Here is a 51395-nt window from a genome sequence, read left to right as displayed (position 1 = left end):
GGGCGGGTGGGTCGCGGTGGGAGGGGACAATGGCCGGGTGAAGGGGATGGTCGTTCTTCCGCCGAGGGTCGGCAACGTGCTCCGTCCGCGACCTTCCGCCGAAGGCCCGCAACACACTCGTCCGCGCGCGAGAGCCGCGTGGATGCCGTGTGGATGAGCCCGGATCGACTCGGCGATGGCGGCGCGCGAATGATTTTGAACTCGGTGGAGATGGAGTGGGCCGTGTCTGGTGACACTGTGGAATTGCTGGGGTTGGTGGCACACCCGGAGGGTGGGTGGTATAGGGAGACCTGGCGATCGGGGGTGGAGTTCGAGCCCGAGGGTTATGGGGGCACGCGAGCCGCGGCAACCGCGATTTACTTCCTGCTGCGGCCCGGCGAGGTGTCGCGGTGGCATGTGGTGCGGTCCGATGAGCTCTGGCTGTGGCACAGCGGCGGGCCGTTGACGCTGCGGATGCGGCTTCCCGAGGGCGAGACGGAGTTCGTGCTGGGGCCCGACTTGGCGGCGGGGCAGCGGCCGCAGGTGGTCGTGCCGGGTGGGGTGTGGCAGTCGGCGGAGCCGGCGTCGGGCGAAGAGGCGCTGGTGAGCTGCGTGGTCGCGCCGGGGTTCGACTTCGCGGACTTTACGATGGGCGAGTAGTGAACCTGGGCCTGCTGCGCAGCTTGCGTACCACGTTCATCGGCGCCGACCCCTATCAGGGGCCGAGCGCGCCGCTGCGTCGGCATTGGCTGGCGGCCATCGGGGTCGTGGCGCTGGTCGGGTTCGCCGCGATCGTGGTCGAGTGGGCGGACGACCGGGGCATCCCCATCCCTCTCGGCATCGGGCTCGGCGCGCTGAGCGTGGCCCCCATGCTGCTGCTGCGGCAGAGCCCGCTGTGGGCGTGGCGGGTCGCGTTCGTGGGCCTGCTGCTTGGGCCCGTGGACAACCGCACCGACACCTGGCCGTGGAACCCGGTGCAGATCATCATGATGGTCGTGGTGCTGTTCGTGGTCGCGCTGCGCGAGCCGGTCGGCGTCATCGTGTGGGTGGGCCTTGCCACGATCGCCCTTGTCCCCGTGTTCGCCAACTCGTTCAACCTGGGCGGCGTCGCGCTCGTTGTGGCGGCTGTCCTCGTACTAGGTGAGCAAATTCAGGTTCGAAGACGGGTGCAGGGTGATCTGAAGCAGCAGGCGCGGCGCAGCGAGGAGCTGACCGAGCGGGCTCGGCTCGCCCGTGATCTGCACGATGTGGTCGCGCATTCGATGTCGTTGGTGGCGGTGCGGGCCGAAACCGCGCCGTATCGCCTGCAAGAATTGCCCGAGCCGGTGCGCGAGGAGTTTCTGGCCCTGGCCGGGACCGCGCGGGAGAGCCTGACCGAGCTGCGTCGGCTGCTGGGCGTGCTGCGCACCGAGGCCGAGCCGGCGCTCGCGCCGCAGCCGACACTGTCCGATCTGGACGAGCTGATCGAGACGATGCGGCGAGCCGGGATGGATATAGATTTTCATGGGGTACCGGTTCCGCCCACGACTGCGTTGACCGTGTACAGGATTGTGCAGGAAGGGCTGTCCAACGCCGCCCGGCACGCCCGCGGGGCCCGGGTCGAGGTGACCGTCACGCCGAGTGTGGTGCAGGTGCGCAACGGGCCTTCGGACACCGTTGCGCAGCCGACTGGGCCGGGACACGGGCTGATAGGCATGCGTGAGCGCGTGGCCATGCTCGACGGGCGGTTCGAGGCCGGCCCGACACCCGACGGTGGATTCGTTGTCCGCGTGGAGCTGCCCGATGATTAGGATCCTCGTCGTCGACGATCAGCAGATGGTGCGGGAGGGGTTCGCGGCGCTGCTCGCCGCCCAGTCCGACATGCATGTCGTGGGGCAGGCGTCCGACGGGGTCGACGCGGTTGCCCAAACCCGGTCGGCGGGGCCGGATGTCGTGCTCATGGATGTCCGCATGCCACGCATGGACGGGCTGTCGGCGACGCGGCACATCACGTCTTCCTCGCAGGCACGCGTGCTGATGCTGACGACCTTCGATCTGGACGAGTACGTGTACGAGGCGCTGCGGGCGGGCGCCAGCGGATTCCTGCTCAAGGACGCGCCGGCGGCGGACCTCGTCCATGCGGTGCGCGTCGTGGCCGGCGGGGAGGCGCTGCTCGCACCGGCCGTGACCCGGCGCCTGATCGAAGACTTCGTGCGCCGGCCGTCGTTTACGGGAGTCAAGCCGGCCACGCTGCGGGCACTGACGGCACGCGAGACGGAAGTCTTGCGGCTGATCGCCCAGGGACTGTCCAATCAGGAGATCGCGGCCGCGTTGGTCGTGGCCGAGCAGACGGTCAAGACGCACGTGGGGCGGATCCTGGGCAAGCTGGGGTTGCGGGATCGGGCACAGGCGGTCGTCGTGGCGTACGAGTCGGGGCTCGTCACCCCTGGGAGCTAGGCTCAATCCCATACCGTGGTGTGACGCACGTGATCATGGTTGACGCACAGCGTTGCGGCCATGCGCCATACTCGTGTCGCCCTGCTCATCGCTTTGATGGCCATCGCTGTTCCGGTGCCGCCGGCTTCGCCGCCGCCACTGGCCGTGTCGACGGATTATGCGTCGGTGCGGGAGCGCATGACCCAGGCCGGGTTCGGTGAGCTTGCGCGGGATCGCAACTTCCTCGCGTTCGACCCGTCCGGGGACGGGCGGGCGGTGGAGGTGATCGGCGACCTCGCGTCTGCGCGGCGGATCGTGGTGCTCGTGCCCGGGGTTGATACCACACTGCGCGACTTCGACCGCGGGCTCGGGGGTGTGCCGCGGCGGGCGCCTTCGGTACAGGCCCGCGCGGTGTACGAGGCCGTCGGGTGGGCGCCCGATGTCGCGGTGGTGGCGTGGCTCGGGTACGACCCGCCCGAGGGGATGGGTGTCGCAGCCGTCAGGCGGGAGCGGGCGCTCGCCGGCGCACAGGAACTCCAGCGCTTTGTGCCGGCGCTCAATCCAAACGCGACATTCGTCATCGTCGGGCACAGCTACGGCACGGTCGTCATGGGCCTTGCCGCAGCATCGGGCCTCCCCGCCAATGTCACCGACCTCGTGGCCCTCGCCAGCCCCGGCCTGGGCGAGGAGTTCCGCCCCGAGGCCAGACTCTGGGGCGCGACTGCCGAAACCGATTGGATCAGGCGGGTACCGGCCGTGCGCCTCGCCGGTTTCGGCCACGGCCCCGATCCCGCAGACTCCGCCGCCCGCCCACTGCCCACCGACGGCGTCACCGGGCACGACGCCTATCTGGTGCCGGGTTCGACCACGCTGCAAGCCTTGGCCGGCATCATCCTCAATCAGGAGTAACGCCATCCAGACGGCGACCCCACCGGCGACGACCACCAGTCCGCCGACGGCGATGACGGTCCTCGCGGCGAGAAACTCGGCGACGGCGTCACAGGAGGAAATGCTTTGCCTGCACCCGCCGACCTTCATTTGCAAGCCGCAGAATACCGAGCGGCAAACCGCCGCACGCCGCTGTTTCACGCCCACCGACCGCGGCGCGCCCCTTGGACCAGCCAATCGCAGCACGCTGTTGCGATCGGCAGCGCACTGGGCCTATCGGCGCGCTGGTGTAAGGGCCGCGCCCTGCCAAGCGCTTCCGCAGTTTCCGGCGCTCGGGTGAAACGCGGACACGAAGATCCTCTGACACTCCCAGCGCATTGCCTCGGCCGACTGATCGCGGCGCTGTTTCGGCCCGTCGACCACGGCGCTGTTTTCGGCCAGCTGATTGCGGCGTGCTGCTTCGGTCGGCTGTTCGTGGCGATGTTTATCGGCCGGCTGTTCGCGGCGCGCTGTTTCGGGCCGGCTGATCGCGGCACTGAATGGGTCGGCTGATTGGGGCGAGCTGTTTTGGCCAGTGGATCGCCATGCGCCCTTGGACCGGTCGATCGCCACTCCCGGTATCGCCGCTCCCGGTATCGCAATATCCGGGATATCGTCGCCCCAGGCCGCGAAACCCACAGCAATATCCGGGATAACGTTGCCGCGCACACGGAAAGCCGAACAATATCCGGGATTTTGCACTACATCTATCAAGTGCCACAACAATATCCCGGATCCTGCAGATGTGGTGTTTGGTGGGGTGTGGCGGTGCTTGGTGGCGGTGTGGGTGTGGTGGGGCGTGCTGCCTGGTGGAGGGTCGAGCCTGTGCCGTTGCGCCTGGATGACACCACGCACGCGCTTAGGGGAACTGCGCGGACGAGGTTCGTGGTTGCGGGCGGCGAGGCTCCGGATATGAGGAGAATTGCCGTGGGCACGGTGGGCACGGTGGGCACGGTGGGCACGGTGGGCACGGTGGGCACGGTGGGCACGGTGGGCACGGTGGGCACGGTGGGCACGGTGGGCGCCGTGGGCACGGTGGGCGCCGTGGGCGTTGCCGTGGTGGTGGTGGCGGGTGTGGTGTTGCGCGATACCATCCCGGCCGCGGACGCTTGGCTGCTCGACAACGCCTATCTTGCGTCGGGCACCGTGGGCGCGGGCGTGGCACCGCGGTCAGTCGCGTGGGGACGCTCGTCTGCCTGGCGGCGCGCTCGTGGCCGGTGTGGCTGCGCGTGGCGTCGGCGCGGTGCCGGGCTCGTGTTGCGGGCGCTGCTTGTGGGCGTCCTTGGCGGATCGGTGCTCCTGCTTCAGCCCCTGATAGTGCGCGGCCGCAGACGGGGTCCTACCCGAGCGGTCACGCGACGATTATCACCGCGATCGCCGTCACCGCCATCGTCCTGTTGGATCGCTGGGCCGGGTGTGGCACCGAGCTGCCATTGTCGGCGGGCTCGCCGCGATCCTGCTCATATCGGCCAGTCGGGTCATGCGCGCCGAGCACTGGCTGGTCGACGTCGTGGCGGCGACGGTCGCGACGGCCGGGTCGGCCTGGTAGCGGGGACGGTGCTGCGGGTCGTCGAGCCTGGGCGCTCTAGGATGGGTGCGGCGGCGGGGTAGGAACCCAGTGCGATTCTGGGGCGGTCCCGCCACTGTGACCAGGCGTTTGCCTGGGAGTCAGGAACTCACTCGCCGCCGCTGCACCCCTACGACCCGGCGCGGACCGGATTTGGGAGGTACCCCGTGGCGGGGTTGTTGCTGTCCACTGCCGACACTGAGCTGCTTGCCGCGCGTGCGTCCGGCGCGCCGTGGGCGGTGGCGAATCCGAGTCGGATCGATGGTGCGCTACCGGAGGCCGACTTCGCGGTCGTGCGCCTGCTCGGTGGGCGCCAGGCATGGCCCGACGGGCTGGATGAGCTGCTGGCCAGCGGCATGCCGGTCGTGGTGCTGGGCGGTGAGGCCACGCCCGATGCCGCGCTGCAGGCCCTGTCCACGGTGCCGGCCGGGGTGGTCAGCGAGGCGCTGGCCTATCTGGTCGCCGGCGGCGCGCAGAACCTGCGCGAGTTGTACCACTTCCTGTCCGACACGCTGCTCATGACCGGTACCGGCTTCGCGCCCCCGGTCCAGACTCCCGAGTTTGGCTCGCATCCGCACGACACGAAGGACCGGCCCACCGTAGGAGTCGTGTACTACCGTGCCCACGAGCTGGCCGGAAACACCGGCTTCGTGGACGTGCTGTGCGAAGCGCTGCAGGCCAAGGGCGCCAACGCATTGCCCATCTTCTGCGCATCGCTGCGAAGCATCCCCGACGGATTGCGGGACCTTCTCGCACGCTGCGACGCGCTCGTCGTCACGGTCCTCGCGGCGGGCGGGGCCAACGCCGCCGACGAGGCGTCGTGGTCGGTCGACGCGCTCGCCGAGCTGGACGTGCCCGTGCTGCAGGCGCTGTGCCTGACGACCACCCGTGCCGCGTGGGAGGCGTCCGACGCCGCGCTGTCGCCGATGGACGCCGCGATGCAGGTCGCCATCCCCGAGTTCGACGGGCGCCTGATCACGGTGCCGTTCTCGTTCAAGGAGGCCGGGCCCGACGGCCTGCCGGTCTACGTCGCCGATCCGGAGCGTGCCTCACGCGTCGCCGGGATCGCCGTGCGTTACGCGCGCCTGCGCCGCATTCCCAACGCCGACAAGCGTCTGGCCGTCGTGCTCTCCTCCTATCCAACAAAGCACTCGCGCGTGGGCAACGCCGTCGGGCTGGACACCCCGGCCAGCGCGGTCGCGCTGCTGCGCGCACTGCGCGCGGCCGGATATGACCTGGGCGGTGGCTTCCCGGAGGACGGCGACTCGCTGATTCACGCGCTCATCGCGGCCGGCGGCCACGACGTCGAGTGGCTGACCGACGAGCAGCTCGCCGCAGCGCCCGCCCGGGTTCGGCTCGCGGACCTTCAGACCTGGCTGACCGGCGGGGTTGGACAGTCTATTGTGGAGGCTTGGGGCGAGCCGCCGGGCACGCTCTATGTCGACAACGGCGAAATTGTCTTGGCGTGCCTGCGCTTCGGTAACGTGCTGTTGATGATCCAGCCGCCACGTGGCTTCGGTGAGAACCCGATCGCGATCTATCATGACCCCGATCTGGTGCCGTCGCATCATTATCTGGCGGCATACCGCTGGCTCGACGAGGTGTTCCGGGCCGACGCCGTGATCCATCTGGGCAAGCACGGCACGCTCGAATGGTTGCCCGGCAAGGGACTCGGGCTCTCCGCCGATTGCGCGCCCGACCATGTGCTTGGCGATCTGCCTATGGTGTACCCCTTCATCGTCAACGATCCCGGCGAGGGCACGCAGGCCAAGCGCCGCGCCCACGCCACCATTGTCGACCACCTGATCCCGCCCATGGCCCGCGCCGAGTCCTACGGCGACCTGGCCAAATTGGAGCAGCTGCTCGACGAGCACGCGACCGTGCAGGCGCTCGACCCGGCGAAGCTCCCGGCCGTGCGTGCCCAGATCTGGACGCTCATCCAGGCGGCGCAGCTGCACCACGATCTGCACCAGCCCGACATGCCCGGGTCGGCTGACTTCGACGACTTCCTGCTGCACCTCGACGGGTACCTCTGCGAAATCAAAGATTCTCAAATCCGCGATGGCTTGCACATTCTCGGTTCTGCGCCGGTGGGCGAGGCTCGCGTCAATCTGATGCTGGCGATTCTGCGGGCGTGCGGGTTCAGGCAGGCGCTCGGACTGTCCACTGAGGATCGCTCCGATGTAGATGCTGCGGAGGCGAGGGCGCGCGCACTGGTTGAGCAGTGCGAGGCCAACGGTTGGGCGGCCCCGCCGGGCGACGACCGGGCCAGCGAGCTTTTGCGTTACGCGGCAAGGGAAATCGTGCCCCGGCTCGCCCGCACCACCGACGAGATCGGCGCGGTGCTGCGGGCGCTCGACGGGCGTTACATCGCGGCCGGCCCGTCGGGCTCGCCCACCCGCGGGATGGTCAACGTGCTGCCCACCGGGCGCAACTTCTATTCCGTTGATCCCAAAGCGATCCCGTCGCGCAACGCGTGGGACGTCGGGGTCGCGCTCGCCGAGTCGTTGCTGAGCAAGCATCGCGACGAGACCGGCGAGTGGCCGCGTACGGTCGGGCTCACCGTCTGGGGCACGTCGGCCATGCGCACGCAGGGCGACGATATCGCGGAAATCCTTGCCCTGCTTGGCTGCCGCCCGGTGTGGGATGAGCCGTCGCGGCGCGTCACCGGGTTCGAGGTGATCCCGCTGGAGGAACTAGGGCGGCCGCGCATCGACGTGACCGTACGCATCTCCGGATTCTTCCGCGATGCGTTTCCGCACGTGGTCGCGCTGCTCGACGATGCGATCACGACGGTCGCCGGATTGTCCGAAGTGGAAAACTTCGTACGGGAGCATGTTCTGTCCGATCTGGACGATCACGGCGACTGGCGCCGCGCCACCACGCGCATCTTCGGCTCGAAGCCGGGCGCCTACGGGGCCGGCCTGCTCCCGCTCATCGACGCGCGCAACTGGCGTGACGATCGCGACCTCGCCGAGGTTTACGCGGTGTGGGGAGGATACGCCTATGGGCGAGGGCTCGACGGCGTGTCGGCCCGCCCCGACCTCGAACGGGTCTACAAGCGGGTCTCCGTCGCCGCGAAGAACGTCGACACGCGCGAGCACGACATCATGGATTCCGACGACTACTTCCAATACCACGGCGGCATGATCGCCATGGTGCGCGCGCTGACGGGCGCCTCGCCGACGGCGGTCATCGGCGACTCGCACGTGCCCGACGCCGTCAAGACGCGCACGCTCGAAGAGGAGACCAAGCGCGTGTTCCGGGCCCGGGTGGTCAACCCGCGCTGGATCGCGGCCATGCAGCGGCACGGCTACAAGGGAGCGTTCGAGCTGGCCGCGACCGTGGACTACCTGTTCGGATACGACGCCACGGCCGGTGTCGTTGACGACTGGATGTACGAGAAGCTGGCCGAGTCCTACGTTTTCGACCCGGACGTGCGCGCGTTCATGGAAAAGTCCAACCCGTGGGCGCTGCGCGGCATCTCCGAGCGCCTGCTGGAGGCCGCAGACCGCGGGCTGTGGGCGTCACCCGATCCGGCGACCCTCGACGCGCTGAAGCAGACCTACCTGGCGGTCGAGGGCGACCTCGAGGGTTAAGGCCTCGCAGGCAAACCTCGACCGCGCCATCGCCCGGCGTCCTAGCGTCTCGCGGCCGTGCGCGCGGCGGCGGTGAGCGCATCAAGTCCTGGAATGCCGCAGACGAGATGTCCGGCGCTCTCCACCGCGGAGGCCCGGAATCGGTCGTCCATCGCCGGGTCGAGCGCCCCGCAGATCTGGCCGTACAGGAAGTTCAGCCACACGGCCAGGCCGGTGGCGAACAGCTCGGGGCCATCCGGCACCAGCTCACCCCCACCCAAGCGGTAAGCCGAGGCGACGGCCTGGCGAGCCAGCCAGCAGGCTGTCGGAAGGTCGGTACGCTCCGGCACGGTCCCATCAGCCCAGCGCTGAACCAGCCACGGTCGCCCCGTCGCGGGATGGTCCAACAGCAGATCGCCGCGGACCGTGGACAGCGTCTCGGGATTGGGCACGCCCGCAGCGCGGCAGGCGTCGGCGAATCCGACCTGCCACTCAATTTTGGCGACGTCCGGGCGTTGCGTGAGAAACTCCTTGGCCGCATATGACCCGGAGGACGTCACCAGGTGGAAGATCTCGCCGGCCCAACCCCGTGCGGCCGGCGTCCAGGCGATCATAGTGCCGACTCCGTACACCTCAGCGATGTGCTCCGGCCACTCCTCGTCAGACACCGCATCAGCTAACGACAGTTCCGCGGCCCTGGCCAAGCGGTTTTCCGCGAGTCGGGCAATCATTCGCCAAAAGCCAGGAACTCCAGCCAGTCTCCGCTGAAGTCAGGCCCCTAGGCGGTCAACAGTCCAATCCCGAGCGCGATCACGCCGGCCGCGAGTGATGCGGCGCCGAACCACAGGATGGCGATGAACCGGTTGGGGCCGGTCGCGCCACGGCCCGCGGAGCTCGCGAAAAAGCCTCCGGACATCAGGATGGCCGCGAGTGGGACGCCCCACCGACCGACCCAGCCGAGCACGCCGTCGACCCCGGCGGCGTCGGCCAGCAGCTGGCACACGAGCCCGAGCGTCACGAGCACGCCCGCATGCGCGTGGCCGGCACGGGCGAACGCCTTCTGGAAGTCGGTCATGGGCACGTGTCCGCGCACGATCTTCGTCATGAAGTATCCACCGAACTCGATGGTCACCACGCTCAGCAGCATGATGCCGGCGAGTGTCCGGCTCGCGTCGCTCATGTTCCACCCCGTCACTGTCTAGCTAGCATATGCCAGTGACGCTAGAGTCCGACCCCATCACTAGTCAACGTACTCTTAATAGTTACGTAGCCAACTGGGCCGATCTGGCGCTCCGCCTTGTCAACGAGCTCGCGACGGGCTGGGCGCGCGGGCGTCCCCACCCGCCGCCGACCGATGCGGCGGCGATCCTGCGGGTCATCCGCCCGGCGCAGACCCTGGCACACGGCGTCCACATCGCACCGTTGACTGAGGACGACGCGCTTGACCTGGCCGCGACCGTCACCCGCCTGCGCGCGGCCATCGACGCGTGTGTTGACGGAGAGGTACAGGATGCGGCTGAAATTCTCAATGAGGTGATGGCGGCCAATCATGCGGTACCCAATCTGCACCGGCATCCGGGCATGCCGTTCATATTCGCGTTTCACACCGGGGATCACACGGGGGCGCAGGCGCGCGCCGCGGACATGGCCGCGAGCCTGGCGCTGGTCATCGGCAGCGGGCGGGAGGCAAGACTGCGTCGCTGCGAGGCCGCCCGCTGCGACCGTGTGTTCTACGACACGACCCGCAACGCCTCGCGCCGATTCTGCGACCTGCAGTGTCAAAACCGGGCCAAAGCGAGCGCTCATCGAGCCCGGCGCGCCAGCACTTTGACGGATCGGGCCGAGTAGGACACGATAGCGAGCGAGCGGCAGTGGAGGAACCCGGTGTGAGTCCGGGGCGGTCCCGCCACTGTCACCGGGGAGCAGACCCTCACTCCTTGGCCACGGCCGTGCGAGCGGTTGGAAGGCCGAGGGCGAGCGACGATCCGGGAGCCAGGACACTCCGGCCGCTTGTTACATAGGCACTATTCGCGGGCGAGGACACCCGCGGAGAGGACTTGGGTAATGGCGCCGCCGTATCCGTTTTCCGCCGTGGTCGGGCTTGCCGACCTGAGGCTCTCCCTGCTGCTCAATGCCGTTTCACCCACTATCGGTGGGGTACTGGTCCGAGGCGAGAAGGGCACGGCGAAGTCCACCGTCGTGCGGGCCCTTGCCGGGCTGCTCCCGGCGTTGGAGGTGGTCGCGGGCTGCCGGTTCAGCTGCGACCCGGCCGCGCCGGATGCGGGCTGTCCCGACGCGCATCGGCACGAGGGTGTCGAGCGGCGGCCGGCGCGGTTGGTGGAGCTGCCGGTGGGCGCGACCGAGGACCGGCTGGTGGGAGCGCTCGATCTGGAGCACGCGCTCACGTCCGGGCACGCGCACTACGAGCCGGGCCTGCTGGCGGCCGCGCATCGGGGCGTGCTGTACGTCGATGAGGTGAACCTGCTCCCCGACCACCTGGTCGACCTGCTGCTCGACGCGGCCGCGATGGGCGAGGCACACGTGGAGCGCGACGGGGTCTCCGTGCGGCACACGGCCCGGTTCCTGCTCGTGGGCACGATGAACCCGGAGGAGGGCGAGCTGCGGCCGCAGCTGCTGGACCGGTTCGGGCTCGCGGTGGACGTGCGGGCCCCTCGCGAGGCGAGCGAGCGGGTCGAGGTGGTGCGGCGGCGGCTGGCGTACGAGGCCGACCCGGTGGGGTTCGCCGCGCAGTGGGCCGACTCGGACGCCTCGCTGAAAGGGCAAATCGAGGCAGCGCGGGATCGGTTGTCCAAGGTGGACCTGCCCGACGCCGAGCTCATGCGCATCGCGCACGTGTGCGCGGCGTTCGAGGTCGACGGCATGCGGGCCGATATCGTGGTCGCGCGGGCGGCGATGGCGTTGGCCGCGTGGCACGACCGCTTCACCGTGACCGCCGAAGATGTGCGCTTTGCGGCCCGGCTCGCGTTGCCGCACCGGCGCAGGCGCAATCCGTTTGACGCGCCGGGGTTGGACGAGCAGGCGCTGGATGACGCGCTGAACGAGGATCCCGAGCCAGAGCCGGATCCCGATCCTCCTCCCGGTTCGGCGCAGCCGCGGCCAGGCGATGGCAAGGCGCCGCGATCCGAGACCCGCACCGATGCGCCCCAGAATCCAGAGCGGGCAAAGCTTTTCGCGGTACCGGGGACGGGGCACGGAGCGGCGGGGCGGCGCTCACAGGCGCAAACGCGAACGGGCCGGACGGTGGGGGCCCGCCCCGGCGCCGCCTCACTGCATCTCGTCGCGACGCTGCGCGCGGCGGCGCGGTACCAGAAAAATCGCGGCCGCATCGACCACGGACCGGTCCGTTTGCGCAAAGACGATTTGCGGGAACGGGTCCGGCAGGGGCAAGAGTCCAATTTGGTGCTGTTCTGTGTGGACGCCTCCGGGTCGATGGCGGCGCGGCAGCGCATGAGCGCGGTGAAGACCGCCGTGCTGTCGCTGTTGCTCGATGCGTATCAGCGGCGCGACAAGGTAGGTTTGGTCACGTTCCGGGCCGATGGCGCGCAGCTCGTGCTGCCGCCAACGTCCAGTGTGGAGGCTGGCGCGGCACGGCTGCGCGAGCTTCCGACCGGCGGCCGGACTCCGCTCGCGGTCGGCCTGATGAAGGCGGCCGAAACGCTTCGCCTGCAACGGTTGCGCGACCCGCATCGGCGCGCGCTGCTCGTGGTGGTGACGGACGGCCGGGCGACGGCGGGCGGCGATCCGGGCGCGGCGGCTTCGGTGCTGGCGCGGATGGGCGTGGCGAGCGTGGTCGTCGACTGTGAGGCCGGGCACGTGCGGCTGGGGCTCGCGGAGGCGTTGGCGGTTCAGCTCGGCGCCGAACACGTGCGACTGGCCGCGGTCACGGCCTCCGATCTGCGGGCTGCCGCGGGAAGGCGGGCCGCCTGATGCCGCAGGGCAAACCGCCGCAGGTGCCCGACGACGGGCTCACGACCCGGCAGCGGCGGCGGTCCAATGTGCTCGCCGTGCACACGGGCACGGGCAAGGGCAAATCCACCGCCGCGTTCGGCATGGCGCTGCGGGCCTGGCACGTGGGCTGGCCGATCGCGGTGTTCCAGTTCGTGAAGAGTCCGAAGTGGAGGGTCGGCGAGGAGGCTGCGTTCCAGGCGCTCGGCTGCAGCGGGGTCGGCGGCTCGGTGACGTGGCACAAGATGGGCGAGGGATGGTCGTGGATCAAGAAGCCGGCCGGCGAGGATCACGCGGCCAATGCCGCCGAGGGGTGGGCGCAGGTCAAGCGCGACCTCTTGGCCGAGCGTTACGCCTTCTACGTGCTCGATGAGTTCACCTATCCGATTCACTGGGGCTGGATCGATGTGCACGATGTGGTCGACACCTTGAAAAGCCGTGGCGGCACACAGCACGTCGTCATCACGGGCCGATATGCCGCGCCCGAGCTCATCGCTGCGGCCGATCTCGTCACGGAGATGGGCAAGGTCAAGCATCCGATGGATGAGGGGCGCAAGGGCCAGGCGGGCATCGAATGGTAGGCACGTTTCCGAGGCTCGTCATCGCCGCGCCGGGGTCGGGGCACGGCAAGACGACCGTCGTCACCGGACTGCTGAAAACCTTTGCGAAGCAGGGGATCGCGGTGGCGGGATTCAAGGTCGGCCCGGACTACATTGATCCGTCCTATCACGAGCTGGCCTGCGGGCGGCCCGGCCGCAACCTCGATCCGGTGCTCGTGGGCGAGGGGCTCATCGCGCCGCTGTTCGCACACGGGGCCGCCGCCGCAGAGGTGTCCATTGTGGAGGGGGTGATGGGCCTGTACGACGGCCGCAGCGGCGCGGGCGGCCTCGGCTCCACCGCGCACGTCGCCCGCCTGCTCGACGCGCCGGTGGTGCTGGTCGTGGACGCGCGCGGGCAGGGCCGCTCGATTGCCGCGCTGCTTCACGGGTTTCGCACCTTCGGCGCGAGCGTGCGCATTGCGGGTGCGATTCTCAATCAAGTGGGCTCCGACCGGCATGAGCTGGTGCTGCGCGAGGCGTGTGCGGAGGTGGGCGTGCCCGTGCTCGGCGTGCTGCGCCGTAGCGTGCCGGTGGCCGTGCCATCGCGCCACCTCGGCCTCGTGCCCGTCGCCGAACGCGCCCCCGAGGCGGTCCACGCCGTCGAAGCCATGGCCTCGCTTGTCGCCGGCGGCGTGGACCTTCCTGCCCTGCTCGCGCTCGCCAACAGCGCCCCGTCCCTGCCCGTGCGAGCCTGGGCGCCGCCGGTCACTGTCGTGAAAGGACGGCCGACGGTCGCCGTCGCCGGTGGTCCCGCCTTCTCTTTCGGGTACCGTGAACAGCTCGAACTGCTCTCGGCGGTCGGCGCGGAGGTGACGTCGTTCGACCCGCTGCGCGACGAGAAGCTGCCCGACGGCACGGCGGCGGTCGTGGTCAACGGCGGCTTCCCCGAGGTCTACGGCGAGCAGCTCGCGGCAAACGAGCCGCTGCGCCGGCAGGTGCGCGACCTGGCGCTGTCGGGTGCGCCGGTCGTCGCCGAGTGCGCCGGCCTGCTGTGGCTGGGCCGGATGCTCGACGGCCACGAGATGTGCGGCGTGCTCGACTCCGTGGCGACGATGACCGACCGGCTCACGCTCGGCTACCGCGATGCGGTGGCGGTGACGCCGAGCGTGCTCGCCGGCGCGGGCACGCGCGTCACGGGCCACGAGTTTCACCGGACTCAGACCACGCCCGAGTGCGGCCCGCGCCCCGCCTGGTCGGGCGCGTCCGGCGGGTTTGTGCAGGCGGGCGTGCACGCGTCATATCTGCACACCCACTGGGCCGGATATCCGGGCTTCGCCCAGCGGTTGGTGGAAGCGGCGGCGGCGTCATGCGGCTGATCGGCGTCGGCGTCGGCCCGGGAGACCCGGAGCTGTTGACGCTCAAGGCATTGCGTGCCCTGCGCGAGGCGGGCCGGGTTTTCGTGCCCGTGCTGCCGGGTGAATCCCCCGGGCGGGCCGAGCAGACCATTCGCGCACACATCGACGGCTCGCGCATTGAGCGCCTCCCGTTCGCCCTCAACGAACGCGCCGACGCGGCCCGCCGCGAGCGATATTGGGACGCGGCCGGAAGCCGTGTGGCGCAATGGATTCGGGATACGGACGGCACGGCTGCGTTTGCCACGATCGGCGACCCGAACGTGTATTCCACGTTCAGCTATCTCGCTGACACCGTGCGGTCGCTGGTGCCGTCGGTGCAGATCGACACCGTGCCCGGGATCACCGCGATGCAGGCGTTGTCGGCGGCCGCCGGAATCCCGCTCGTCGAAGGGTCGGAGCCGCTTGTCCTGCTTCCCTTGGCGCACGGCGCATCCGCACTGGACGGGGCCCTGGGGCAGGGCGGCACGATCGTCGCGTACAAGGGTGGGCGCCACCTGGCCGACGTGACCGCGCGCCTCAAAGCCGCAGGCGCTCTGGACCGGGCGGTCATCGGCACCCACCTTGGCCTGCCGGGCGAACACATCGCACCGCTGTCCGAGGTGGACGATGCGCCATATCTGTCGTCCATTCTCATCCCGCCGTTGCGCGGTCACCGAGGCGGCAAGATATGAGGGTCGTGTTCGTCGGGGCCGGGCCCGGCGCGGCCGATCTGCTGACCCTGCGCGGGGCGGCTGCGATCGCTGCGGCCGACGTGGTCATCTGGGCCGCCAGTCTGGTACATCCGGACGTGCTGGCCCACGCCCGCCCCAACGCGCGCATCGTCGACTCCGCGGCGCTCACTCTCGAACAAACCCGTGCGCTGTATGAGGAAGCGGCCCGCGACGGGCTGACGGTCGCGCGCATCCACTCCGGCGACCCGTCGCTGTGGGGCGCACTCGCCGAACAACTCGACGCCTGCCGGGAGCTGGGCCTGGACACCGAGGTCATCCCGGGGGTGTCGTCGTTCACCGCGGCGGCGGCCGCGGTGCAGCGCGAACTCACCGTGCCCGAGGTGGCCCAGTCGGTGATCCTGACCCGGCTTGAGGGCGGAAAGACGCCCATGCCGCAGCGGGAATCGATCCGAGCGTTCGCCGCGCACGGTACGACCATGGCAATCTTTCTCTCGGCGGCTCGCTCCGGTCAGCTGGCGGTCGAGCTGGAGGCCGGAGGCTACCCGCCCGAAACGCCGGTTGTCGTTGCCTATCAAGTGACGTGGCCCGACGAGCTTGTGTTGCACTGCACAATCAGGACACTCGAAGAGACCGTCAAGGCGCACCGGCTTTGGAAACACACGCTGTTTCTTGTGGGGCGCGCACTGGAACAGTCGGGCACGCGCAGTCATCTCTATCATCCGGGCCACTTTCATGGGCACAGGCGGGCCGATCCGGCGGCTCGTGCGGCGCTGCGGGCACGGCGATGAGCCAAGACGAGCCCGAGCTGCGCGAGCCGGATCTGCCGCGCACGGCCAAGGTCAGGCCCAAGGCGCTGCGCACCGGCTGGACGACCGGCACCTGCGCGTCGGCCGCGGCCAAGGCGGCGACAATGCTGCTCGCGAGCGGCGAACCTCCGCGCTGGGTGGAGGTCGCGCTGCCGTCCGGCCGGCGCGTCACCTTCGCGGTCGCCGAGTCCGGATTAGACGGTGACCTGGCACGTGCGGTCGTGGTCAAAGACGCGGGCGACGACCCGGACGTGACGCACGGCGCGCATCTCACCGCGACCGTGCGCTGGCATCCCGGGCCCGGAATAAGGATTGAGGGTGGAGAGGGAGTCGGCGTCGTCACGAAACCGGGGCTGGGTCTCAAGGTCGGCGGTCCGGCCATCAATCCGGTGCCGCGCGCGATGATTACGCAGGCCGTGGCGGAGGTTGCGGGTGCGCGCGGCGTCGAGGTGACCGTTTCCGTGCCCGAGGGCGAGCTGATGGCCCGCAAGACCACCAATCGCCGTCTCGGCATCCTGGGTGGCATTTCCATACTGGGTACCACCGGAATCGTCCGTCCATTCTCGACGGCTTCATGGCGCGCGAGCGTGATGCAGGCGGTCGCGGTCGCGGCGGCGCAAGCAGAGACGACCGTTGTCCTTTGCACCGGCGGCCGGACGGAGGCGGGCGCCACGGCGCTGTTGCCAGAGCTGCCGGAGGTTTGCTTCATCGAGGTGGGCGACTTCACGGGTGCCGCGCTGAGGGTCGCTGTCGAGCAAGGGATCGGGCGGATCGTTTTCGTCGGCATGATAGGCAAGCTCACGAAGCTCGCCGCCGGAGTGCTGATGACACACTACACGCGATCCAAAGTGGATGTTTCGCTGCTCGCGCGGTTTGGCGGTGACCCGGTCGAGGTGGCGGCGGCCAATACGGCGCGGCACGTGTACGAGTTGTGGGAGAGCGCGGGCGTTCTGCGCTCGGCGGGTGATCGGTTGTGTGCGCGGGTGCGGGATGTGCTGGTGCGCTTCACCAAAGGCGCGCTGGACGCCGACGTGGCGATGGTGGACTTCACGGGCAGGGTGGTCGTGGCGGCGACGCGCGCGGAGTGGGTCGCATGACGACCGTCACCGTCATCGGCTGTGACGGCAGCGCAATCGATCCCGCTCTGCTGTCAGGTGCCACGCTGGTTGTTGGGGCGGCTCGGCATCTGTCCGGTGTGGACGTTGAGGTCGAGCGGATAGTCCTCGGTCCGCTTGCGCCCGCGGTTGAGCGGATCGCGGCGCATGAAGGCGACGTCGTGGTGCTCGCCAGTGGAGATCCGGGATTCTTTGGCGTCGTGCGTGCCCTGCGTGCTGCGGGCATACGTCCGCGGGTCATCCCGGCGGTGTCGAGTGTTGCGGCGGCGTTCGCCCGTGCGGGCTTGGATTGGGACGATGCTGTTGTCGTGTCCGCGCACGGGAGGTCGCTCGGCAGGGTCGTCAACGTGTGCCGGGCACATCCGAAAGTGGCGGTGCTGACCGGGCCTGGGGCGGGCCCGACTGAGCTCGCGGCCGCGTTGCAGGGCGTGCCCCGGACTCTGCTCGTGGCGGAAAACCTTGGCACGCCTCAGGAACGGATGGCGGGCGATCCGCCGTGGGCGTCGCTCAACGTGGTGCTCGTGATTGACCCGTCCAGGGTGGATGGTGCTGGTCCTCGTTGGATCGCGGGGGTCGGGCCGGGCCCGGCTGGGTGGGCCCTGCCGGAGAAGTCGTTCGCCCATCGGGACTCCATGATTACGAAGGCCGAGGTGCGTGCGTTGGTCTTGGCGCGACTCGGGCCGCGGGTCGGTGACCTGGTGTGGGATGTCGGGGCAGGCTCGGGTTCGGTGGCGGCGGAATGCGCCCGCTTCGGCGCGGCCGTCGTCGCCGTCGAGCGCGACCCGGAAGCGGTTTCGCTGATCGAGCGAAACACGAGCGAGCTTGGCGTGCAGATAGTTGCCGGGTCCGCGCCCGCGTGCCTGGCGGACCTGCCCGATCCTGACGCGGTGTTCGTGGGCGGGGGCGGGCTCGGCGTGCTCTCGGCATGCGCGCGGCGGCGGCCCGCCCGGCTGGTGATGGCCGTCGCGGGGGTCGAACGGGTCGGCCCGGCGTTGCGTTGCATGGGCGAGGCCGGATACGAGGCCGAGGGCGTCGCGCTGCAGGCTTCCCGGCTCCATCCGCTGCCGGATGGGACGCACCGGCTCGCACCGGTCAACCCGGTGTTCGTAGTGTGGGGAGAGCTGTCGTGATTGGATTGGTCTGGACCACGGAGGCGGGCCGGTGCATGGCTTTGGGGCTCGCGGAGGCCTGGCCGCGCGAGTGCACCGTCCATGATGGACCCGTGCGGGAGCAGTTGGCTCATGCCTGGGAAGAGTGCACCTCCATTGTCGCGTTCCTCGCCACCGGAGCGACCGTGCGCCTCGTCGCGCCGCTGTTGAGCGGCAAGCAATCCGACCCCGCGGTGGTCTGCGTTGACGAGGCCGGCCGCTACGCCGTCGCGCTGCTGGGTGGGCACGAAGCCGGGGCCAACCGGCTGGCCGAGCGGGTGTCGGAGGTTCTTGGGGCGCAGGCGGTCGTGACCACGGCCACGGATTCGGTGGGCTTTCCGGGGCTGGATATGATGGGGTTCAAGGTGGGAAACCCCGAGCGGCTCGCCGGCGTGAGCCGTGCCATGCTCGACGGTGCTCTGGTGGCCTGGAAGTCCGACGACCAGTGGCCCGTGCCCGCGCTGCCCCCCAACGTGGGCGACCACCCCGCCGCGCCCCACGCCGTAGTCATCACCGACCGCTGCGTCCGCTCGCCGCAAGCGTCCGACCTGGACGTTGCCGCCTCGGGCGCGCTCGTGCTGCATCCGCCGTCGCTCGTGCTGGGCATCGGCGCCAGCCGCGGCGTGGCCAAGGGCGAGATCGCTGCGCTCGTCGATCAGGTGCTGGCCGATGCGCGGCTCGCGGCCGAATCGGTGCGGTGCATCGCGACCGCCGACATCAAGGCCGACGAGGCCGGGCTGGTCGAGTTTGGCGAGGAACGAGGCTGGCCGATCCTCACCTATTCTGCCGCACAACTAGCCGCCATCGAAGTCCCCCATCCGTCCGAAGTGGTCCGCGAAGCCGTTGGCACGCCAAGCGTTTCCGAGGCCGCCGCCCTGCTCGCCGCGCGAAGCCGTGGCCGCGAAGCGCGCCTCATCGTGCCAAAAACGGTGTCAGCAAGGGCCACCGTGGCGGTGGCGAGGCTCGTGCCGCGCGGGCGTCTGGCCGTCGTCGGGCTCGGGCCGGGCGCCGCCGATCTTCGAACACCCAGGGCCACAACGGAACTGCGCCGCGCCGCCATCGTGGTCGGGCTCGACCAATACGTCGATCAGATCCGGCACCTGCTGCGCCCCGGGACCCGCGTCGTGGCGAGCGGGCTCGGCGCGGAGGAGGAGCGCGCCCGCACCGCCGTCGAGCTTGCCCGCCAAGGCAATGCGGTCGCGCTCATCGGCTCGGGAGACGCGGGAGTCTATGCAATGGCCTCGCCCGCACTGGAGTTTGCCTCCGGAGACCTTGACATTCATATGGTACCGGGCGTGACCGCCGCCCTCGCCGCGAGCGCGCTGCTTGGCGCCCCGCTCGGGCACGACCACGCCTACATTTCCCTATCCGACCTGCACACGCCCTGGCACGCCATCGAACGCCGGCTCTACGCGGCCGCCGAGTCGGACCTGGTCGTGTGCCTGTACAACCCGCGCAGCACGCGCCGCACGCACCAGTTGCCCGAGGCTCTCGCGATCCTGGGCAAGCACCGACCACCCGACACACCCGTCGGCATCGTGCGCAACGCGTTTCGGGACGCCCAGCGCATCATCCGCACCACACTGTCCGCACTCGACCCCGATGACGTGGACATGAACACCGTCGTGATCGTGGGCTCCTCCAGCACCCGTGAAGTCAACGGGCGCATGGTCACGCCGCGGGGATACCAATGGAAACAGTAGTCATCGAAGCGTGCCAGGGCTGCGGAGCGTGCCTGCTCACCTGCCCCACCCACGCGATAAGGCCGGTCGGCGGGAAGCTGCACGCCCTCGGTCATCTGTGCAACGGCTGCGGCGAATGCGTGGAGGTGTGCCCCGTGGACGCGATCAGACTGGTCCACCCGATCGAGGCCGAATCCTATCGCATTTTGCGCTCCACAGTGGACACCGCGCGCCTCCAGCCATTGAGCCGCAACGTCGCCGAGCGCATCATCCACACCACCGCCGACCCAGCTTGGCGGGACGACCTCGTGCTCGACGAACGCGCCTTGTCCCAAGGCGCGCAGGCGCTTGCAGAAGGCGCCCCGCTCATCGTCGACGTAAACATGGTCGCGGCCGGCATCACCCGCTATCCAACGATCTGCCACATCGACAACACACCCGAGCCCGGCCTGACCCGCGCCGCCACCGGATTCCGGAGGGCCGCGAGGCAATACCCGACCGGCGCGGTCTGGGTGGTCGGCAACGCTCCGACGGCACTCTACGAACTTCTGCGGCTGTCCCAAACCAACGCGGTGACGCCCGCCCTCGTGATCGGACTGCCCGTCGGCTTTGTCGGCGCAGCCGAGTCCAAGCAGGCGCTGCGCGAGACGACCCTGCCCCAACTATCGAACGTCTCCGCCCGCGGCGGCGCGGCCGTGGCAGCGGCGGCAGTCAACGCGCTCCTCTACGGAGACCCACTGAAGGAGGACCGGTGACGACACCGCCCGCATTGCTGATCGCCGGGCACGGGACAGCCGATGAGGCCGGGGCGGAGGAGTTTCGCGCCTTCGCCGACCGGGTGGGCAAGCGGCTCGCGCCCCGCTCCATCGCGGTCGCGGGCGGGTTCATCGAACTGTCGCCGCCGCCCATCGCCGACGCTGTCGCCGAACTGGTCTCCGGCGGCCGCACCCGCATCGCGGCCGTCCCGCTCATGCTGGTCGCGGCCGGTCACGCCAAGGGCGACATCCCTGCCGCGCTGGCCCGCGAGAAGCTCCGTCATCCGGGCCTGACGTTTGCCTACGGCCGCCCGCTCGGTCCACACCCGACCGTCCTATCGCTTCTCCGAGAGCGCCTGAGCGAGGCCGGATCCGACCCCGGCACCATGGTCCTGCTCGTCGGCCGCGGCTCGACCGACCCCGACGCGAACTCCGAAGTCGCGAAGGTCGCTCGCCTTCTGGCCGAAACCACCGACACGGCCGGAGTCGAATACGCGTTCGTCTCACTCGCGCCGCCCAATGTCGCGCAAGGGCTCGCCCGCTGCGCCGCGCTCGGCGCCCGCCGTGTGGTGGTGCTTCCATACTTCCTCTTCGGCGGCGTCCTGCCCGACCGCGTCAAGGCCCAGTCAGTCCACCCGGGTCTCGACATCGGCGTCGCGGGCGTGCTCGGTGACACCGACGCCCTCGCCGACCTGGTCGTCGAGCGCTATACCGAGGCGCTTGCCGGTGACATCAGAATGAATTGCGATTCTTGTGTGTACCGCGTCGCGCTTCCCGGATTCGAGACGAAACTGGGTGCGCCCCAGACGCCGCACCATCACCCACACGATGGCCATCACCAACATGGGTTTGACGGTCACCACCACTAACTGGCAAGGTAAGTCCAACAGCTAAACAGCGAGACGACGGTGTGCAGGAAGCCAGTGCAAATCTGGGACGGTCCCGCCACTGTGACCGGGGAGCGCCCCCGCATTCGTTTGGAGGCCACGGCCGCGTCAGCGGTTGGAAGGCGTGGGGTGCGTGCGAGATCCGGGAGTCAGGACACTGACCCGTCGTCATCCCAACCCGGGGCGGTGAACCCCGTAGAGGAGGTAAGGCATGTCCGAGATGATCGTGCCTGAGGCCGCGGCGCAAGAGTCGGTCGGCAGGCTCAGGGATCTGATGCTCACCGGCGTTGTCGTCGCGGGCGCACTGCTCATGCTCTATCTGGTGCTCCTGTCGCAGGGCATCTACCTGCACGAGTTCAACCACGACGGCCGGCACATGTTCGCGGCGAACTGCCACTGAGCATGAGCCTGTTATCGCTTGTCGGGCGCGGTGGCCTGGCCGGCGCGTGCGCCGGCCTCGCCTCTGGGCTCGTGTCGCTCCTAATGGGCGGGCCGCTGCTCGACCGCGCCATCGCCCTTGAGGACTCGCATGGCGGCGACGAGGTGTTCTCCCGGGACACCCAACAGGTGGGGCTGCTCGTCGCGGCGGTGCTGATCGGCGTGAGCCTCGGCCTGATTTTCGGGGTGCTTTACTGGTACCTCCATAAAAAGGATCTTTTGAAGGATCCCTGGGGTCGCTCGATGCGCCTTGCGGGTGCGGGTTTTCTGGGCGTGAGCCTGCTGCCGTTTCTGCGTTTCCCGGCCAATCCGCCCGGGATCGGCGATGCTGACACTGTGGACACTCGCAATGCCGTGTGGCTCGCGGCGGTGGTCATCAGTGTCGCGGCGATTGCGCTCGCGTGGCGGATCGCGGCGCCGGGCCAGCCGGTGCGCCAGCTGGCCGCGGCCGGTGTGGTCGTCGCCGGGCTGGCGCTGCTGTTCGCGCTGCCCGGGTCGGTTGACGTCGACGGGTTCCCGGCGGGGCTGCTGTGGTCGTTCCGCTTGGTGTCGTTGCTGACGCTCGCGCTGACCTGGGCCGGCATCGGCGCCGGCTTCGGCCTGGCGGCCGTGCGGCAGGCGCAACGGATCGCGGTGACCGCCACCGCATGAGCCCGACCGTCACCGTCTGCCGCGACTGTTGCTGCGGCAGCACAGCGAAACATCCCGACACCGACCACAATGGACAGATTGACATCCTGCGGGCCGCTGGAGTGCTTGTGCGCGTGAGCCAATGCTTGGACGTGTGCGAGCATTCCAATGTGCTGGTGGTGCACCGGCGCAGGCGGGTCTGGCTCGGTGGCATTCACGATGCCGAGACGACGAAGTGGGTGGCGCAGTGGGCCGTCTCCGGCGGGCCGATCCCGGATGCTTTGCGGCCGTTTGTCATCGAGCGCCCGCGTAAGCCGTCGGCCGGGCGGGCGCGAGAGGAAACCACACGGTCTGGCAGCCGGTCGTGGCGGGCGGGGGGCCGAGGCGAGACGCCTGCGGCCATTCAGTCGCCGGCCGGGCGGGCGCGAGAGGAGGCCACGTGGCCTGGTAGCCGGTCGGGGTGGGCGGGGGGCCGAGGCGAGACGCCTGCGGCCTTGGAACACGGCGATGCGCAAGGCTGACATCGCCGGGCTGATCGCCGGTTACGCGCTCGACGCGGTGGCCGGCGATCCGAGGCGTTTTCATCCTGTCGCGGGGTACGGATCGTTCGCGGCGGCGGTCGAAAAGCGCGTTTACGGGCCATCGCGCGGGCGCGGCGCGCTGTTCACCACGATCGCGGTCGGCGTTCCGGTGGCGGGTGCGGTGATAGCCCAGCGGTTGGCGAGAAGGCCGGTTGCCCGGTTCGCTCTTGTGACGGCGGCGACGTGGGCGGTGCTCGGTGGGCGATCGCTGCGGCGCGAGGGCCGGATGCTCGCGTCATCGCTCGAAGCTGGAGACATCGCCGCGGCGCGGGAGCGGTTGCCCAACCTCTGCGGGCGCGATCCATCCATGTTGGACGAGCCGGAATTGGCGCGCGCCGCGCTGGAGTCGGTCGCGGAGAACACGTCCGATGCGGTGGTGGCGCCGCTGGTGTGGGGTGGGATTCTCGGGCTGCCGGGGCTTGTCTTCTATCGAGCGGTGAACACTTTGGACGCGATGGTGGGTCACCGGTCGCCGCGCTATGAGCGGTTCGGCACGGCGTCGGCCCGGCTCGATGACGCGGCCAACCTGGTGCCGTCGCGGCTGACGGCCTTGCTGGCGGGGGCATTCGCGCCTGCGGTGGGAGGGTCGACGCGACGCGCTTGGTTGGCGTGGCGGGCATACGGACGCAGGCATCCCTCGCCGAATTCGGGTCAGTGCGAGGCTTCGTTCGCGGGGGCGCTCGATGCCCGGCTCGGCGGGACCAATGTCTACTTCGGACGCTCAGAATCCCGTCCAGAGCTTGGGTTTCCGTCCTCGCGCCGCCCATTGCCAGATGATGTCCGCCGGGCGGCGGTGTTGAGCGGGCTCGTGGGGTTGGGCGCGTTGGCGGTGGCCGTCGCCGTGAGGGGTGCGCGTCGTGGATGACGCGTTGCTTGCGCACCACGGGGATTCGGAGGTCGGGCCGGGGCTGATCGATCTGGCCGTGAACGTGCGCACGGATCCACTGCCCGACTGGCTGGCCGAGCCGATCCGGTCCAGTTTGGACGATCTGGCCCGCTATCCGGACGGAGCGCAGGCGCGTGCGGCGGTGGCGGCACGGCACGGGCGCCCCGTCGAGGAGGTGTTGCTCACGGCCGGGGCCGCGCAGGCGTTCACGCTTGTGGCGCAGGCGTTGCGCCCGGGTCGTGCGGTCGTGGTGCACCCGCAGTTCACTGAGCCCGAGGCGGCGCTTCGTCAAGCGGGCCAAGCGGTTGAGCGCGCCGTGCTTCCGCCCCCATTCGTCCTCGACCATGCACTGATTCCGGCCGAGGCGGACCTCGTCGTGATCGGCAACCCCACCAATCCGACCTCGGTCCTGCACCCGGCTTCGGTCATCGAGCGGTTGGCCCGGCCTGGGCGGGTCGTGCTCGTGGACGAGGCGTTCGCCGACACGATCCCGGGCGAGGCCGAGTCCGTCGCCCATCGGCGGGATCTGCCCGGGCTGGTCGTGGTGCGCAGCCTCACGAAGACGTGGGGATTGGCCGGATTGCGGGTTGGTTATGTGCTTGGGCCGGCCCCGATCATCGCTCGGCTGGAGTCGGCTGCTCCACTCTGGCCGGTCAGCACGCCCGCCCTCGCCGCGGCCATCGCGTGCAGTTCGCCTGTCGCGGTCGTGGAGGCCCACCGGATCGCCCTGGCGCTCGCCGACGACCGGGCACACCTCGTCGGCCTGCTCGCGCAGCTTCCGGGCGTGGCGGTCGCGGGCACGCCCACGTCCTCTTTCGTGCTGGTTCACTTGGCAGGCGCCGACCGGGTGCGGTTGGCGTTGCGATCGCGCGGCTGGGCGGTGCGCAGAGGTGACACCTTCCCGGGCCTCGGGCCTGACTGGCTGCGGATCGCGGTTCGGGACCACGCGACCATGTCGGCGTTCGCATCGGAGCTCGCTTATATCCTTGGCAGGCATGAACGAGCGCCTCATCCGTGACCTCGTCGAGTCGGTGTGGAACGGTCGCGCCTGGGATCGCCTCCCCGACTTCTTCGCCGCCACGTTCGACCACTCCGGCCGGCCCGACACGCCGGCCGGACTCCGCGCCTGGCACGAGTCAGACTCGCAAACCTGGTCGGACACCCACTACGAGATCGCGGACCTCATCGCGACCGGCGATCGCGTCGCCCTCCACTGGCGAGCCACCGCGCGCCATACCGGCCACTGGGGTCCGGTCCCGCCCACCGGCAGGACCATCGCCTGGGACGGCGTGCACTTCTTCACCGTGCGTGACTCCCGCATCGTCGCGATGTGGGCCACGGCCGACATGTTCACCAAGGCTCTGCAGTTGGGCGTCACCATGACCCCACCCGCACGCTGAGCTGGCATTGCTCCCGCTCGGCGGGCAAAAGAAGAGGCTCGTTCGAACAGCCACGGGGGAAGCCATTCGAACGAGCGCTGCGGGCAACCTTACACGGCTTTTGTTGAAAGCGCTACTGTTCCACGCCCATGATTTTTGTCGGACTTCTTGCACCGCCTGCCATGAGCTGGACTCTTCCGACATTTGCCGCGAATGGCCGACACGGGCCGGTGTTCTCCACGATGGACGAGCGACCCTGTCTTCGTCGCTAACTCTGGCTCACCCGGCGTCCGCACTGTCGCCTCGGCTTTGGGGCATGGACGGCGGCGCTGGCTGCCGCATCCACCGAGCGGGCCACGCAGGCAAAGGCGGTGGCGATACGGATGAGGTGCATGACGGCCTACCCTACGGTTCTTCCGCGCCGATGTGCCCCAGCAGCGATGCGGCCACCGCCGCCGCCGCAATGCCCAGCGCGACAGGTAGCAACGAGCCGATTATCTGTGCCGTCTCGAACAATCCCGCACCGGTGCGCAACGGATAGAGGTCCAGCGACCCGGCCGGTTCGAGACTGAAGTTGGCCTGCGCGACCCACGCCGTCACACCGGCCAGCACCACCAGCGTCACGAGCGCACGCACCTTGCCGAGCCGATACAACGACACGGCAACGGTCGCACACGCGAACAGTGCCACCCCATTTGCCACGCCCCAGATCCACCAGAGCCCAACCGGCGCCCGCTGCGGGAAGAGCCAGCACATGTCGAGCACAACCGTTACCGGGGCGAGGAAAAGGAACGCCCGAACCCGTGCCCGGGGGAGAGACCGCCACGCCAAGTACGCCAACACGACCAACCCCGCGCACGCGACAGCGAGCAAACCCAACAACCCGACCATCACGCGATGGCCGGTGAAGTCCGGTACCGCGCGCAACGGTGGGAGGCTGTGTCCCTCGACGCCGACCCGCTCCCACTTGCCCGAGCTGTCGCGGCGAAGCACGCCATCGCGCCCGTTCGCCACCAGCACCATGTGATCGCTCTCCGTGCCAAGGACCGCGACGGACTGCGACGACAGCTCGGTTGCCGGGTCGCTGACGTCTTCGTGGTCGACCGCCAGCGCGCGGTATTGCCAGCCGCTGATCTGCCACGCCGTGGTCCAGCTCCGCCCGGCGTCGTGGCTTTCCTGCACGTGCAGCTCGCCTGGCACGACCCGATAGCAGCGGCTCCCCGCGCAGGCCTGTGTGTTGCGCATGACCTCTCGCGGCGGCCGGCCAGGCGGCGCGGTCTCGAAGGTGCGGCCGCCGTCGTCGCTCGCGCCCACATACACTCCGATGAGTGTCCCGCCGGTGTAGCCCATGGCCGGTTTGCCCTCGGCCTCGCCCACCCAGATGACAGTTATCGGGTCAGGTCGAGCTGTGGTCGCTACCGTGGCGATCAATCCTATGGGTACCAGCACCAGCGCCCGCACCAGCCGGGCCCGTCCATCGGTGACGGGCCTGCCGCTGGCCCGCCGCCATGCCAGCCAAGACAACGCAAGCACCGGCAGCGCGAGCAGATCGGTCGGGTCGGCGAGCACAGTCGACGGTCCATTCACGACGGACCAGGCGTGCGAAGCCACCTCGGCCGCCCGCCCGCTCGCCTTGACGACCCCGAACACCGCACCGGTCGCGACCAGTGCCACCACCGCCAGCACGCGAGCCCGAGCCCGCGGCAGCGCGACGGCCACGAGCACCGCGAGCAGCGGCGGGAACATCAGCATTCCCGCGGCGTCACTGAGCTTGCCGGTCACCACGCCGGGCCACGCGGCCTTCAGCACGTGGTCGTTGAGCACCAACACGACCAGTCCCGCGACGCTCAGCGGATGGGAAATCCATGCTGCGCACGGCGCAAGCGGGTCCGGCTGCATGCAGCACAGCGTCGCGATTTCGGGTCACGACGGTGTCTCGTTTCCGCCGTTTCCCGGTTGCATCTATACATCTAGATGAGGGGGCACTAGCTTATTGGCCAACCCATAAGGAGGAGGCACCCCTTGAAACGACTCCACCGAGCCATCGTGGCCGGTGCCACCGGGCTCATCTCCGTGGTCGCCACCGTCGCCATATCCACGGCGGGCGCGCTGGGCGGCGACAACTTCCGCACGCTCGCGCTGCCCAATGAGGCGGAACAGGTCCGCTTCGCCACCAACGGCACATATCAGCTCAGCGCGGACGGAGGGCGCACCTGGAGCCGCGCGCTGCCCGAGGCGAAGCTGATCCGGCTGCGCTCGCGCGAGTTCGATCCACTCACGACAGTGGGCACGTTGAAGACCGCAGAGGCCTACATCGTGCAGTTCGCCAACGCGCCGCTGGACTCACAGCGCCGCGATCTGCGCCGGATGGGCGTGAACCTGGGCTCATACCTACCCGACAACGCCTACGTGGCACGGATGTCGGGCGACGCGCTGTCCAAAGTGGCCAAACTTCCGTACGTGCGGTGGGTCGGCGCATACGAGCCCGCCGACAAGCTTGCCCCCGGGCTGCAGCCCGGCCGGGTGCGCATCTCGCTGGTGAACCGCGATCTGGTCGAGCAGGGCGGGGTCATCAACAAAATCGAGGCTCTGGGCGGTACCGTCCAAATGGTTTCGGCTTCCAGGTCTTTGATAGAGGCCACTGTGGACAGTGCCCAGTTGCGGGCCATCGCCGCGGACGGCGCGGTGCTGGCGATCGACCAGTGGTCGGCCCCCGAGACCGATATGAACAACGCGCGGGCCGACGGCGGCGCCAACGCCATCGAGACCGCGCGCGGCTATCGCGGCCAGGGCGTGCGCGGCGAGGTCATGGACAGCGGACTGCGCACCACGCACCAGGAGTTCGCGGCCCGGCCGCCCGTCATGCACACGGCCAACGGCACCAGCACGTCGCACGGCACGTCGACCTACGGCCAGATCTTCGCCTCGGGCGTCAACGCCACGCACCGCGGCCTGCTGCCCGAGGGGCAGGGCATTTTCGCGTTCTACAGCGCGTTCGCGGGCGGCAACCGGCACGCGCACACGGCGCAGCTGGTCAACCCGAGCGGAAACTACCGCGCGGTGTTCCAGAGCAACAGCTGGGGCGACGCATTGACCACCGCCTACACCACGATATCGGCGGACATGGATGACATCGTGTTCGACCACGACATCCTGATCTGCCAGTCGCAGAGCAACGCGGGCACGCGCTCGTCGCGCCCGCAGGCGTGGGCGAAAAACGTGGTGAGCGTCGGCGGGCAGTACCACCGCAACACCCTCGACCGCTCCGACGATGCGTGGAGCAGCGGGGCATCGATCGGTCCGGCCGCGGATGGGCGGCTCAAGCCCGACCTGTCGAACTACTACGATCAGATCAACACCACATCGAGCACCAGCGATACCTCTTACACTTCGACATTTGGGGGTACCAGCGGGGCGACGCCCATCACGTGCGGCAACTTCGGTCTGCTGTTCCAGATGTGGGCCGACGGGGTGTTCGCCGGCGGGCCGGGCCTCGGGCGTGACGTGTTCGCCTCCCGCCCGCACGCGGCCACCGCCAAGGCGCTGATGGTCAACCAGGCCAACCAGTACACGTTCAGCGGCACCGCGCACGACCTGACCCGGACCCACCAGGGCTGGGGCACGGCCAGCGTGGGCAACCTCTACAACCAGGCGCAGGCCAACGGTTGGCGGCTGCCGATCCTGGTCAACGAGACCGACCTGCTGACCGTGGGCACGAAGAAGACCTACACCATCACGACCGACGGCACGCAGCCGCTGAAGGCGACGCTGGTCTGGACCGACCCGGCCGGCTCGCCGAGCGCGGCCAAGGCCCAGGTCAACGACCTGACGCTGCGGGTCGTGGCGCCCAATGGGACCGTCTATTGGGGCAACAACGGGCTCAACGCGGGCAACTGGTCGACCGCCGGTGGCGTGGCCAACACCGTGGACACGGTGGAAAACGTGTTCGTGCAGAACCCGGCTCCCGGCACGTGGACCGTCGAGGTCTCGGCCGACACGCTCGGCGCGGATGGGCATGTGGAGACGGCAGCCACGGACGCCGACTACGCTCTCGTGGTCACGGCTCGCGTGGGGACGCCTCCCACTGGCACGCCCACCGCATCGCCCACCGCGTCGCCTACTTCAGGGCCGCGGCGGTTCACCAACGACACGGACTTCGCGATCAACGACAACACGACGATCGAAAGCCCGATCACGGTGACCGGCGTCCCCGGCAACGCGCCATCGAACCTGCAGGTGGACGTGAACATCACGCACACCTACCGGGGTGATCTGGTGGTGACCCTGGTGGCGCCGGACGGGAGCACGTATGTGTTGCACAACCGGGCGGGAGGCAGCGCAGACAACATCGTGCAAGTGTTCCCGGTCGACGCCTCCAGCGAGGTGGCCAACGGCACGTGGCGATTGCGCGTGCAGGACGCGGCAAACGCGGATGTGGGCACGCTCAACACGTGGTCACTGATCTTCCCGTAGCCGCTTGACGTAACTGTCCAAAATGTACGGCCAGCCCTCGGGGGACTCCAGCGCTTTGCGATAGTCGTCTCCCGTGGGCTGGTATTTGTCGAAGCCGCGGTGCTCGAACTCGATCCGCTCATCCTTGAACAGGACTTCGACCTCGCCGGCGTGGGCCGGATCGGGTACGGGCTCGCGGTTGGGCCCGATCTGCCACGTGAAGACCAGCCGGCGCCCCGGATCCCAGTGCAAGACTCGGCCCCAGTCGCAGCGGAACCCGTGCGGCCCGATCTCGTAGCACAACCCGCCCGCGCCCGACTCCATGCCGATCTCCGCCAGCGCCCGCGGGCCCGACCACGTGTACTCGGCCGGCCACCAGCTCATCAGCTCGCCCGTGAACACCTCGAACGCGCGCTCCGGTCCGGCGGGCACCTCCAGCTCAAGCCTGATCTTCCCCATGCGGGTCGGATACCCGGATCGCGTGCGCAACAATCCCATCCCGTGGCGCCGGACCGGGTCGCCATCGTGGAGGCGCTGGCCAAGCTGCCGCCGAAGCACCGGCTCGCGGTCGTGCTGCGATCCGGGGAACTGCCGCGGCCCGATGGTGTCGTCCGCGCGTTCGCCTATGACCTGTCCGATGACGGGACCGCGGTCGGCTGGGACGGTGGGTCGCGCGCTCTGGTTTGGACAGCGGACGGCGCGGTGCGCGCGCTGCCGGGCCCGCAGGGCCTGAAGGTCTCGGCCATCGCGATCAACGGTCCATGGGTGGTGGGCGCGGCCGCCCAACCGCAGGGGCTTGACCTTCCCGGGTCAGGCCAGCAAGCGATCCGCTGGGATCTGCGCACCGGCGACTATGCGGAGATCCCCGACATCCTGCTCGCAGTGGGCGTCACGCCGCGCGGCTGGGTGCTCGCGCACGCGCGGGTGGAGATCAAGGATTCGACAACGAGATCGCGGTTCCTGCACCCGCCGCTCGTGCAGATGCCCGGCAAGCGGATCGCGCTGCCCTCACCGGCGGGCGCCAATCAGGATGACGCCGGGGCGCAGGTGGTGAGCGACGACGGCCGGACGATCGCCGGTGAGGGAAAGCTTCCTGGCAGTGGCCACGGTACGGTGATCCGCTGGACATGTTCGTGAATCAATGCAACATTGCGGGCCTCTGATGCGTGGTAAGAAGAGTCACGCCGGGCGGCTTGGGCCTTCGCCGGCGGAGCAGAGCACAGCGTTACGGGGAAAGGCCCTTGCCAAACGGCTTCGGCCCTCGCCGGCGGAGCAGAGCGCAGTGTTACGGGGAGGCCCTTGCCGGAAAGGACGCGCATGCCGGACACCGCGGAGTTTGCCGAGTTTTACACGGCGAACTTCCACCGTATCGCCGCCCAGCTCTATGCATACCTGGGAGACCATGCCGAGGCGCAGGACCTGACCCAGGAGGCGTTCTGCCGCGCCCTGGACCGATGGGGCAAGGTCAGCGCATACGAGGACGCCCACGCCTGGGTGCGCAAGGTCGCGTGGAATCTTGCCACCAGCCGGCTGCGCCACCTGCGGGTCGCGGCCCGACACCTGGCGCAGCAACGGCCCGAACATATCGAGGGGCCCGGCCCGGACCGGGTGGCGCTCAGCCGCGCGCTGGCCACCCTTCCGCCCAATCATCGGCTCGCGGTCGTGCTGCACCATCTCGGCCACCTGTCAGTGAACGAGATCGCCGAGCAGCAGGGGGTGGCCGAAGGCACGGTCCGGTCGTGGTTGTCCCGCGGCCGGTCGCAGCTGGCCGAGTACTTCATGGAAAAGCAGAGCCCGCAGTGGCAGGCCGAGACGACGACCGCGATCCGCGCGCCGGGCATCGACCAGGCGGTCACGGGGGTGCGGCGGCGCCGTGCGGTGCGCCGGTCGTCGATCGCGGCCCTGGTGGTCGCGTTGGTCGCGCTTCCGGCCGGGGTGGCGGCGGCGATCACGCCGGCCGAGCAGGCGACGGTCCTGCCGTCCGACCCGCTGTTTTGGGCGGGTCCGGACGTGTCAATCACGGTGCGGTATGTAGTGCTGCCGGGCACGGGCTCGGGTATCGATGCCAATGTGCGGCCCCAGTTGCTGCTCGCGGATTCGCAACGCGGGTGGGCGTTCTACGACCTGTGTAAGGTGGAGCCGCGCAACAAGGATTGTTCCTATCAACTTGGGTCCACAAACGACGGTGGGCGCACCTGGCGCACGGCCAACCTGCCCGACGTGCCGCCAACCACCGCGTTGCAGCCGATCCCGCTCGACGGCGCGACGCTGACCTTCCAGTCCGGTGCCAACCTCTATCTCACCAAGGACCGCGGCACGACCTACCGGGAATATTCAGCCAAGCAGCCGCCAAAGGAGGCGCAGCTGGCCAAGGGTGGACCCTATCAGCTGGTGTGCCCGGGTGAGTCCGGGTTCGAGAAGCCGCCGCGGACCGGCTGCGCCGAGCCTGACCTGGTGCAGGTTGGCGAGGGACCGGTGTACCCGGAACCGCCCCTGACCGGCCCGAGGACGTCCGTCCTCACTGGACCGGACGGGCGGATTTGGCTGTGGGACTGGACCGTGCCGGACCACGAGCCCAGCATCATGGTCAGCGCTGACGGCGGCAAGAAGTGGGAGTCGGTCGCGATACCGCCCAAGGATGCCCGCACCGGGTCGCTCAGGCTTTCGCCCGACGGGCAGGAGGTGTGGCTGGAGGGCAGGGCCCGGCTGCTGCGCCTCGTCGGTGACACATGGCAGGAGCAGCTGGCGGTCAGCGGGCTGGTCCCGAGGTCGTGGGCGCCGATCGGGGCGGGCGGGCTCGCGCTGACATACCAGGAGAAGTTCGCGTTCCTGCTCGACGGCGTGCTCAAGATCGTACCGGAGATCCCGGGCGACGGCCGGATCTCGGTGCTGGCCGACGGTGCGATCTCGGTGGCGACGTCCGGCGGCACCTACCTGACGTCCAACCCCGGTGACCGCAGATCCTGGATCCTGCTCAAATAGGCGCAACAATCGCGCGTGCGTCGGTTACGGCGCGCCGGTCAGAACCGCGAGTGGGTGCTCGTCGAGTTCTGACCGGCGCGGTGAGTGGCTATCCCTGCGGAGTCAACGCGATCGTGGCGGAAGACGCGGCCTCGTTGACGGTGACCGTGAGGGTGATGCTGCCCGACGGGCGCATCGCGAGCAGTTTGCCGGTCGCCGGGTTGAACCAGGCGACGTGCCACGGCCGCAGGCCGCTCATCGGTCCGATGTGGACGCCCGGCGAGCCGGACCAGTCCGCGCTCACCGGCAGGCTCACCGGCACCATGCGCGGGCCCTGCGTCAGGGCGGCGCTCAACGGCTCGAACTGTCCAAACTCGACCGACTGGGGCGCGTTCACCGCGAGCGCGTCCACATGCGGCCGGAACTCAGCCCGCAGACCTGAAGGCGAGACGCCCCAAAGGCTCCAGCCGGTGAACCCGCCTTCCGCGGGCGGCGTGGCGGGCGCCTTGGCGGTGTTGCCGTTGACGATGAACGGCACGCCGTCGACCCGGCCGGCGTTGAACATGCCGACGTGGGCGCTGACGACGACGGCCTCCTTGCCGCTGCGCTCCTCGAACTCGGCCAGCCACCGCTCCACGAGCGCCGCCTCCTTGCGGTCGCCGAGCTGGCTCGCGTCGATCGGGGTCGGGTCGCGCGGCGGGTGGTGGAAGAACACGGCCACCGAGCGGACCGCCGGATCCGTGGCGGCCGTGTCCAGCGCCTGGCGCAGCCGCACGATCTGGTCGAAGCCGCCGCCGCGCAGCGTGCCATCGGCCGAATTCAGCGTCACGAACCGCACGCCCTCGTGGTCGAACGTGCGCTGCGTTTCGCCGAACACCGCGCGGAAGTTGGCGATCGGCGCACCCATGATTTCGTGGTTGCCCGGCACGTAGTAGTAAGGCAGCTCCCCGCCCAGCTCCTCGTCGAGGATCCGTTTCGCCAAGGCGAAATCTGCCGGGAAGGCTGTGTCGACGAAATCGCCGTTGATGATGAGGAAGTCGGGCCGTTGTGCCTTGATTTCTTGGAGGGTACGCCGTGCGGCCCGCACCAATTCGCTGTCCGGATTGGACGCGACGAACTGCGCGTCCGACATGACCGCGAACCGCCACGGCGCACCGTCCACATTGCCGTCCGCCACCACGGTTTCGTCCGTGCGCACCTGAGAAGCGGGCAGTTCGATCGCCGGTGGCACGCGGGCCACGATCTCGTCGAGGATGAGCTCGCTCTGATACTGCGCCGCGGCCTTGATTTCGGGCGCGTAGAACCGGCGAATCTTCACCGGATACGCGATCCCGGCAGGCACGTTGAACGTCACCTGCTGCCACCCGGTCCACATGACGTTGCCGCCCCGCAACACCTGGGAGGCCCCGTTCGCGTCGACCAGATGCAGGCTGGCCCATTCGCCCTTGCCCTGCCCGTGGATCCACATGGTGAACGCCTGCGGCTGCCCCGGCACGTCAATGAACGCCGGCGGGTTGGCGTACGCCGCCCGCGTCACCGTGTGCTGGGCGAAGTTCGCCGACAGCTTCAAGCCCTGGCCCACCTTGCCCTCAGCCGGTGCCACTGAGCCCACGACGCTGGCCGGAACCGCGCTGTACGACCACTGCGCGGCGTTGTCGAAGTTGGCGACCACGACATCCTCAAGCCCGATGGTCACGGCCACAACGCTTTTCGCCTGTCCAACCCGGACGGTGACGAGCCCGGCCCCGACCGGCTTGAGCGCCTTGACCTCCAGCTTCCCGTCGGCGCCGGGCGTGACCGTCAGCAGCGCCGGGTCGTAGTCGAGCTCGACGTCCGAAGGCTCGATCGGCGCCGAGCGGGCGTCCCGGTCGTACCCGACCACCCCGAACGATCCCACGGCGTCGAGCCCTGCCAGGCCCAGCTTGGTGCTCGTGCTTTCGATCCGGTCCAGCGGCCCGAGCACGGTCAGCGCGAGCTCACCCTTTGCGTTGCCGTTGAAGGCGGTGACGGTCGTGCGCCCGGGGAACAGCGCCCGGAACACCCCGTCGGAGTTGACCAGCCCGTGCGAGGCGGGATTGGCCCGCCAGTGCGCACGACCGGCAGCCGGCCCGTAGGTCTCGTCGTGTCCGGCCGCCGTGAGCTTGCGGGTCAAGCCGGGGAACACCCGCTCCGGCCGCCCACCGCGCACGGGCGCGGTTCCCGGCGCCCGCAGCGGATCGATCGCGGTCTCGACCCAGAAGCCGTGCAGCCGCCCGCTTCCCTGTGGCGCGTAGATCGCCAGGCCGTTGGGTACCGACCGCTCACCGCCGTCGGAGGGCTGGTTCTCCACGAGCAGCGCGGGGCTGCCCGGCTCGCGAGCGAGCAATGTGGATGATCCGCCGCCGTCGAGGTTGAGCGCGTGATGCGCACCCAGCTCGGCCATGAGCTTGGCCAGCTCGGTGAGCGTGACGCCCCGGCTGTCGGCCTGCCGCCCGTCGACGGTGAGCAGGTGCATCGTGCGCCCGTCGGCGGAGAAGCCGACGGCCGTGCGCGGGTTGGGTACCGGATCGGGATGGGTTTGCGGAACACCGTCGCGCACGAGCACCACGTTGCCCCCGATGGCCGCCTTCAGCTGGGTCTCGCCGTCGGGCTTGGGCTTGTACGCCACATCCACCCGCGTGCCGACATTCATAAGAGCGAGCGCATCGGCGCCCGCGTCGCGGCCCACGAGGATCGTCGTGCCCGCCGGGATGGGCCCGCTCCCGGCCGCGTCGGCGACCGCGGACACCATGCCGTCCACAATGGTCACTTCCCGCACCCGGGCCGCACCTTCCACGGCACGGGTCCGCGTGTAGGACCCCCACAGCGGCGTGAACACGCCCACCCCGTTGGCTTCAATCAGGTTGTTGAACTGCGTCAGGCTCACGGGCGCGGCCCCCGCAGGTGTGGCCGTGCCCTCGAAGTACACCTGAAGCACGCGCCCCAGCCCGTCCGCGGTGACGCCCACGGCCTGGTTGTGTCCCCTGACCGGCGACTGGATCAGCTGTCCATTTTGGATGCCGATGCCCTGCGCCGCGCCGGAGTTGTTGATGTCGAAGAAGTCCCCGTTGACCGCCGCGACCGCACCGGCCCGCGTGGCCGGGCCGGACAGCGGCTCCGGTTTGGACACCGCGCCGGAGTAGAGGTAGTCGACGGTCGTGCCGCCGCCGAGGTCAGCGCTGAGCGCGTCGGCGCGCAGCCACCCGGCCGCGTCGATGCGATCGAATGAGGTCAAGGTGATGCCGGGCGCGACCGGGCGGGTGCGCCTGTCGGTTTCGATAAACGTCGTGCCAGGGTCGCTGAAGGCCGGTGCCGAAGCGGGCACCACCAGCAGCGGGAGCACGAGCGCGAGTACAGCGATTCTCCGCATGCCCGGCAGTCAACCGAACACGGTGAAGATTTTCAAGAGCCGTTAGGTTAACGAAAAACAATTTCCTTGATCATTCGGTATGGTGGGGTGCACATCCCGGAGTGCTGCGGACCGCTGCCTCCAGCCGCGTGCGACGTCGCGTTCGCGCGGGCGGCCGAGTTCTTCCCGCGCCACTTTCCGGACGAGCCCTATGAGGTGGCGGTCTGCATGTCATGGTTGCTCGACCCGGCGCTGGCCGATCACCTGCCCGCGGAGTCCAACATCGTGCGGTTCCAGCGGCGGTTCGCCATCGTCGACACCCAGGAGAGCGACTCCTTCGAGCGCTTCGTGATGCCCGGTTCGCGGTTGGACGGTCGCCGCTGGGACATCGGACGCGGCTGGCTGGAGCTGTAGCCCGCATCGGTGGGCGTGAACATCCCGGCTAGGAGTGTCGCGATCGCGCCCGCGGGGTCGAAGTCGTGGCGCGGGTCGGCGAGCCGGTTGCCGATCAGCCCGTCGATGAACGACAGGATCAGGCGCAGGTCGCGCGGCGGGTCGGCCGAACCGAGCGCGGCGATCACGGGCACCGCCCACGTGGCCATCCGGGCCTGCCCTTCGGCGACGAGCTTGCCGAGCTCGCGCTGCAGCACGGCCCGTGCGTCCGCGGCTCGATGGGTCGGCTGGCGGATGCCGTCGGTACCCAAAACATCAATGGCCGCATCCCAAATGACCCGCCGCCGCACCCACTCACCCTCCTTACCCGTCGATCATGAACTTACGTCCATGGTCGACGGCGCGTCGTGACACTGACGTCATGGTCAGCGCGACTGACAGTCTGCCTCAGCCATGCACGACGATCGGGCGTATCTCGACGGCGGCGCCGAAGCGGAGGCCGGGCCACTCCGACGCGGTCTCCAGTGCCTCGTCGATGCTGTCCGCCTCGATCACCATGAACCCGCCGACCAGCTCCTTGATCTCGGTGTACGGCCCGTCGGTGACGACCGTGCCGCCCGAGCCGTCGGTGCGGATGGTGCGGGCCGTGCTCGGGCCCTGCAACTCGTGCCCGCCAGGCACGTAGCGGCCGCGCTTCTCCCACTTCTCGATGTGCGCGTAGATCTCGTCGTAGACCCGCTTCTCCTCCTGCTCGCTCAGATCGGCGCGCTCGGCCGGGTCGCAGATCAGCATCACGTACTTCATGACAGGCTCCTTAAGAACTCTTCCGCTTATGCTGGTGACGAAAGCGGGGAGCGCCTTTTCGACAACACGCTAAAGAATCTTGCGATATTGCCGCTGGTTTGTCATGAAGCGGTACCCAAGCCAGGCGTTCACGGCGATCATGGGCGCGTTTTCCTCGTCGTTGGACGTGTACGCATGGGTGATGCCGGCCGCGGCCACCTTGCGCAGCGAGGCCGACTTCACGAGCTTGGCAAGCCCCCGCCCGCGATGCTCCCGCACCACCCCGGTGAAGCCCGACACGCTGCGCCTGTAGGGCTCGTCGACGTCCACGATCGTGCCCGCGATGACCTTCCCGCCGGACATCGCGACCACACCGAGGTCGGGCCGGTGGTCAGGGCTGAGCCAGTGCATCGCCATCCACTCGTCGTAGGAGTGCATCTCGCCGGGCACGTCGGTGGGCTCGTCCTGCGAGACGATCCGGTCGAACTCGAACACCGCGCGCGGCCCGGCCTCGTCCAGGTCGACCAGGCGCACGCCCTTTGGCGTGTCGGGCATGGGCGGCAGCAGGCTCGTGTCCGTGAGGTCGGCCATCGAATAGCGCATGGTACGGCGCTGCTCCCAGCCCCGCTTGACGGCGAAGCGGTGTGCGTCGTCGTCATCGGGCGCCCAGAGATACACCGACCGCGCGCCGATCTCGGCCTCGTGGGCGAGCGCGTCGTCGTAGAGCGCGCTGCCGATGCCCTGGCGGCGGGACTCGGGCAGGACCATCAGGCGCATCCGCCCCGTGCTCTCCTGCGTGGCCTCGAAGTCGAGGAACGCGGAGGCGAAACCGACGATCTCGCCCCCGGCCTCGGCCACGACGATGCGCCGCCGCGCCCGCGCGGGGAAGGTGCGGAAGTTGTGCCGCCATGCGTCGTCGCTCATGACCCAGGCGGGGAAGAGCGTGCGCAGGATGCGAGAAACGCCGGGCATGTCATCGATCGTGGCCACGCGCAGCGATACGTCAGGCATCTGTCCTGTGTACCAGAAAACCGGTTACGCTCCACGGGATTTTACCGGCGCTCGTGGACTGCTTGCGGATAGATTGATCGGCAATATATGTTGGTCGCGTGACTGAGATGCGCGAGCCGACGTTTCTCGTGCTGACCGCGCTCACCGACGGGCCCAAGCACGGCTACGGGATCATCCGCGACGTCGCCGAGCTCTCCGACGGCCGGGTCAAACTCCTGCCGGGCACGCTCTACGCGGCGCTCGACCGGCTGGTGGCCCAGGGTCTGGTCGAGCATGTGCGCGACGACGTCATCGACGGCCGCATGCGCCGCTACTACAGCCTGACCGGCAACGGGCTGCGCGTGCTGCAGGCCGAGACGGCGCGGCTGCGCCAGCTCGCCGGTGCCGCCGAGGCCCGCCTGCGCGCGCTCAAACCCCGACTGACCTAAGCGAGGTCCGAGTGTCTTCTTTGGAGCGGCGGTACCGGCGGTTGCTGCTGTGCTATCCGCGGGCCTACCGGCGTGCCCGTGCCGATGAGATCGTGGGTACCCTGCTGGAGCTCGCCCCGACCGGGCGCACCCGGCCGACCTTGCGCGAGGCCGTCGATCTCGTGTGCCAAGGCATGCGGGCGCGGTTGGGCCGCCCGGCAAGTCGCAGCGTTGCGGTGTGGGCGGGCCTGACGGCTGTCCTTTGCGGACTCTTCGCCGGCGCCATCGGCAGCCGCGTCGGCTGGGAAACCGCGCGGCCGCTGCCGTCCGAGGCGGAGGCCCGAGCCCTGTTCGCCAACGCCGTTCCCGGCCACCAGATCAACGGCATCCAGTTGGACCAGGGCCTGTTCTCCGTGATGGGACGGGAGCTGACCTGGACGGACTTCGGATACCTGCTGGGCCTCGACTCCGATCTCCACCAGACTTCCGCGGCCGTCGGCTTCGCGGGAGGCAATCCTCCGGTCGAGCACCAGCAGACACTGCGGACCGCGCAGGAACGGCTGCGCGCCGCCGGATGGGACCTGCACCCGGTCATGTCCCTCGACGTCGACGGGTGCGCCATCTGTCCTCAGCCCAGCCCGCCCAACCGCTTCAAAATGTCGGCCACCCGTGAGGATTCGATCCTCACGCTGGAACTCAACTCTCCCCAACCGGGCTCCGGTTATCTGAGCATCCACCTCACGCGGGCGACGCCGTGGACCGTCTACCCGGCCGGTATAGGCATCGGGCTGCTCGGCTTCGCCTTCGGGTGGATGATGTTCGGCTGGGCCAGCCGCCGCACGGAGGGCAGGCGGGCGGTGCAGAACCTGGCGGCCATACCCTACGCGCTCGCGATGCTCGTGTGGCTCGCGATCGCGGCATCCGGGTTGTCGGAAAAAATCACCTGGCACATCAAGCGGCCTCGGCCGGGCTGGGATCCGGCCTGGGAGTGGCTCGGCCTGCCCGACAGCCTGTTGTTCTTCCACTTCGGCTCCGTGTGCGCGCTGTTCGCTCTGGCGCTGGCCGCGCTGCCGCGGTGGGGTGCGCGTCCGTCCCGGCAAGGTGCGCTCGCATGACCCGTTTGGAGCGGCGTTACCGGTGGTTGCTGTGCGCGAGGCGGTCAACCTCGTGCGGCACGGCATGCGGGCGCGGTCGGGCCAGCCGGTGCACCGAGGGCAGGCCGATCGTGCGCGCTCTCGCGGCCATCCCGTTTTGGACTGGCGATGTTCCTGTGGGGGCGTGCCGACCGCGTCCGCGTTGTCACTGGCGACCTTGCGTCGGCCATCGCGGCGCTGCCGCGCGTAGGTTTTCTGACAGCCTTTCGGGTGACGCGCGGGGCAGCCGCAAGGCACGGGCTCGGCTAGATTTGGCGGATGTCGCAGACGCATGACATGGTCGTGACGAGCGGAGAGCTGGCCAAGCGCTATTTGTCATGGGAGCGGGGCGAGCACCGTCGCGAGTGGACAGTGCTTACCCGTTTGCATAACCATCTGCCCGATCTGGTACCAGCTCCGCTCGCGCAAGACCTCGACGCCCAACCGCCCGTGGTGACCATGAGCCGGCTGCCCGGACTGCCCCTGTCGGGCACGCTGTCTGACGCCCAACTGTCCGGTTTGGAGCGTGCGCTGCGCGCGATGTGGTCGGCGGCCGTGGGCGACCTGCCTGCGCGGCGATACCACGCTGCGGAGGCGCAGGATGTTGGCCGCCAATGGTTCGCGGGCGCCACCCGCCCGCCCGGCGTCGCGGGCGAGGCGTTCGACGCGGCGGCCGAGTTCCTCTCCGGTCCGCCGCTGCCCGACGTCCCCGGCGAGCAGACCGTCATCGGGCACGGCGACCCCAACCTCGCCAACTACCTGTGGGACGGCGAGCGCATCCGGATCGTCGACTTCGAAGACGCGGGTGCCTCCGACGTGGCCTACGAGCTCGCCGACCTCGCCGAGCACCTGTCGGCGCGCCAAACTGACTGGGAGGAGTTCCTGACCCGGTTCGACCTCGACCGCGAACGCCTGCGCCGGGCCCGCTGCCTCATGGCCGCGCTGTGGCTGCACAGGCTGCTGCCCGGCAACAGCGCGGCCCACCGCAACCCGCCCGAAACGCTTGCCCAGCAAGCCAAACGCCTTCTGCGCCTCACCTCCGCCGGCCGCGCCTGACGCCAGCGGCCACGCTTGCCGGCTGGCCGCATTCTGCCCACGCACACCCAACGCGCACGACCCGGAGCGCTTGGCGGAAGCTCGTGCAGCGCGCGCAGCCGATCGGGCGGCAGCAGCGGGTTGAGGCGCAGCGCGCCGCCGCGATCGGCGACCGGCACGTCCTCGGCCATCAGCTGGATCAGCATGGTGCGCAACAGGTTCGCCCCGGACTGGCCGACCACGAACTCACCCCGGCCCCACGACTACCGGCAGTAGGCCGAGCACGCGGAGGAACTCGCGGCCGAGCCACTCGACCTTGCGCGGGTCGGGCAGCAGCGCCACACCGGGCCCCACCGAGCCGGGCGCTGGAGATTGTGGGGATCGTAGAGCGGTTTGACGGTGGCTGGATCAGGTCCGTCTGCCGCATCCGTGTCCCAGCTAGATTTTTGTGAGATCTAGTGTCACGGGGAATGGCGCTGTCGCTCTCACCACGCCGGTGAAGACCTCTGCGTCGCGATACCTTCCGCTGGCCATGTCGAGCACGTAGGTGTACACGATGGGCATGCCGGTGAGTGCTTGCTCGATCCTCCAGTAGAACTGGATGCCAGCCTTCGCGTATTGGTCGAGTTTGACGATGCGATCGGTCGTCTCCCAGCCCGGTGAGACCACTTCGGCGACCAGGAGCACGTGCTCTGGGCGGGTCGGCGTGATGTCGATGGTGTCCGCCCGATAGACGATCACGTCGGGCCGCCGGTTGAGCAGAGGCACATCGTGCAGTCGGAGGTCGAAGTCGACGTCGGCGTTCCACTCATCGCCGGCCGCCGCTTCCAAGGCCACCGCGAGCATTTTCGCGATCCGGTTGTGTCGCTTGGACGGGCTCGGGCTCCCGACAATCATCCCATCCACGATCTCGATGCCGGCGCACTGTTCCTCAGACCACGAGTCGTACTGCTCGGCGGTGACGAGTTCATACATCCACGTCGGGGGCGATAGCTTCCGCAGTCATCATCACATCCCCCAGTGTCGACGATCTTGGGGCTATGCGCGTCACCACGAGCTACATCCTACCGGTCCACGAACCCGACGCCGCGTCCGCGCGTTATGCGGGCGGCGGTGGGGGCGCGGTGCTTTCGCGGACCACGAGCCGGGTGGGGACGAGGGTCGTGCCGTGCTCGGGCTCGCCGCCCTCGATCTGGCGCAGGATGCCCTGCACGCACCTGCGCCCGACCTCCGTGAAGTCCTGGTGCACTGTCGTGAGTGGAGGGATGAACGCCCCCGCCTCGGGCAGGTCGTCGAACCCGACCACGCTGGTGTCCGCGGGCACGCGCCGGCCCTGCTCGTGCAGGGCTCGTAACACGCCGAGCGCCATCTGGTCGTTGGCGGTGAACACGGCCGTGCAGTCGGGCTCGTCGGCCAGGGCGAGCCCGGCCCGGTAGCCGGACTCGGCGGACCAGTCACCGTGCAGCGGCGGTGGCACGGGCCGCCCGGCCTCCTCAAGGGTGCGCCGCCACGCCTGCTCGCGCCGGTTGCTGGCGAAGGACTCCTGCGGGCCGGTCACGTGCCAGACCGTGCGGTGCCCAAGTTCGAGCAGATGCGCGACCGCCTGGCGGGCGCCGTCGGTTTGGTCGGTGTCGACGACGCTGTATCGGTCGCCCGCATCCGAGTCGACCACGACCACCTGCACGTGCGGGGGCAGGGTCACGGTCGCGGAGTCGAGCAGGTGCACCTCCATGATGACGATGATCCCGTCGACGGCCAGCTCCCCGAGGCGGGTGAATGCCCCGAGCACCTCGTCTTGCGTGGGCACCGCGACCGGGATGAGCGTGATGGCGTATCCCTGGCCCGCCGCATGGTCGGCGATCGCCTCAAGTGTGCGGCTGTTGCCGGTACTGGACAAGGTAAAGAGAATGACCCCAATGGTCCGGAAGGCTCCCCTTTTCAGGGCTCGCGCGGCGCTGTTGGGTCTGTAGCCCAACTCGCGCATGGCGGCCAGGACCTGCTGCCGGGTGCTGCCGACGACGCTGGGGTGTCCGTTGGCGACGCGGGAGACGGTTTGTGAGGAGACTCCGGCGAGCCGGGCCACGTCCGCCATCGATACCCGTCGCTTCAAATGGGCCATCCCATCGCATCCTCCCCTGGTGCCGCCGGTAACGAATCGGAAACCGCAGCTTGACGCGTTCTCCGGCGCGGTGACACTATCACTCAGCCGATGTTAACGTAAACATTCGCGAGCTTGGATCTTTCTCGCGAGAGGAGTGTGCATGGCAAGGCGCAGGTCATGGACGGGGTGGGCGTTCATCGGGCCGTTCTTGGCCGTGTTCGCCTTCGTCTTCCTGGCCCCCATCGCGTACGCGCTCTACCTGAGCCTGTTCCGCACCCGGCTGATCGGCGGCACCAGCTTCGCGGGGCTGGAAAACTACGAGCGCGCCCTCACCGATCCGCAGTTCTGGTCGGCGGCCGGGCGGGTCGCGCTGTTCCTGGTGGTCCAGGTGCCGATCATGCTGTTCCTGGCCCTGCTTGTCGCGCTGGCCATCGACAGCGGCCGGCTCTACGGCAAGGCGTTCTTCCGGGTCACCGTCTTCATGCCATATGCCGTCCCGGCCGTGGTCGCCACGCTCATGTGGGGCTTCATGTACGGGTCCCAGTTCGGGCTCGTCGGCAACCTCAACGAATCGCTCGGGCTGTCGCTGCCCGACCCGCTGTCCCCGGGCCTCATGCTCGCGTCGATCGGCAACATCGTGACGTGGGAGTTTGTCGGGTACAACATGCTGATCTTCTATAGCGCGCTTCAGGTGGTGCCGAGATCGCTGTACGAGGCCGCCGAGATCGACGGGGCGAGCCAGCTGCGGGTGATCCGGTCGATCAAGCTTCCGGCCATCCGCGGGGCCCTGCTCATCGCGACCATCTTCTCCATCATCGGCAGCTTCCAGCTGTTCAACGAGCCCGCCATCCTGCAGAGTCTGGCGCCCAACGTGATCACCACGTTCTACACGCCCAACCTGTACGCGTATTCGCTGTCGTTCTCGGGCCAGCAGTACAACTACTCGGCCACGGTCGCGATCGTCATGGGCGTGCTGACCGTGATCGTGGCCTACGCCGTGCAGCTGCGCGCCACCCGAAAGGAGCGCTGACATGCGGCGCCGTCGCAGCCTGCTGCTCACCGTGCTGACCGGCATCATGCTCATCTACAGCCTCGTCCCGCTCGTGTGGCTGATCATCAACGCGACCAAGACCCAGCCGGGCCTGTTGGACTCGTTCGGGCTGTGGTTCGCCGGCGACTTCGCGTTGTGGGACAACATCCGCGACACGCTGACCTACAACAACGGCGTGTTCGTGCGATGGTTGCTCAACACGCTGCTCTACGTGATCGTGGGCGCGGGCGGGGCGACGATCCTCGCGACACTGGGCGGATATGCCCTCGCCAAGTTCGACTTTCCGGGCAAGCGCGGGGTGTTCGCCATCGTGATCGGTGCGGTGGCCGTGCCGGGCACCGCGCTCGCCGTGCCGACCTTCCTCATGTTCTCCAAGCTCGGGCTGACCAATACGCCATGGGCGGTCATCATCCCATCGCTGATCTCCCCGTTCGGGCTCTATCTGATGTGGACATTCGCGGCGGAGGCGATCCCCGGCGAGCTCATGGAGGCCGCGCGGGTCGACGGCGCCAACGAATTCCGCACATTCCTGCGCATCTGCGTGCCCCTGCTCGCGCCCGGCATCGTCACCGTGGCCCTGTTCGCCATGGTGGCCACGTGGAACAACTACTTCCTGCCGCTCATCATGCTCAAGGACCCGGACTGGTACCCGCTCACGCTCGGCCTCAACGAGTGGAACGACCAGGCGACGACCGCCGGTGGGGACGTCATCTTCAACCTCGTCATCACCGGATCGCTGCTGACGATCCTGCCCCTGTTGCTGGCCTTCCTGCTGTTGCAGCGCTATTGGCAGTCGGGCCTGGCCACCGGCGGCGTCAAGGACTGAACCACCCCTGTTGGAAAGGACACCCATGATGAATATCAACCGTCGTACCCTTCTCGGCTCGGCCATGGCCGTGTCGTTGGCCGTGACTCTGGGCGCATGCGGCTCCGATGACGGCAACAACGGCACCGGGCCCGTGACGGCCGATCAGGTGCAGGCCGCGCTCGACGCGGGCGGCACCGTCACCGTGTGGGCCTGGGAGCCGACCCTCAAGCAGGTCGTCACCGCGTTCCAGACCAAATACCCGAAGGTGAAGGTCAATCTGGTCAACGCCGGGACCGGCGACAAGCAGTACACGGCGCTGCAAAACGCGATCGCCGCGGGCAAGGGCGTGCCCGACCTCGCGCAGATCGAGTACTACGCGCTGCCGCAGTTCGCGCTCGGCAAGTCGCTCACCGATCTGGGCTCGTTCGGCGCGGGCGAGCTGGACGGGACGTTCACCCCCGGCCCCTGGGCGTCGGTGAAATCCGGTGGCACCATCTATGGCCTGCCGATGGACTCCGGCCCGATGGCGTTGTTCTACAACAAGAAGGTGTTCGACACGCACGGCATCACCGTGCCGACGACGTGGGACGAGTATGTGGCGGCGGCGCGGAAACTGCATGCCGCCGACCCGAAGGCCTACATCACCAGCGATACCGGCGACGCGGGCTTCACCACGAGCCTGATCTGGCAGGCCGGCGGGAAACCGTTCACCGTGGACGGTACCAACGTGAAAGTCAATCTGGCCGACCCGGGCTCGCAGAAGTTTTCCACCCTGTGGCAGCAGCTCGTCAGCGAGAAGCTGCTCGCGCCGGTCACGGGCTGGAGCGACGCGTGGTACAAGGGTCTGGGCGACGGCACCATCGCGACCCTCGTGATTGGAGCGTGGATGCCGGCCAACCTGGAGACCGGTGTGGCCCCGGCCAAGGGCGACTGGCGCGTCGCGCCGATGCCGCAGTGGACCGCGGGCGGCACCGCAACGGCCGAAAACGGCGGCAGTTCGCTTGCCATCCCCAAGGCGGGCACCAACAACGCGCTCGCATACGGATTCCTCAAGTACGCCACGGCGGGCGAGGGCGTGAAGATCCGGCTCGACAACGGCGCGTTCCCGGCGACGACCGCCGACATGAAGTCGGATGCGTTCCTCAACAAGGAATTCCCGTACTTCGGCGGGCAGAAGGCCAACCAGATCTTCGCGCAGTCCGCGAACGGCGTCGTGCCCGGTTGGTCGTATCTGCCGTTCCAGGTGTACGCCAACAGCATCTTCAACGACACGGTTGGCAAGGCGTATGTGTCCAACACGACCCTCGCCGACGGCTTGAAGGCATGGCAGGACGCGTGCGTCAAGTACGGCAAGGATCAGGGTTTCACGGTTAACTGACGTGCTAGCCAAGGGTGGGCCACTGTGCCCACCCTTTATAGGGGAGTGACATTCGTGCAGCACCGCCCGCGCTGGCCGCGCATCCCGGGCCTCGGCTTCGGCGCAGACTACAACCCCGAGCAGTGGCCGAAATCCGTGTGGCAGGAGGATGTGCGCCTGATGCGCGAGGCGGGCGTCAACATCGTGTCCGTCGGCATCTTCTCGTGGGCGCGGCTGCAACCCGCTCCTGAGGTTTGGGAGTTCGGCTGGCTTGACGAGGTGATGGACCTGTTGCACGCCAACGGGATCGCGGTGGATCTCGCTACTGCGACCGCGTCGCCGCCGCCCTGGCTGACCGCCAAGTATCCGGAGATCCTGCCGGTCAACGAGCGCGGCGAGACGGTGTGGCCGGGCGGGCGGCAGCATTGGCGCCCAACGTCTCCGGTGTTTCGGCGTTACGCGCTCGCGTTGGTCGAGGCGATGGCGCGGCGATATGGCGGCCACCCGGCCCTGGTGGCGTGGCACATCTCCAACGAGCTTGGCTGCCATAATGTTTACGACTACTCCGACGACGCGGCGCGCGCCTTCCGGGAGTGGCTGCGCCAGCGATACACCACGATTGACGCTTTAAATCATGCCTGGGGTACGGCGTTCTGGTCGCAGCAATACGGTGACTGGCAAGAGATTCTGCCCCCGAGGCTGGCCGCCACCCACCCGAATCCCACGCAGCAGCTTGACTTCAAGCGGTTCTCCGACGAGGCGCTGCGGCAGTATCTGCGCGCCGAACGGGAGCTGCTGCTCGAACTGACGCCGGACGTGCCCGCGACGACCAACTTCATGATCATGGGCGGGACGAAGGGCATGAACTACGCGCGGTGGGCGCGGGAAATCGACTTCGTGTCCAACGACCACTATGTGCAGCCCGGCCCGCAAGCGTTCGACGAGCTTTCGTTCTCGGCGAATCTGACCGGGAACATCGCCGGGGGGCGTCCGTGGTACCTCATGGAGCACTCGACAAGCGCGGTGAACTGGCAGCCGGTCAACCTCGCGAAGAAGCCGGGCGAGCTGATGCGCGATTCGCTCACGCACGTCGCGCATGGCGCCGACGCGGTCTGCTTCTTCCAGTGGCGGCAGTCCGCAGCGGGCGCGGAAAAGTACCACTCGGCGATGGTGCCGCACGCGGGTGCGGACAGCGACGTTTTCCGCACGGTTGTTGGGCTTGGCGCGACTCTGCGGGAGTTGGCGGTCGTGGCGGGATCGGTGCGCGAGCGTTCTCCTGCGGCCATCGTGTTCGACTGGGAATCGTGGTGGGCGGCCGAGGCCGACTCGCACCCGACGGATCGCCTGCGGTATCGGCAGGAGGCGCTCGACTGGTACACGGCCTTCCTCAATCTCGGCATCCGCGCGGACGTCATCGCGCACGGCACACCGCTGGAGGGCTACGGTCTGGTGGTCGCGCCGATCCTGCATGTGCTCAGTGAGCACGCGGCCAAGGAACTGCGGCAGTTTGCGGAGTCCGGCGGGCATCTGGTCGCGACCTACTTCTCGGGCACTGTCGACGAGAACGACCACGTGTGGCTTGGCGGGTATCCGGGTGCGCTGCGGGAACTGCTCGGGATCCGGGTGCAGGAGTTCACCCCGCTGCTGGACTCCGAGCACGTGTCCTTGGACAACGGCTTGACGGGCACGCTTTGGTCGGAACGGGTCGATCCCGTCGACGCCTCCATCTTGGCGCGTTACGCCGACGGCTCACCGGCGATCACGCGGCGGGCGGTGGGCGCGGGGTCTGCGTCCTATGTCTCCACGCGGCTCGGGCCCGACGGGCTCACTCGCGTGCTGTCCGATCTCGCGGGCGCCGCCGGCGTGCACAGCGAACTGCCGCCCGCGGCGCGCGGCAAAGTCGAACTCGCGATCCGTTCTCATGGCACGGACCGTTATGCGTTTCTCATCAACCGCGCGGACGACCCGGTCACGGTCGACGGGTTCGCGGGCACGGTGACCCTCGAACCCCGCGCCGTGGCGGTCGTCCCGCTGGATTAGCCGGCCCGGCCGCACCTGTCCGACTACGCGGCAACGCCCACGGGCAAACACGGCCTGGCGTTGACTGGTGCGCGCGCGTCACCCAGGCTGCCCGACCAGTGATTCGGCCGCTGCCGTGGGTCTTTGCGCAGTGGTCCGAAGTTGCGCTATCCGGTGCTCACGGAGTCGCGCGGTCAGCAGGTAGGCCGCCGCGGCGCCGACACCCATGACGAGACAGGCAATCCAAAGCAACTCGCCGTAGCTGTGCAGCAGGTATCCGGCGAACAGTGGTGCGGCAAACCTCGAGAGCTGGCTCGCGGACGAGAAGACCCCGAAGTACCGGCCCCGCAGATGACGTGGTGCCAGCCCGGCGACGCTCGCGTCGAGCACGGAGAAGTAGGCCATCTCGCCGAGTGTCCAAACCGCCACGGTCACGGCGTAGAACCACGCCACATCGGCCAGGGCGGTCATCCCGAAGCCGGCTCCGACGAGAAACACTCCAAGGGCGAGGACCTTCGAGTGCGCCCGGTCGCGGATCAGCCGGGGCAGAAAAAGCTGCCCGATCACGATCAGCAGGGTATTGACGACATAGATCCAGCCGTAGGCGGTCGCGTCCAGCCCATCGCGCTGCACCGCCAGCGGCAATCCGGCGTTGTTCTGTTTGAAGACCAGTTGAAAGACGAAGAACAGCACCACAAAGGTAAGGAAGACCCGGTCAGTAAGCACATTGCGCAGCGAACCCGTGGAAATCGGGGAGGCCGGCTCCGATCCGTCCGCGGTCGGCCGGGTTTCCGGAATCAGGGCAAACATGATCATTGCCAGTACGGCGACACCGGCCGCGTCGAATGCGAAGAGCAGAAAGAAGTCCGCCTGCATCGCCACCGGGGCGAGCAGTGCCGCGACCGAGGTGCCGATGTTGATCGACCAGTAGTTGATGCTGAACGCTCTGGTCCGGTCTGCTTCGGCGACCACGTCCGTGACCAGCGCGCTGCTCGCTGTGCCGGCGAACGAGATGCCTATCCCGTTGGCCAGCATCATGGCGACGATCACTGAGAGGTCGGCCGTCATACCGGTACCGAGCAGGGAAACCATGCAGATGAGGTAGCCCGTGATTGCGGTGCGGCGCCTGCTCCAGCGGTCGGCGAGCACACCGCCGAGTGTGCTGCCGATGACGCTGCCCACCCCGGTCACCGCGAGCACCACGCCGACCTGCGCGGCCGTGAAGCCGCGCGCGCTCTGCAGGTAGAAGGTCAAGAAGATCAGCACGAACGAGGCGATGTTGCCGATCAGGGTGATGCTCCACAGGTACCAGAAAACCTTTGGCAAGCCGCCCGTGGTCTCCCGCAGCCAGGCGGTGATGAATTCCATAGGTTGACCTTGTGGCTCCGGTGGCCCGAAAATAAGCTCCACTTCGATGGAGAAAAACTGGTCCACTTTCCGCGAGCTGCTACTGCCGACCGCAGCCGGGCCTCGCTGGCTCGAGCGCGCCTTGCGGGAGGCGATCCGGTCCGGCCACCTACCCGCCGGAATCAGGCTCCCCTCCAGCCGGGACCTGGCCGTGCAGCTCGGTTTGGCCAGAGGCACCGTGACCGCCGCCTACGATCAGCTCATCGCCGAGGGCTACCTGACCGCCCGGCGCGGCTCGGGCACCCGTGTCGCGCTCGCCTCGGTCACCTCGTCATCAGCCGTGGCAGCCCCTGTGCCGCCGGTTCGCTGGGAGTACGATCTGCGCACCGGGATGCCCGCGCTCGGTGCCTTTCCCAGGGCTGCATGGATTTCCGCCTGCCGCATCGGGCTGGAAGGCAAACGGCTTTACGATCGGGGCGGCAGCGTTGCCGAGCAGGCGGGGTTCGCCGAGCTACTGCGATCCGGTGGCTATGACAGGCACCTGCGCAAGACTCGCCGCCTCTACCGGCAACGCCGGGACGCCCTGCTGGCTGAGCTTGCGGCCCGATTCCCTGAGTGGCAACCGGTCGGCATCGCGGCCGGCTTGCACGTCGTGCTGCGCCTGCCGGCGGGCGTGAACGATCGCGAGTTGGCCAAGCGTTTGGCAGGCAAAGGAATCCGGCTCGCACCATTGTCGGCCTATGCGATGACCACCGCGCCCTATCCCGGCCTGGTAATCGGCTATGGCAACGTCGGGGCGGACAGACTGCGAGCCGCTGCCGCCGCGATCGCGAGCGCGCTCAGTCCCGTTCCACTTGGCTCATTGGCCTGATCTGACGCGCCGCCGGGCGGGTCTGGCGATGGTCACCGGTTACCCGGCTTGCGCATGCGGGTATGCCGATGTCATGTCTGTGCAAGTGGCGCAATGGACGATCGATGTGAAGGATCTGGATCTGATGATCCGGTTCTGGTCCGAGGCACTGGGCTACGAGGCCGAGAAGGGCGACGACGGCAGCGCCAAGCTGTTTCCACCCGGCCGTGAGGATCTGCCGACGGTGTGGCTGCAGGGATCCGGTACCCCCAAGAAAGGAAAGAACCGCATCCATCCCGATATGGTCGCCGACGGACCCTGGGAGAAGGAGGTCGAGCGGCTCATCGGGTTGGGTGCCCGGCCCGCCGACGTCGGGCAGAACGGCGACGAGGGGTTCTTTGTGCTGGCCGATCCCGAGGGCAACGAGTTCTGCGTGCTGCACCATGCGCCGCGGCGGCCCGCGGGGTGAACCGCGGGCCGCACTTTTTTGCGCTATCTCGCTATGAGGCGGTGCAGGTGTAGCCGGACGGCAGCTGGGTGTTGCCGTTGGGCCGGCTGACCTGGAAGCCGAAGCTGGTGCTCCCGCTCGGCCCGAGGTTGCCGTTGTAGCTCAGGTTTGTGGCGGTGATGGTGCCACTGCCCGTTGGGGTGGCGTTCCACATGCCCACGATCGTGTGCCCGGCGGGGAGGGTGAACGTGACCCGCCAGCCGGTGATCGCCGACGTGCCGGTGTTGGTGACCGTCACCGGTTGCACGACATAGCCGTTGCCCCACTGGCTTTGGACGGTCGCCGTGGCCGTGCAGCCGCCGCCCCCGCCGCCGGTGGTCGTGGCGGTGACCGTGTTGGATGGGCCGGACGTGCCGTTGGTGTTGGATGCGGTGACGCGGTAGCAGTAGCTGGTGTTGGCCGACAGTCCGGTGTTGGTGAAGGTGGTTGTGGTGCTGGTGCCGACCTG

47 protein-coding genes, 2 pseudogenes and 3 riboswitches are annotated in these 51395 nt (G+C 68.8%); of the genes and pseudogenes, 36 read left to right on the top strand and 13 right to left on the bottom strand.

The genetic code is table 11. The features are described 5' to 3' along the window. Positions 1 to 210: 210 nt before the first annotated feature. The 4 genes from DM816_RS09595 to DM816_RS09580 are packed head-to-tail and all read left to right on the top strand — an operon-like array spanning position 211 to position 3303. A complete protein-coding gene (locus DM816_RS09595; protein WP_117209805.1) occupies positions 211 to 639 on the top strand; it encodes a cupin domain-containing protein in 429 nt (142 codons plus the stop codon). Beyond that, entirely contained in the window at positions 639 to 1769 is a 1131-nt protein-coding gene (locus DM816_RS09590) for a sensor histidine kinase (RefSeq protein ID WP_117209801.1), read from the top strand. Before DM816_RS09595 ends, DM816_RS09590 begins: the two co-directional genes overlap by 1 nt. Further along, complete coding sequence (locus tag DM816_RS09585) at positions 1762 to 2415, top strand: response regulator (protein WP_117209800.1); 654 nt, start codon at positions 1762 to 1764, stop codon at positions 2413 to 2415. The genes DM816_RS09590 and DM816_RS09585 overlap by 8 nt, the downstream gene beginning before the upstream one ends. A 60-nt stretch (positions 2416 to 2475) precedes the next feature. Continuing rightward, positions 2476 to 3303 carry an alpha/beta hydrolase gene (locus DM816_RS09580; RefSeq protein ID WP_117209799.1) on the top strand — a complete coding sequence of 276 codons (828 nt, stop codon included), beginning with the start codon at positions 2476 to 2478 and terminating at the stop codon, positions 3301 to 3303. 252 nt (positions 3304 to 3555) lie between these two features. Here the strand turns inward: DM816_RS09580 and DM816_RS42350 are convergent, their stop codons facing one another. Further along, a complete protein-coding gene (locus tag DM816_RS42350) occupies positions 3556 to 3990 on the bottom strand; it encodes a hypothetical protein (RefSeq protein WP_162907279.1) in 435 nt (144 codons plus the stop codon). A 243-nt stretch (positions 3991 to 4233) separates the two neighbouring features. Here DM816_RS42350 and DM816_RS09570 point away from each other — a divergent pair, with 243 nt between their 5' ends. Further along, the gene (locus tag DM816_RS09570; RefSeq protein WP_162907275.1) at positions 4234 to 4932 is read left to right on the top strand and encodes a hypothetical protein; all 699 of its coding nucleotides are present in this window, start codon (positions 4234 to 4236) and stop codon (positions 4930 to 4932) included. Beyond that, a riboswitch (adenosylcobalamin (AdoCbl) riboswitch) is annotated at positions 4905 to 5051 on the top strand. Its footprint overlaps the gene before it by 28 nt. A gap of 4 nt (positions 5052 to 5055) precedes the next feature. After that, on the top strand, positions 5056 to 8487 hold the full coding sequence (locus tag DM816_RS09565; protein WP_117209796.1) for a cobaltochelatase subunit CobN: 3432 nt from the start codon (positions 5056 to 5058) through the stop codon (positions 8485 to 8487). Between the two features lie 41 nt (positions 8488 to 8528). On the opposite strand, the gene DM816_RS09560 is transcribed toward DM816_RS09565, so the two are convergent. Further along, positions 8529 to 9134: a protein kinase family protein gene (locus DM816_RS09560; protein WP_117209795.1), complete on the bottom strand. Its 606-nt coding sequence runs from the start codon at positions 9132 to 9134 to the stop codon at positions 8529 to 8531. Positions 9135 to 9244: 110 nt separating this feature from the next. Then, positions 9245 to 9646, bottom strand: a complete 402-nt coding sequence (locus DM816_RS09555) for a hypothetical protein (RefSeq protein WP_117209794.1) — start codon at positions 9644 to 9646, stop codon at positions 9245 to 9247. A gap of 35 nt (positions 9647 to 9681) precedes the next feature. Here DM816_RS09555 and DM816_RS09550 point away from each other — a divergent pair, with 35 nt between their 5' ends. The 17 genes and pseudogenes from DM816_RS09550 (at position 9682) to DM816_RS09470 (ending at position 25385) form a co-directional block, all read left to right on the top strand. Further along, on the top strand, positions 9682 to 10314 hold the full coding sequence (locus DM816_RS09550) for a CGNR zinc finger domain-containing protein (protein ID WP_162907278.1): 633 nt from the start codon (positions 9682 to 9684) through the stop codon (positions 10312 to 10314). A 1-nt stretch (position 10315) separates the two neighbouring features. Next, positions 10316 to 10491: riboswitch (cobalamin riboswitch) on the top strand. Positions 10492 to 10530: 39 nt separating this feature from the next. After that, positions 10531 to 12414, top strand: coding sequence for a magnesium chelatase subunit D family protein (locus DM816_RS09545; protein ID WP_117209792.1), 1884 nt, complete (start codon positions 10531 to 10533; stop codon positions 12412 to 12414). After that, positions 12414 to 13013 (top strand): cob(I)yrinic acid a,c-diamide adenosyltransferase, encoded by a 600-nt coding sequence (gene cobO, locus DM816_RS09540; protein WP_117209791.1) that lies wholly within the window; start codon positions 12414 to 12416, stop codon positions 13011 to 13013. Before DM816_RS09545 ends, cobO begins: the two co-directional genes overlap by 1 nt. After that, positions 13007 to 14347 carry a cobyrinic acid a,c-diamide synthase CobB gene (locus tag DM816_RS09535; protein ID WP_117209790.1) on the top strand — a complete coding sequence of 447 codons (1341 nt, stop codon included), beginning with the start codon at positions 13007 to 13009 and terminating at the stop codon, positions 14345 to 14347. The genes cobO and DM816_RS09535 overlap by 7 nt, the downstream gene beginning before the upstream one ends. Beyond that, a complete protein-coding gene (gene cobI, locus DM816_RS09530; RefSeq protein ID WP_117209789.1) occupies positions 14338 to 15057 on the top strand; it encodes a precorrin-2 C(20)-methyltransferase in 720 nt (239 codons plus the stop codon). The genes DM816_RS09535 and cobI overlap by 10 nt, the downstream gene beginning before the upstream one ends. Beyond that, positions 15054 to 15845, top strand: a complete 792-nt coding sequence (gene cobM, locus DM816_RS09525; protein WP_117209788.1) for a precorrin-4 C(11)-methyltransferase — start codon at positions 15054 to 15056, stop codon at positions 15843 to 15845. The genes cobI and cobM overlap by 4 nt, the downstream gene beginning before the upstream one ends. Then, positions 15842 to 16960, top strand: coding sequence for a cobalt-precorrin-5B (C(1))-methyltransferase (locus tag DM816_RS09520; RefSeq protein ID WP_117209787.1), 1119 nt, complete (start codon positions 15842 to 15844; stop codon positions 16958 to 16960). Before cobM ends, DM816_RS09520 begins: the two co-directional genes overlap by 4 nt. Continuing rightward, positions 16957 to 18108, top strand: a complete 1152-nt coding sequence (gene cbiE / locus DM816_RS09515; protein ID WP_117209786.1) for a precorrin-6y C5,15-methyltransferase (decarboxylating) subunit CbiE — start codon at positions 16957 to 16959, stop codon at positions 18106 to 18108. Before DM816_RS09520 ends, cbiE begins: the two co-directional genes overlap by 4 nt. A 35-nt stretch (positions 18109 to 18143) precedes the next feature. After that, entirely contained in the window at positions 18144 to 19829 is a 1686-nt protein-coding gene (cobJ, locus tag DM816_RS09510) for a precorrin-3B C(17)-methyltransferase (protein WP_117209785.1), read from the top strand. Further along, positions 19817 to 20563 (top strand): precorrin-8X methylmutase, encoded by a 747-nt coding sequence (locus DM816_RS09505; RefSeq protein ID WP_117209784.1) that lies wholly within the window; start codon positions 19817 to 19819, stop codon positions 20561 to 20563. Before cobJ ends, DM816_RS09505 begins: the two co-directional genes overlap by 13 nt. Then, positions 20560 to 21429: pseudogene (locus tag DM816_RS09500) on the top strand (sirohydrochlorin chelatase); the annotation flags it as partial. The gene DM816_RS09505 and the pseudogene DM816_RS09500, both read left to right, overlap by 4 nt. A gap of 23 nt (positions 21430 to 21452) precedes the next feature. Then, a riboswitch (cobalamin riboswitch) is annotated at positions 21453 to 21631 on the top strand. A gap of 30 nt (positions 21632 to 21661) precedes the next feature. Then, the gene (locus DM816_RS09495) at positions 21662 to 21850 is read left to right on the top strand and encodes a CbtB domain-containing protein (RefSeq protein WP_211588611.1); all 189 of its coding nucleotides are present in this window, start codon (positions 21662 to 21664) and stop codon (positions 21848 to 21850) included. A gap of 2 nt (positions 21851 to 21852) precedes the next feature. Continuing rightward, the gene (locus tag DM816_RS09490; RefSeq protein WP_117209782.1) at positions 21853 to 22539 is read left to right on the top strand and encodes a CbtA family protein; all 687 of its coding nucleotides are present in this window, start codon (positions 21853 to 21855) and stop codon (positions 22537 to 22539) included. Then, the gene (locus tag DM816_RS43675; RefSeq protein ID WP_211588610.1) at positions 22536 to 23039 is read left to right on the top strand and encodes a hypothetical protein; all 504 of its coding nucleotides are present in this window, start codon (positions 22536 to 22538) and stop codon (positions 23037 to 23039) included. The genes DM816_RS09490 and DM816_RS43675 overlap by 4 nt, the downstream gene beginning before the upstream one ends. After that, the gene (locus DM816_RS09480; protein ID WP_117209781.1) at positions 23026 to 23964 is read left to right on the top strand and encodes a cobalamin biosynthesis protein; all 939 of its coding nucleotides are present in this window, start codon (positions 23026 to 23028) and stop codon (positions 23962 to 23964) included. The genes DM816_RS43675 and DM816_RS09480 overlap by 14 nt, the downstream gene beginning before the upstream one ends. Beyond that, positions 23957 to 25003: an Rv2231c family histidinol phosphate aminotransferase CobC gene (gene cobC / locus DM816_RS09475; RefSeq protein WP_117209803.1), complete on the top strand. Its 1047-nt coding sequence runs from the start codon at positions 23957 to 23959 to the stop codon at positions 25001 to 25003. The genes DM816_RS09480 and cobC overlap by 8 nt, the downstream gene beginning before the upstream one ends. Further along, positions 24981 to 25385: an ester cyclase gene (locus DM816_RS09470; RefSeq protein WP_117209780.1), complete on the top strand. Its 405-nt coding sequence runs from the start codon at positions 24981 to 24983 to the stop codon at positions 25383 to 25385. The genes cobC and DM816_RS09470 overlap by 23 nt, the downstream gene beginning before the upstream one ends. 384 nt (positions 25386 to 25769) lie before the next feature. Here DM816_RS09470 and DM816_RS09465 read toward each other — a convergent pair whose 3' ends face one another. Further along, on the bottom strand, positions 25770 to 27263 hold the full coding sequence (locus tag DM816_RS09465; protein ID WP_162907277.1) for a hypothetical protein: 1494 nt from the start codon (positions 27261 to 27263) through the stop codon (positions 25770 to 25772). A gap of 123 nt (positions 27264 to 27386) precedes the next feature. Here DM816_RS09465 and DM816_RS09460 point away from each other — a divergent pair, with 123 nt between their 5' ends. Continuing rightward, positions 27387 to 29837 (top strand): proprotein convertase P-domain-containing protein, encoded by a 2451-nt coding sequence (locus tag DM816_RS09460; protein WP_117209778.1) that lies wholly within the window; start codon positions 27387 to 27389, stop codon positions 29835 to 29837. Here DM816_RS09460 and DM816_RS09455 read toward each other — a convergent pair. Beyond that, positions 29820 to 30275 (bottom strand): SRPBCC family protein, encoded by a 456-nt coding sequence (locus tag DM816_RS09455; protein WP_246001768.1) that lies wholly within the window; start codon positions 30273 to 30275, stop codon positions 29820 to 29822. The genes DM816_RS09460 and DM816_RS09455 overlap by 18 nt on opposite strands. 42 nt (positions 30276 to 30317) lie before the next feature. Between DM816_RS09455 and DM816_RS09450 the strand changes: the two genes are divergently transcribed. Together DM816_RS09450 and DM816_RS45480 are read left to right on the top strand one after the other, a co-directional pair. Beyond that, positions 30318 to 30953 carry a hypothetical protein gene (locus DM816_RS09450; RefSeq protein ID WP_117209776.1) on the top strand — a complete coding sequence of 212 codons (636 nt, stop codon included), beginning with the start codon at positions 30318 to 30320 and terminating at the stop codon, positions 30951 to 30953. A gap of 180 nt (positions 30954 to 31133) precedes the next feature. Beyond that, complete coding sequence (locus DM816_RS45480; protein WP_117209775.1) at positions 31134 to 32798, top strand: sigma-70 family RNA polymerase sigma factor; 1665 nt, start codon at positions 31134 to 31136, stop codon at positions 32796 to 32798. 88 nt (positions 32799 to 32886) lie between these two features. On the opposite strand, the gene DM816_RS09440 is transcribed toward DM816_RS45480, so the two are convergent. After that, positions 32887 to 36165, bottom strand: coding sequence for a phosphodiester glycosidase family protein (locus DM816_RS09440; protein ID WP_117209774.1), 3279 nt, complete (start codon positions 36163 to 36165; stop codon positions 32887 to 32889). An 87-nt stretch (positions 36166 to 36252) separates the two neighbouring features. Here DM816_RS09440 and DM816_RS45475 point away from each other — a divergent pair. After that, positions 36253 to 36429: pseudogene (locus tag DM816_RS45475) on the top strand (acyltransferase domain-containing protein); the annotation flags it as partial. Here the strand turns inward: DM816_RS45475 and DM816_RS45470 are convergent. From DM816_RS45470 to DM816_RS09425, 3 genes are all read right to left on the bottom strand, one after another. Then, positions 36405 to 36794, bottom strand: coding sequence for a hypothetical protein (locus DM816_RS45470; RefSeq protein ID WP_342768688.1), 390 nt, complete (start codon positions 36792 to 36794; stop codon positions 36405 to 36407). The pseudogene DM816_RS45475 and the gene DM816_RS45470 overlap by 25 nt on opposite strands. A 190-nt stretch (positions 36795 to 36984) precedes the next feature. Beyond that, positions 36985 to 37341: a YciI family protein gene (locus tag DM816_RS09430; RefSeq protein ID WP_117209773.1), complete on the bottom strand. Its 357-nt coding sequence runs from the start codon at positions 37339 to 37341 to the stop codon at positions 36985 to 36987. Between the two features lie 69 nt (positions 37342 to 37410). Beyond that, positions 37411 to 38331: a GNAT family N-acetyltransferase gene (locus DM816_RS09425; protein WP_117209772.1), complete on the bottom strand. Its 921-nt coding sequence runs from the start codon at positions 38329 to 38331 to the stop codon at positions 37411 to 37413. A gap of 107 nt (positions 38332 to 38438) precedes the next feature. Here DM816_RS09425 and DM816_RS09420 point away from each other — a divergent pair, with 107 nt between their 5' ends. The 3 genes from DM816_RS09420 (at position 38439) to DM816_RS09410 (ending at position 40927) form a co-directional block, all read left to right on the top strand. Next, positions 38439 to 38759: a PadR family transcriptional regulator gene (locus tag DM816_RS09420; protein ID WP_117209771.1), complete on the top strand. Its 321-nt coding sequence runs from the start codon at positions 38439 to 38441 to the stop codon at positions 38757 to 38759. An 11-nt stretch (positions 38760 to 38770) separates the two neighbouring features. Then, positions 38771 to 39853 carry a hypothetical protein gene (locus DM816_RS09415; RefSeq protein WP_162907276.1) on the top strand — a complete coding sequence of 361 codons (1083 nt, stop codon included), beginning with the start codon at positions 38771 to 38773 and terminating at the stop codon, positions 39851 to 39853. Positions 39854 to 40150: 297 nt separating this feature from the next. After that, the gene (locus tag DM816_RS09410; protein ID WP_117209769.1) at positions 40151 to 40927 is read left to right on the top strand and encodes an aminoglycoside phosphotransferase family protein; all 777 of its coding nucleotides are present in this window, start codon (positions 40151 to 40153) and stop codon (positions 40925 to 40927) included. A 417-nt stretch (positions 40928 to 41344) separates the two neighbouring features. Here DM816_RS09410 and DM816_RS09405 read toward each other — a convergent pair whose 3' ends face one another. Then, the gene (locus tag DM816_RS09405) at positions 41345 to 41881 is read right to left on the bottom strand and encodes a Uma2 family endonuclease (RefSeq protein ID WP_117209768.1); all 537 of its coding nucleotides are present in this window, start codon (positions 41879 to 41881) and stop codon (positions 41345 to 41347) included. 124 nt (positions 41882 to 42005) lie between these two features. Then, positions 42006 to 43025: a LacI family DNA-binding transcriptional regulator gene (locus DM816_RS09400; protein WP_117209767.1), complete on the bottom strand. Its 1020-nt coding sequence runs from the start codon at positions 43023 to 43025 to the stop codon at positions 42006 to 42008. A 142-nt stretch (positions 43026 to 43167) separates the two neighbouring features. Here DM816_RS09400 and DM816_RS09395 point away from each other — a divergent pair, with 142 nt between their 5' ends. Genes DM816_RS09395 through DM816_RS09380 form a run of 4 tightly spaced genes read left to right on the top strand, consistent with a single transcriptional unit; the run spans position 43168 to position 48263 of the window. Further along, positions 43168 to 44037, top strand: a complete 870-nt coding sequence (locus DM816_RS09395; protein WP_117209766.1) for a carbohydrate ABC transporter permease — start codon at positions 43168 to 43170, stop codon at positions 44035 to 44037. Between the two features lies 1 nt (position 44038). Next, positions 44039 to 44884 carry a carbohydrate ABC transporter permease gene (locus tag DM816_RS09390; protein ID WP_117209765.1) on the top strand — a complete coding sequence of 282 codons (846 nt, stop codon included), beginning with the start codon at positions 44039 to 44041 and terminating at the stop codon, positions 44882 to 44884. Positions 44885 to 44912: 28 nt separating this feature from the next. Further along, positions 44913 to 46244, top strand: coding sequence for an ABC transporter substrate-binding protein (locus DM816_RS09385; RefSeq protein WP_211588609.1), 1332 nt, complete (start codon positions 44913 to 44915; stop codon positions 46242 to 46244). Positions 46245 to 46268: 24 nt separating this feature from the next. Further along, on the top strand, positions 46269 to 48263 hold the full coding sequence (locus DM816_RS09380) for a beta-galactosidase (RefSeq protein WP_246001765.1): 1995 nt from the start codon (positions 46269 to 46271) through the stop codon (positions 48261 to 48263). A gap of 78 nt (positions 48264 to 48341) precedes the next feature. On the opposite strand, the gene DM816_RS09375 is transcribed toward DM816_RS09380, so the two are convergent. Continuing rightward, complete coding sequence (locus DM816_RS09375; RefSeq protein WP_246001763.1) at positions 48342 to 49610, bottom strand: MDR family MFS transporter; 1269 nt, start codon at positions 49608 to 49610, stop codon at positions 48342 to 48344. 46 nt (positions 49611 to 49656) lie between these two features. Here DM816_RS09375 and DM816_RS45210 point away from each other — a divergent pair, with 46 nt between their 5' ends. Beyond that, on the top strand, positions 49657 to 50460 hold the full coding sequence (locus DM816_RS45210) for a GntR family transcriptional regulator (protein ID WP_117209763.1): 804 nt from the start codon (positions 49657 to 49659) through the stop codon (positions 50458 to 50460). Between the two features lie 73 nt (positions 50461 to 50533). Further along, a complete protein-coding gene (locus DM816_RS09365; RefSeq protein ID WP_117209762.1) occupies positions 50534 to 50908 on the top strand; it encodes a VOC family protein in 375 nt (124 codons plus the stop codon). A gap of 31 nt (positions 50909 to 50939) precedes the next feature. On the opposite strand, the gene DM816_RS45205 is transcribed toward DM816_RS09365, so the two are convergent. Continuing rightward, positions 50940 to 51395 (bottom strand): cellulose binding domain-containing protein (locus DM816_RS45205; protein ID WP_170318798.1); only part of this gene is annotated, 456 nt, incomplete at its 5' end.

Source organism: Allorhizocola rhizosphaerae, assembly GCF_003426775.1.
Taxonomy (GTDB): Bacteria; Actinomycetota; Actinomycetes; order Mycobacteriales; family Micromonosporaceae; genus Allorhizocola; species Allorhizocola rhizosphaerae.
This window is presented reverse-complemented; position numbering and strand designations above follow the sequence as displayed.

Coding starts and splice junctions, on each gene's coding strand:
- cobO (WP_117209791.1), top strand. CDS start 12,414: ATGCCGCAGGGCAAACCGCCGCAGGTGCCCGACGACGGGCTCACGACC.
- DM816_RS09505 (WP_117209784.1), top strand. CDS start 19,817: ATGGAAACAGTAGTCATCGAAGCGTGCCAGGGCTGCGGAGCGTGCCTG.
- DM816_RS09545 (WP_117209792.1), top strand. CDS start 10,531: ATGGCGCCGCCGTATCCGTTTTCCGCCGTGGTCGGGCTTGCCGACCTG.
- DM816_RS09390 (WP_117209765.1), top strand. CDS start 44,039: ATGCGGCGCCGTCGCAGCCTGCTGCTCACCGTGCTGACCGGCATCATG.
- DM816_RS09395 (WP_117209766.1), top strand. CDS start 43,168: ATGGCAAGGCGCAGGTCATGGACGGGGTGGGCGTTCATCGGGCCGTTC.
- DM816_RS09595 (WP_117209805.1), top strand. CDS start 211: ATGGAGTGGGCCGTGTCTGGTGACACTGTGGAATTGCTGGGGTTGGTG.
- DM816_RS09465 (WP_162907277.1), bottom strand. CDS start 27,263: ATGCAGCCGGACCCGCTTGCGCCGTGCGCAGCATGGATTTCCCATCCG.
- DM816_RS43675 (WP_211588610.1), top strand. CDS start 22,536: ATGAGCCCGACCGTCACCGTCTGCCGCGACTGTTGCTGCGGCAGCACA.
- cobI (WP_117209789.1), top strand. CDS start 14,338: ATGCGGCTGATCGGCGTCGGCGTCGGCCCGGGAGACCCGGAGCTGTTG.
- DM816_RS09585 (WP_117209800.1), top strand. CDS start 1,762: ATGATTAGGATCCTCGTCGTCGACGATCAGCAGATGGTGCGGGAGGGG.
- DM816_RS45210 (WP_117209763.1), top strand. CDS start 49,657: ATGGAGAAAAACTGGTCCACTTTCCGCGAGCTGCTACTGCCGACCGCA.
- DM816_RS09480 (WP_117209781.1), top strand. CDS start 23,026: ATGCGCAAGGCTGACATCGCCGGGCTGATCGCCGGTTACGCGCTCGAC.
- cobM (WP_117209788.1), top strand. CDS start 15,054: ATGAGGGTCGTGTTCGTCGGGGCCGGGCCCGGCGCGGCCGATCTGCTG.
- DM816_RS09555 (WP_117209794.1), bottom strand. CDS start 9,646: ATGAGCGACGCGAGCCGGACACTCGCCGGCATCATGCTGCTGAGCGTG.
- DM816_RS09385 (WP_211588609.1), top strand. CDS start 44,913: ATGAATATCAACCGTCGTACCCTTCTCGGCTCGGCCATGGCCGTGTCG.
- DM816_RS09405 (WP_117209768.1), bottom strand. CDS start 41,881: ATGTATGAACTCGTCACCGCCGAGCAGTACGACTCGTGGTCTGAGGAA.
- DM816_RS45480 (WP_117209775.1), top strand. CDS start 31,134: ATGCCGGACACCGCGGAGTTTGCCGAGTTTTACACGGCGAACTTCCAC.
- DM816_RS09440 (WP_117209774.1), bottom strand. CDS start 36,165: ATGCGGAGAATCGCTGTACTCGCGCTCGTGCTCCCGCTGCTGGTGGTG.
- DM816_RS09570 (WP_162907275.1), top strand. CDS start 4,234: ATGAGGAGAATTGCCGTGGGCACGGTGGGCACGGTGGGCACGGTGGGC.
- DM816_RS09520 (WP_117209787.1), top strand. CDS start 15,842: ATGAGCCAAGACGAGCCCGAGCTGCGCGAGCCGGATCTGCCGCGCACG.
- DM816_RS09455 (WP_246001768.1), bottom strand. CDS start 30,275: ATGGGGAAGATCAGGCTTGAGCTGGAGGTGCCCGCCGGACCGGAGCGC.
- DM816_RS09580 (WP_117209799.1), top strand. CDS start 2,476: ATGCGCCATACTCGTGTCGCCCTGCTCATCGCTTTGATGGCCATCGCT.
- DM816_RS09430 (WP_117209773.1), bottom strand. CDS start 37,341: ATGAAGTACGTGATGCTGATCTGCGACCCGGCCGAGCGCGCCGATCTG.
- DM816_RS09400 (WP_117209767.1), bottom strand. CDS start 43,025: ATGGCCCATTTGAAGCGACGGGTATCGATGGCGGACGTGGCCCGGCTC.
- DM816_RS09375 (WP_246001763.1), bottom strand. CDS start 49,610: ATGGAATTCATCACCGCCTGGCTGCGGGAGACCACGGGCGGCTTGCCA.
- DM816_RS09535 (WP_117209790.1), top strand. CDS start 13,007: ATGGTAGGCACGTTTCCGAGGCTCGTCATCGCCGCGCCGGGGTCGGGG.
- DM816_RS09490 (WP_117209782.1), top strand. CDS start 21,853: ATGAGCCTGTTATCGCTTGTCGGGCGCGGTGGCCTGGCCGGCGCGTGC.
- DM816_RS09425 (WP_117209772.1), bottom strand. CDS start 38,331: ATGCCTGACGTATCGCTGCGCGTGGCCACGATCGATGACATGCCCGGC.
- DM816_RS09420 (WP_117209771.1), top strand. CDS start 38,439: ATGCGCGAGCCGACGTTTCTCGTGCTGACCGCGCTCACCGACGGGCCC.
- DM816_RS09365 (WP_117209762.1), top strand. CDS start 50,534: ATGTCTGTGCAAGTGGCGCAATGGACGATCGATGTGAAGGATCTGGAT.
- DM816_RS09470 (WP_117209780.1), top strand. CDS start 24,981: ATGAACGAGCGCCTCATCCGTGACCTCGTCGAGTCGGTGTGGAACGGT.
- cbiE (WP_117209786.1), top strand. CDS start 16,957: ATGACGACCGTCACCGTCATCGGCTGTGACGGCAGCGCAATCGATCCC.
- DM816_RS09495 (WP_211588611.1), top strand. CDS start 21,662: ATGTCCGAGATGATCGTGCCTGAGGCCGCGGCGCAAGAGTCGGTCGGC.
- cobJ (WP_117209785.1), top strand. CDS start 18,144: ATGGCTTTGGGGCTCGCGGAGGCCTGGCCGCGCGAGTGCACCGTCCAT.
- DM816_RS09410 (WP_117209769.1), top strand. CDS start 40,151: ATGTCGCAGACGCATGACATGGTCGTGACGAGCGGAGAGCTGGCCAAG.